48 protein-coding genes and 1 tRNA gene are annotated in these 48,128 nt (G+C 53.3%); 25 read left to right on the forward strand and 24 right to left on the reverse strand.

The features are described from left to right. Positions 1-15 precede the first annotated feature (15 nt). Positions 16-1,395 (reverse strand): class II fumarate hydratase, encoded by a 1,380-nt coding sequence (locus QKW35_RS13835; RefSeq protein ID WP_282353973.1) that lies wholly within the window; start codon positions 1,393-1,395, stop codon positions 16-18. A gap of 177 nt (positions 1,396-1,572) precedes the next feature. Here QKW35_RS13835 and QKW35_RS13840 point away from each other — a divergent pair, with 177 nt between their 5' ends. The 3 genes from QKW35_RS13840 (at position 1,573) to QKW35_RS13850 (ending at position 4,092) form a co-directional block, all read left to right on the forward strand. Beyond that, positions 1,573-2,649: a M14 family zinc carboxypeptidase gene (locus tag QKW35_RS13840; RefSeq protein ID WP_282353975.1), complete on the forward strand. Its 1,077-nt coding sequence runs from the start codon at positions 1,573-1,575 to the stop codon at positions 2,647-2,649. Beyond that, on the forward strand, positions 2,642-3,430 hold the full coding sequence (locus tag QKW35_RS13845; RefSeq protein WP_282353976.1) for an alpha/beta fold hydrolase: 789 nt from the start codon (positions 2,642-2,644) through the stop codon (positions 3,428-3,430). Before QKW35_RS13840 ends, QKW35_RS13845 begins: the two co-directional genes overlap by 8 nt. 80 nt (positions 3,431-3,510) lie before the next feature. After that, on the forward strand, positions 3,511-4,092 hold the full coding sequence (locus tag QKW35_RS13850) for a hypothetical protein (RefSeq protein WP_282353977.1): 582 nt from the start codon (positions 3,511-3,513) through the stop codon (positions 4,090-4,092). Positions 4,093-4,195: 103 nt separating this feature from the next. On the opposite strand, the gene QKW35_RS13855 is transcribed toward QKW35_RS13850, so the two are convergent. Then, on the reverse strand, positions 4,196-4,717 hold the full coding sequence (locus tag QKW35_RS13855) for a hypothetical protein (RefSeq protein WP_282353978.1): 522 nt from the start codon (positions 4,715-4,717) through the stop codon (positions 4,196-4,198). 186 nt (positions 4,718-4,903) lie between these two features. Further along, complete coding sequence (locus tag QKW35_RS13860; protein ID WP_282353982.1) at positions 4,904-6,091, reverse strand: pyridoxal phosphate-dependent aminotransferase; 1,188 nt, start codon at positions 6,089-6,091, stop codon at positions 4,904-4,906. Between the two features lie 371 nt (positions 6,092-6,462). Between QKW35_RS13860 and uvrB the strand changes: the two genes are divergently transcribed. Beyond that, a complete protein-coding gene (gene uvrB / locus QKW35_RS13865; protein ID WP_282353985.1) occupies positions 6,463-8,475 on the forward strand; it encodes an excinuclease ABC subunit UvrB in 2,013 nt (670 codons plus the stop codon). 72 nt (positions 8,476-8,547) lie between these two features. Continuing rightward, the gene (locus tag QKW35_RS13870) at positions 8,548-9,351 is read left to right on the forward strand and encodes a FecR family protein (RefSeq protein ID WP_282353986.1); all 804 of its coding nucleotides are present in this window, start codon (positions 8,548-8,550) and stop codon (positions 9,349-9,351) included. A gap of 85 nt (positions 9,352-9,436) precedes the next feature. On the opposite strand, the gene QKW35_RS13875 is transcribed toward QKW35_RS13870, so the two are convergent. The 5 genes from QKW35_RS13875 to QKW35_RS13895 all read right to left on the reverse strand — a co-directional run bounded on the left by QKW35_RS13875 (position 9,437) and on the right by QKW35_RS13895 (position 14,650). Then, positions 9,437-10,360 (reverse strand): homoserine kinase, encoded by a 924-nt coding sequence (locus QKW35_RS13875; RefSeq protein WP_282353988.1) that lies wholly within the window; start codon positions 10,358-10,360, stop codon positions 9,437-9,439. 28 nt (positions 10,361-10,388) lie between these two features. After that, positions 10,389-10,973: an aminomethyltransferase family protein gene (locus QKW35_RS13880; RefSeq protein ID WP_282353990.1), complete on the reverse strand. Its 585-nt coding sequence runs from the start codon at positions 10,971-10,973 to the stop codon at positions 10,389-10,391. A gap of 1 nt (position 10,974) precedes the next feature. Beyond that, complete coding sequence (lipA, locus tag QKW35_RS13885; protein ID WP_282353991.1) at positions 10,975-11,934, reverse strand: lipoyl synthase; 960 nt, start codon at positions 11,932-11,934, stop codon at positions 10,975-10,977. Between the two features lie 506 nt (positions 11,935-12,440). Then, on the reverse strand, positions 12,441-13,568 hold the full coding sequence (gcvT, locus tag QKW35_RS13890; RefSeq protein WP_282353992.1) for a glycine cleavage system aminomethyltransferase GcvT: 1,128 nt from the start codon (positions 13,566-13,568) through the stop codon (positions 12,441-12,443). Between the two features lie 449 nt (positions 13,569-14,017). Continuing rightward, positions 14,018-14,650 carry a helix-turn-helix domain-containing protein gene (locus QKW35_RS13895; RefSeq protein WP_282353993.1) on the reverse strand — a complete coding sequence of 211 codons (633 nt, stop codon included), beginning with the start codon at positions 14,648-14,650 and terminating at the stop codon, positions 14,018-14,020. 305 nt (positions 14,651-14,955) lie between these two features. Between QKW35_RS13895 and QKW35_RS13900 the strand changes: the two genes are divergently transcribed. From QKW35_RS13900 to gcvP, 4 genes are all read left to right on the forward strand, one after another. Then, positions 14,956-16,341 carry an L-serine ammonia-lyase gene (locus QKW35_RS13900; protein ID WP_282353995.1) on the forward strand — a complete coding sequence of 462 codons (1,386 nt, stop codon included), beginning with the start codon at positions 14,956-14,958 and terminating at the stop codon, positions 16,339-16,341. A 164-nt stretch (positions 16,342-16,505) separates the two neighbouring features. Beyond that, complete coding sequence (glyA, locus tag QKW35_RS13905) at positions 16,506-17,810, forward strand: serine hydroxymethyltransferase (protein ID WP_282353996.1); 1,305 nt, start codon at positions 16,506-16,508, stop codon at positions 17,808-17,810. Positions 17,811-17,933: 123 nt separating this feature from the next. Further along, a complete protein-coding gene (gene gcvH, locus QKW35_RS13910) occupies positions 17,934-18,326 on the forward strand; it encodes a glycine cleavage system protein GcvH (protein ID WP_282353997.1) in 393 nt (130 codons plus the stop codon). 191 nt (positions 18,327-18,517) lie between these two features. After that, entirely contained in the window at positions 18,518-21,403 is a 2,886-nt protein-coding gene (gene gcvP / locus QKW35_RS13915; RefSeq protein ID WP_282353998.1) for an aminomethyl-transferring glycine dehydrogenase, read from the forward strand. A 251-nt stretch (positions 21,404-21,654) separates the two neighbouring features. Here gcvP and QKW35_RS13920 read toward each other — a convergent pair whose 3' ends face one another. Next, a complete protein-coding gene (locus QKW35_RS13920) occupies positions 21,655-22,704 on the reverse strand; it encodes a M48 family metallopeptidase (protein ID WP_282353999.1) in 1,050 nt (349 codons plus the stop codon). Between the two features lie 475 nt (positions 22,705-23,179). Here QKW35_RS13920 and QKW35_RS13925 point away from each other — a divergent pair, with 475 nt between their 5' ends. Beyond that, the gene (locus tag QKW35_RS13925; protein WP_282354000.1) at positions 23,180-23,959 is read left to right on the forward strand and encodes a helix-turn-helix transcriptional regulator; all 780 of its coding nucleotides are present in this window, start codon (positions 23,180-23,182) and stop codon (positions 23,957-23,959) included. A gap of 202 nt (positions 23,960-24,161) precedes the next feature. Here QKW35_RS13925 and QKW35_RS13930 read toward each other — a convergent pair whose 3' ends face one another. Further along, positions 24,162-24,350 carry a hypothetical protein gene (locus tag QKW35_RS13930; protein ID WP_282354001.1) on the reverse strand — a complete coding sequence of 63 codons (189 nt, stop codon included), beginning with the start codon at positions 24,348-24,350 and terminating at the stop codon, positions 24,162-24,164. A 151-nt stretch (positions 24,351-24,501) separates the two neighbouring features. Between QKW35_RS13930 and QKW35_RS13935 the strand changes: the two genes are divergently transcribed. From QKW35_RS13935 to QKW35_RS13955, 5 genes are all read left to right on the forward strand, one after another. Continuing rightward, positions 24,502-25,281, forward strand: coding sequence for an enoyl-CoA hydratase (locus QKW35_RS13935; RefSeq protein WP_282354002.1), 780 nt, complete (start codon positions 24,502-24,504; stop codon positions 25,279-25,281). Positions 25,282-25,359: 78 nt separating this feature from the next. After that, entirely contained in the window at positions 25,360-26,667 is a 1,308-nt protein-coding gene (locus tag QKW35_RS13940; protein WP_282354003.1) for a sigma-54 interaction domain-containing protein, read from the forward strand. Positions 26,668-27,051: 384 nt separating this feature from the next. Then, positions 27,052-27,732 (forward strand): hypothetical protein, encoded by a 681-nt coding sequence (locus QKW35_RS13945; RefSeq protein ID WP_282354005.1) that lies wholly within the window; start codon positions 27,052-27,054, stop codon positions 27,730-27,732. Continuing rightward, positions 27,729-28,265 carry an elongation factor P hydroxylase gene (locus QKW35_RS13950; RefSeq protein ID WP_282354007.1) on the forward strand — a complete coding sequence of 179 codons (537 nt, stop codon included), beginning with the start codon at positions 27,729-27,731 and terminating at the stop codon, positions 28,263-28,265. Before QKW35_RS13945 ends, QKW35_RS13950 begins: the two co-directional genes overlap by 4 nt. After that, a complete protein-coding gene (locus QKW35_RS13955) occupies positions 28,265-28,753 on the forward strand; it encodes a hypothetical protein (RefSeq protein WP_282354008.1) in 489 nt (162 codons plus the stop codon). Before QKW35_RS13950 ends, QKW35_RS13955 begins: the two co-directional genes overlap by 1 nt. A 5-nt stretch (positions 28,754-28,758) precedes the next feature. On the opposite strand, the gene QKW35_RS13960 is transcribed toward QKW35_RS13955, so the two are convergent. From QKW35_RS13960 to QKW35_RS13990, 7 genes are all read right to left on the reverse strand, one after another. Then, complete coding sequence (locus QKW35_RS13960; RefSeq protein ID WP_282354009.1) at positions 28,759-29,373, reverse strand: SCO family protein; 615 nt, start codon at positions 29,371-29,373, stop codon at positions 28,759-28,761. Further along, a complete protein-coding gene (locus QKW35_RS13965; protein WP_282354010.1) occupies positions 29,373-29,843 on the reverse strand; it encodes a hypothetical protein in 471 nt (156 codons plus the stop codon). Before QKW35_RS13965 ends, QKW35_RS13960 begins: the two co-directional genes overlap by 1 nt. Positions 29,844-29,933: 90 nt before the next feature. Further along, positions 29,934-30,983, reverse strand: a complete 1,050-nt coding sequence (locus tag QKW35_RS13970; RefSeq protein WP_282354012.1) for a CobW family GTP-binding protein — start codon at positions 30,981-30,983, stop codon at positions 29,934-29,936. A gap of 768 nt (positions 30,984-31,751) precedes the next feature. Further along, positions 31,752-32,096: a metalloregulator ArsR/SmtB family transcription factor gene (locus QKW35_RS13975; protein ID WP_282354014.1), complete on the reverse strand. Its 345-nt coding sequence runs from the start codon at positions 32,094-32,096 to the stop codon at positions 31,752-31,754. A gap of 441 nt (positions 32,097-32,537) precedes the next feature. After that, entirely contained in the window at positions 32,538-33,740 is a 1,203-nt protein-coding gene (gene trpB, locus QKW35_RS13980) for a tryptophan synthase subunit beta (protein WP_282354016.1), read from the reverse strand. A gap of 103 nt (positions 33,741-33,843) precedes the next feature. Beyond that, positions 33,844-35,496: a methyl-accepting chemotaxis protein gene (locus QKW35_RS13985; RefSeq protein ID WP_282354017.1), complete on the reverse strand. Its 1,653-nt coding sequence runs from the start codon at positions 35,494-35,496 to the stop codon at positions 33,844-33,846. A 108-nt stretch (positions 35,497-35,604) separates the two neighbouring features. Next, positions 35,605-35,853 carry a hypothetical protein gene (locus QKW35_RS13990; RefSeq protein WP_282354018.1) on the reverse strand — a complete coding sequence of 83 codons (249 nt, stop codon included), beginning with the start codon at positions 35,851-35,853 and terminating at the stop codon, positions 35,605-35,607. Positions 35,854-35,984: 131 nt separating this feature from the next. Between QKW35_RS13990 and pdxB the strand changes: the two genes are divergently transcribed. The 5 genes from pdxB (at position 35,985) to QKW35_RS14015 (ending at position 39,970) form a co-directional block, all read left to right on the forward strand. Beyond that, a complete protein-coding gene (gene pdxB / locus QKW35_RS13995; protein ID WP_282354019.1) occupies positions 35,985-37,118 on the forward strand; it encodes a 4-phosphoerythronate dehydrogenase PdxB in 1,134 nt (377 codons plus the stop codon). 83 nt (positions 37,119-37,201) lie between these two features. Continuing rightward, positions 37,202-37,912 (forward strand): flagellar brake protein, encoded by a 711-nt coding sequence (locus QKW35_RS14000; protein WP_282354020.1) that lies wholly within the window; start codon positions 37,202-37,204, stop codon positions 37,910-37,912. 11 nt (positions 37,913-37,923) lie between these two features. Further along, positions 37,924-39,036, forward strand: a complete 1,113-nt coding sequence (locus QKW35_RS14005) for an ATP-NAD kinase family protein (protein WP_282354021.1) — start codon at positions 37,924-37,926, stop codon at positions 39,034-39,036. 45 nt (positions 39,037-39,081) lie between these two features. Beyond that, positions 39,082-39,333 (forward strand): hypothetical protein, encoded by a 252-nt coding sequence (locus QKW35_RS14010; protein WP_282354022.1) that lies wholly within the window; start codon positions 39,082-39,084, stop codon positions 39,331-39,333. A gap of 70 nt (positions 39,334-39,403) precedes the next feature. Then, positions 39,404-39,970 (forward strand): hypothetical protein, encoded by a 567-nt coding sequence (locus QKW35_RS14015; RefSeq protein WP_282354023.1) that lies wholly within the window; start codon positions 39,404-39,406, stop codon positions 39,968-39,970. Between the two features lie 279 nt (positions 39,971-40,249). Here QKW35_RS14015 and QKW35_RS14020 read toward each other — a convergent pair whose 3' ends face one another. After that, positions 40,250-40,594 (reverse strand): c-type cytochrome, encoded by a 345-nt coding sequence (locus QKW35_RS14020; RefSeq protein WP_282354024.1) that lies wholly within the window; start codon positions 40,592-40,594, stop codon positions 40,250-40,252. Between the two features lie 122 nt (positions 40,595-40,716). After that, entirely contained in the window at positions 40,717-41,592 is an 876-nt protein-coding gene (gene htpX / locus QKW35_RS14025; protein WP_282354025.1) for a protease HtpX, read from the reverse strand. A gap of 169 nt (positions 41,593-41,761) precedes the next feature. Here htpX and QKW35_RS14030 point away from each other — a divergent pair, with 169 nt between their 5' ends. Both QKW35_RS14030 and QKW35_RS14035 read left to right on the forward strand, forming a co-directional pair. Further along, a complete protein-coding gene (locus tag QKW35_RS14030; RefSeq protein ID WP_282354026.1) occupies positions 41,762-42,667 on the forward strand; it encodes a class I SAM-dependent methyltransferase in 906 nt (301 codons plus the stop codon). A gap of 15 nt (positions 42,668-42,682) precedes the next feature. Next, positions 42,683-43,159 carry a 3'-5' exonuclease family protein gene (locus QKW35_RS14035; protein ID WP_282354027.1) on the forward strand — a complete coding sequence of 159 codons (477 nt, stop codon included), beginning with the start codon at positions 42,683-42,685 and terminating at the stop codon, positions 43,157-43,159. A 63-nt stretch (positions 43,160-43,222) separates the two neighbouring features. On the opposite strand, the gene QKW35_RS14040 is transcribed toward QKW35_RS14035, so the two are convergent. The 3 genes from QKW35_RS14040 to QKW35_RS14050 all read right to left on the reverse strand — a co-directional run bounded on the left by QKW35_RS14040 (position 43,223) and on the right by QKW35_RS14050 (position 45,164). Further along, the gene (locus tag QKW35_RS14040; RefSeq protein WP_282354039.1) at positions 43,223-43,411 is read right to left on the reverse strand and encodes a hypothetical protein; all 189 of its coding nucleotides are present in this window, start codon (positions 43,409-43,411) and stop codon (positions 43,223-43,225) included. After that, positions 43,374-43,745: a hypothetical protein gene (locus tag QKW35_RS14045; protein WP_282354028.1), complete on the reverse strand. Its 372-nt coding sequence runs from the start codon at positions 43,743-43,745 to the stop codon at positions 43,374-43,376. Before QKW35_RS14045 ends, QKW35_RS14040 begins: the two co-directional genes overlap by 38 nt. Positions 43,746-43,946: 201 nt before the next feature. Then, complete coding sequence (locus QKW35_RS14050; protein WP_282354029.1) at positions 43,947-45,164, reverse strand: pyridoxal phosphate-dependent aminotransferase; 1,218 nt, start codon at positions 45,162-45,164, stop codon at positions 43,947-43,949. Between the two features lie 158 nt (positions 45,165-45,322). Here QKW35_RS14050 and msrB point away from each other — a divergent pair, with 158 nt between their 5' ends. Together msrB and QKW35_RS14060 are read left to right on the forward strand one after the other, a co-directional pair. Continuing rightward, complete coding sequence (msrB, locus tag QKW35_RS14055) at positions 45,323-45,748, forward strand: peptide-methionine (R)-S-oxide reductase MsrB (RefSeq protein ID WP_282354030.1); 426 nt, start codon at positions 45,323-45,325, stop codon at positions 45,746-45,748. A gap of 18 nt (positions 45,749-45,766) precedes the next feature. Next, positions 45,767-46,435 (forward strand): DNA-3-methyladenine glycosylase I, encoded by a 669-nt coding sequence (locus QKW35_RS14060; RefSeq protein WP_282354031.1) that lies wholly within the window; start codon positions 45,767-45,769, stop codon positions 46,433-46,435. A gap of 49 nt (positions 46,436-46,484) precedes the next feature. Here the strand turns inward: QKW35_RS14060 and QKW35_RS14065 are convergent, their stop codons facing one another. Together QKW35_RS14065 and syd are read right to left on the reverse strand one after the other, a co-directional pair. Continuing rightward, positions 46,485-47,051 (reverse strand): YajG family lipoprotein, encoded by a 567-nt coding sequence (locus tag QKW35_RS14065; RefSeq protein WP_282354032.1) that lies wholly within the window; start codon positions 47,049-47,051, stop codon positions 46,485-46,487. A 4-nt stretch (positions 47,052-47,055) separates the two neighbouring features. Then, the gene (gene syd / locus QKW35_RS14070; protein WP_282354034.1) at positions 47,056-47,631 is read right to left on the reverse strand and encodes a SecY-interacting protein; all 576 of its coding nucleotides are present in this window, start codon (positions 47,629-47,631) and stop codon (positions 47,056-47,058) included. A 404-nt stretch (positions 47,632-48,035) separates the two neighbouring features. Here syd and QKW35_RS14075 point away from each other — a divergent pair. Beyond that, a tRNA-Asp gene (locus QKW35_RS14075) sits at positions 48,036-48,112 on the forward strand. The last annotated feature ends 16 nt before the right edge of the window (positions 48,113-48,128 follow it).

Raw genomic sequence — 48,128 nt, forward strand, 5'->3', positions numbered from 1 at the left:
TTTTTTTTGTCCGGGTTAAAGTCCACCCTTGGTCAGTTTGGTTGGATCCAGCAGACGGGCCAGCTCGTCTCGAGACAGGTCGGTGTTTTCTTCGGCTACATCGATAATGGCGCGTTTCTCTTTGTAAGCCTGTTTTGCAATTTCCGCTGCTTTCAGATACCCGATGATCGGGTTCAGGGCGGTCACCAGAATCGGGTTCTGGTGCAGGGCTTCGGTCAGTTTCGCTTCGTTGACGGTGAAGCTGGCGATCGCTTTGTCGGCCAGCAGGGCGGTGCTGTTGGCCAGCAGTTCGATGCTGTTCAGCAGGTTGTAGGCGATCATCGGTAGCATCACGTTCAGCTCGAAGTTGCCGGACTGGCCACCGAGGGTGATTGCGGTGTCATTACCGATCACCTGGGCGGCGACCATTGCGGCCGCTTCCGGGATTACCGGGTTGACCTTGCCCGGCATGATAGAGGAGCCTGGCTGCAGCGCTTCCAGCGAGATCTCGCCGAGGCCTGCCAGCGGGCCGGAGTTCATCCAGCGCAGGTCGTTGGCGATCTTCATCACCGACACAGCAGTCGCCTTCAACTGTCCGGACAGCGCCACGGCGGTATCCTGGGAGCCGATCAGTGCGAACAGGTTCTCTCCCGGTCTGAAGGTGATGTTGGTCAGACCGCTCAGGTTTTTGTTGAAGGCACTGGCAAAATCCGGGTGGGCATTGATGCCGGTACCCACGGCGGTGCCGCCCTGAGCCAGGGTCTGGATCGCCGGTTGCATCGCTTCCAGGTTCTGGATGTTTTGGCGGATCTGCGCTGCCCAACCGTGCAGGGACTGGTCCATGCGCACCGGCATGGCATCCATCAGGTGGGTGCGACCGGTTTTACAGTAGTCCTTCACCGCCTCGGCTTTGGTTTCGATGGTGCTCAGCAGGTGGCGCAGGGCGGGCAGCAATGCGTGGTCCAGCTGTATAGCTGCACTCACATGGACCGCACTTGGGATCACATCGTTGCTGCTCTGACCAAAGTTAACGTGGTCGTTGGCACTGATGGTCTCGCCCAGCTTACGGGAGGCGAGGGTCGCTATCACCTCGTTGACGTTCATGTTGGAGCTGGTGCCCGAACCGGTCTGGAACACATCCACCGGGAAATGTTGCATCAGGTCTTCGCTTGCCAGCAGTTCTGAACAGACCGAGATAATGGCATCAGCCTGGGGTTGGGTCAGGCATTTAAGTTGGCTGTTACTGATCGCCGCCGCAGATTTGATCAGCAGCAGAGCACGGATGAAGGCCACGGGCATCGCCTGGCCGCTGATCGGGAAGTTGTTGACGGCGCGTTGGGTCTGGGCGCCATACAGAGCATCGGCAGGTACCTCTAGTTCGCCCATACTGTCCCGTTCAATGCGTGTAGTGCTCATAGTGACTCCCTCTACGTTTAGAATTGAATTAAAAAGTGTGGCTTAGAACGGAGAAGTGATAGCGCCGTTAGACGGTGTTGGCTTTTCTTCTTCGTTGATGTCTATTCTTCGCAGCCTTTTGTGAGGCTTGTCTAAACTGTAGTCAGAAACCTGCGAACTGACGCTCCCGGTGGCCGAATGAACACACAGGTCGATGCGCTGCTGCAGCCCAATGAAGGCGCACAACAGAGCTACTACAACTTCTGCCGACGTTATCTACCTGAGCTGTTGCGACTGGAACAGCTCATCTCGGCCTATGGCAACTCCCTTAAAATCAACGTACTGACGCGCTTGGTGCATAACGATCAGGTGCTGCCGGTGCACGGCGTTGTGATGGGTAACAGCGCGGTAAATGTCCCTGTGGTAGCGTTGGTGGGTGGGGTGCATGGTGTCGAGCGTATCGGTACCCAGATCCTGTTGGCGTTTCTGGAAAATCTCTGTAAACGGTTGCAGTGGGACGCCTCCTTACACGAAGAGCTAAAACATCTGCGCCTGGTGTTTGTACCGCTGTTGAATCCGATCGGTATGGCGCAGGGGTGGCGGGCCAATGGTAATGGCGTGGATCTCATGCGTAACGCTCCGCTGGATGCTCGCGAGTCAGCAGCATGGATGGTTGGGGGGCAGCGCTTTAGCCACCATCTGCCTTGGTATCGTGGTGAGCCGGGTGCGCCGATGCAGTATGAGGCACAGGCTCTCTGTACGTTGGTGGAACAGCAACTGTTTCCAGCGCCGTTCAGTATGGTTTTAGACGTACATTCTGGATTTGGCGTGCGTGATCGCCTCTGGTTTCCCTTTGCGGGCTCCACCGAACCACTGGAACATCTGGCCGAAATCTCTTCCCTCAGTGATCTGCTGGACGAAACCTTTCCCCACCATACCTACCTGATGGAGCCACAGTTTGATCACTACCTTAGTCACGGTGATCTGTGGGACTTTCTCTATCTGCGTTCGCTTGATGCGCCAGAGCGCGTGTTCCTGCCACTTACCCTGGAGATCGGTTCATGGTTGTGGGTGAAGAAGAATCCGCGCCAGATGATCCGTTTCAGTGGCTTGTTTAATCCACTGGTGCCCCATCGCCGACAACGTGCTTTGCGGCGCCATCAGATGTTGCTGGAATTCCTTATGCATGCTGCCCGCTCGGCACCTGCCTGGTTGCCGGAAGGTAAACGCCGAACTCATCAACAGCTCAAAGCGATAAAGGCCTGGTATGACTGACGTGGCAGGTCGCTGGATTCTAATGCGGGGGCTGACCCGGGAGTGTCGGCATTGGGGGGGCTTCACCGAGCTGTTGGCCCAGTCGTTGCCGCACAGCTCTATTGAGTGTATCGATCTGCCCGGTAACGGTGCGCTGTGTAACGAGTGTAGTCCGGATGAGATTGCCGACATTACCGATCGTGTGCGGGCTCAGGGCGCAAAAAACGGTGCGGTTCACCTGCTTGGGCTCTCGATGGGGGGGATGGTTGCCTGTGACTGGGCGTTACGCTATCCCGATGAGGTGCGTGGCCTGGTGCTGATAAACAGCAGTCTGGCCGATCTAAGCCCGGTCTGGCAGCGTATCCGCTGGCAGGTGTGGTGGTCGGTACTCTGTGCTTTTCTGGTGCCGAGGGAGCGGCGAGAACGCATGATCTACCGACTTACGTGCAATGTGCGGGAGGATCACGAGTCCACGCTACAGCAGTGGTTGCGCTACCAGCGGGAGTGCCCGGTGCGGCGGCGGAATTTCCTCTATCAGCTAAAGGCTGCCGCCCACTACCACCTCCCAATCAGTGGCAATCATCTTACACAAGAAGCGTTGATCCTGGCCTCAGGCGGGGATCATTTGGTCAATCCGGCGTGCTCAGAACATCTGGCATCCGCCTTTGGTAACCGGGTACATCTGCACCCCAATGCGGGCCATGACCTGACCCATGACGATCCGCTTTGGGTGGTGGAGCGGATCGCCGAATGGTTGGGCCTGACGGTCGAATCACCGCTGCCACTGTCTGCACCGCGCTAAAACCACTCAAAGCGATGTAACCGCCGCATAAATTCCGCTAAGGTAGTGGGGATTCACATTCTGACAGGGTTGGTCTGGTTATGCTGATACGTGCGATCTGTCTCAGCTTGGTGGCATTGATTGCCGCCTGTTCATCGGTGCAGCCGTCGTCTCAGGCGCTTGATGGCTCGCGTCCCAATACAGGGGTTGCGGTGATGGCACTGACCAAGTCCGGCTTTGATCCCTGGATTGTAAGCTATTCGTTTGAACAGATTGGCGGAGATTACCGCGGAACGCTTGAGATTGAGTCCGAGATGGATGGCCGCATCCACAGCGACTATCCACAATTGCAGGGTAACCTGCAGTTGATTGAGCTGCCGGCCGGGGACTACCGTATTACCGCATGGGAGTTGCGCCGCTGGATGACGGTGCGCCGCTCGAATGTCCCGCTGGATATCCGCTTTCGGGTGTATCCCGAAAAATACACTTACGCCGGTGAGCTGAACCTGGACACCGGCAATGCCCGTATCCTTGAGGAAGGCAGTAGCGGTGTGAGTTTGCGGGTAAAGGCGGGAGCTGAGCGCGATATTCAGTATATACAGCGCAATCATCCCGGCGTGGATTTCCGGCGTTTTCGCATGCGGCAGATGGAGTTTCATTTGCCAACTGCCACTGTGCAGTAGCTAGCGGGTGTTAAAAAGGGCCATCTCAACGTGGCCCTTTTTACGCGGAAGGTATTTCCGTTTGTGCGTCTTGTTTAAAGACTCAGTGTGTAGGTTGTATCACCTAGGCAGCGAGCGGGTCGTCGTGGAAGATATGAACCGATTCGATCAGTGCCTTAGGGCAATGTTTGCGAATCATGTGATGGAACTCAGGCAGGCGTTCTGCCGGTACATCAACCATCATTACGATCTGTCCGTCATCCAGTGCATGTTCATATTTTTCAATCAGAGCGTTTGGTGTATCTTCACCAATCATCTTGCCAAGCCAGCCACCAAATCCGATGCCTAACAGGCTCAGGGTCAGCAATGTACCACCGCCCAGTACCAGTCCGAAAGGCGCGGTTCCCAAAACGGCCAGTCCGGCAATAACGCCAATGGTGCCACCACTGACCATGCCCCAGTCCATATCGGACTCGATCTCAGAGGTTTCCATCTCGGTCGCTTCGTGAATGTTGGCGTCTTGCAGCATCTGATGGTCTCTAGCCACGACATGCATTTTTTCGTCTGGGATATCCATTTTCCGCAGGTCTTCAACGACATTCTGCGCCTGCTCCAGTGTTGGCGCGAGGAATACCAAGCGTTTCATCCCTCACCTCCACTTTCTGTTGCGAGTTGTTTTTATCCTTACGAAAGTAACCAAAGTATAGTCCAGCCGTTGGAATGCGGTAGAAAAGGGTGTTAGGCGACTGTTTATTGCGAGGAAGGGATTGAGCGGAAAAAGACAGGCAAAAAAATACCCGCCGTAGCGGGTATTTTTTATGAGGCTGAAAGCTTAGCCTTCAATGGCTTTCTTAATACGGCTCAGCGCGTCTTCCAGTACTTCCAGGCTGGTTGCGAAGGACAGTCGCATGTTGCCCGGCGCACCGAATGCGGAACCCGGCACCAGCGCAACGCCTGCTTCGTTCAGCAGGAACTCTGCGAGGGCGATGTCGTCTTCAAAGCGGTCATCGTTGTCGATGATCTGCTGGAAGCTTGGGAATGCGTAGAAAGTACCATCCGCTGGGATGCACTCAACGCCGTCAATTGCGTTCAGAGTGTCTACTACGAAGTTATGACGCTCTTTGAATGCTTTAACCATCTCGGCAACGCAATCCTGGGATGCTTCCAGTGCAGCCTGTGCACCTACCTGAGAGATGGAGGTAGGGTTGGAGGTGCTCTGAGACTGGATCTTCTTCATCGCGCCAATCAGCTTCTGCGGGCCAGCCGCATAACCGATACGCCAGCCTGTCATGGAGTAAGCTTTAGATACACCGTTCAGCACGATCGTACGGTCGTACAGTTCAGGGCATGCCATCAGGATGTTGCAGAATGGCTCTTCGGTGAACAGGATGTGCTCGTACATGTCGTCAGTCGCAACCAGTACGTTCGGGTACTTTTTCAGTACTTCACCCAGTGCAACCAGCTCTTCGCGGGTGTACGCAACGCCGGTTGGGTTGGATGGGCTGTTCAGCACAACCAGTTTGGTTTTGTCGGTGATCGCCGCGTCCAGTTGTTCAGCAGTCATCTTGAAACGCTGTTCCTGAGTCGTAGTCACGATCACTGGCACCGCATCAGCAATCTTTACCATGTCCGGGTAAGACACCCAGTATGGCGCAGGGACGATCACTTCGTCGCCTTCGTTCAGCAGCGCCAGGGACAGGTTGAAGAAGCTCTGCTTACCGCCGCAGGACACCAGAATCTGGTTTGGGGCGTAGGTCAGGCCGTTGTCACGTTTCAGTTTTTCAATAATTGCATTCTTCAGGGCTGGAGTGCCGTCTACGGCCGTGTACTTGGTGAAGCCGTTCTGCAGTGCTTCAATGGCAGCCGCTTTAATGTGTTCAGGGGTGTCGAAATCAGGTTCGCCAGCACCCAGGCCAATAATGTTCTTGCCTGCCGCGCGCAGTTCCGCTGCACGGTTAGTTACCGCCAGCGTAGGGGATGGTTTGATGTTGTTGACGCGGTCTGAAAGTTGAACGTCCAATCCTAAAATCCTCTTGAGAGTTCCCGTGTTATATAGGGGAGCCGCTGAAGTATAGTTAATGCAATTTCTTTCGTCTGGCCGCACTTAGTTATCGGCTAGGGGCGAGCGGTCCGGACGCTAAAAATAACTGCAAAAGTATACAGAATAAGCGTTGCGTCTTGTAAGTGTTCGGTGGAGAAAATTAGCACTTTGTCGCAAATAAAGGGGAATGTGTTCCAAAAAGAAACTTTGGTGTATTTAGTAGATCTTTGGGTGCACCGTATCTGGGCACACAGTGTTCTGTTTGTTAAGGAAATAAGACGCGTTTTCACCCCAGCAGATGTTGGCTGAAGGGGGTATAATGTCCGGCTGGTTCAGATTGAGTAGAGACGATGAAAGAGCGCTTTAAGGTTCACTCCAGTTTTCAACCTGCAGGTGATCAGCCCGCAGCGATTGCCGGGCTCGTGGATGGCATTGAGTCGGGCTTGGCTTCGCAGACGTTGCTGGGGGTAACCGGTTCAGGTAAGACTTTTACCGTAGCCAACGTGATTGCCCAGGTACAGCGTCCGACCATTATCATGGCGCACAACAAAACCCTGGCAGCCCAGCTCTACGGCGAGTTCCGGGAGTTTTTCCCGGATAACGCAGTGGAGTACTTCGTCTCCTATTACGATTATTACCAGCCAGAAGCTTATGTTGCCGCATCCGATACCTTTATCGAAAAGGATGCGTCCATCAACGACCATATCGAACAGATGCGTTTATCGGCGACCAAGGCGTTGCTGGAGCGTGATGATGCGATCATTGTGGCCACCGTGTCGGCGATCTACGGTCTGGGTGATCCGCAACAGTATCTGGGTATGATGTTGCATATCGACCGTGGTGACATGATCGATCAGCGCGCCATTCTGCGTCGCCTGGCGGAATTGCAGTACACCCGCAACGATATCGAACTGCACCGTGGTACCTACCGCGTACGTGGTGATGTGATCGATGTGTTTCCGGCGGAATCTGAGAAGGAAGCATTGCGAATCGAGCTGTTTGACGATGAGGTGGAACAGCTCAGTTACTTTGACCCGCTCACTGGAGAGGTGTTGAAGAAGGTCCCGCGTGCCACTGTCTACCCGAAATCTCACTACGTAACACCACGCGAAACGCTGGTGGCGGCTGTGGATAAAATCAAGGATGAGCTGCACGGGCGCTTGAAGCAGCTGCGTGACAACAACAAGTTGGTGGAAGCTCAACGCCTGGAGCAGCGCACGCTCTACGATATGGAGATGATCATGGAGCTGGGTTACTGCTCCGGCATCGAGAACTACTCCCGCTACCTGTCTGGCCGTAATGCCGGCGAAGCGCCCCCGACATTGTTCGACTACCTACCGGACAACGCCCTGTTGGTGATCGACGAATCCCACGTAACCGTGCCCCAGATCGGCGCCATGTACCGTGGTGACCGTAGCCGTAAGGAGACGTTGGTGGAATATGGCTTCCGCCTGCCGTCTGCGTTGGATAACCGTCCGATGAAGTTCGAGGAGTGGGAGGAAAACTCTCCACAGATGATCTTTGTATCGGCAACACCCAGTAAGTACGAAGCGGCAAACCAGCAGCAGGTGGTGGAGCAGGTGGTACGCCCGACCGGTCTGGTTGACCCGGTGGTGGAGATCCGCCCGGCAACCACACAGGTGGATGATCTACTCTCTGAGATCAATAAGGTGGTTGCCAACAAAGAGCGCGTAGTGGTGACCGTTTTGACCAAGCGGATGGCGGAGGATCTGACCGAATATCTGGATGAACACGGTGTGAAGGTGCGTTACCTACACTCGGATATCGATACGGTCGAGCGTGTGGAGATCATCCGTGATCTGCGTACCGGTGAGTTTGATGTGCTGGTGGGGATCAACTTGTTGCGGGAAGGTATCGATATGCCGGAAGTGGCGTTGGTGGCGATACTGGATGCGGACAAAGAGGGGTTCCTGCGCTCCGAAACTTCCATGATCCAGACCATCGGTCGTGCCGCGCGTAACGTGAATGGCCGGGCGATCCTGTATGCCGACAAAGTGACAGGATCCATGCAGCGTGCTATGGACGAGACTGAGCGTCGCCGCCAGAAGCAACTGGCCCACAACGAAGAGCACGGTATCGTGCCGAAAGGTATCAAGAAGTCCGTGGCTGACATTATGGAAGGTGCTTCGACTATTCCGGGCCGCAAGGCGGCTAAGGCCGCGAAGAAAGTGGCTGATAAGGCGGGTGATTACGAGATTGATCCGCAAACCATGAATCCGGCGCAGCAGGCGAAGTTGATGACGGAGCTGGAAGACAAGATGTACGAAGCGGCCAAGAATCTGGAGTTCGAGCTGGCGGCTCATTACCGCGACCAGTTGGAGAAACTGAAACACGGCGGTTGATTGAAGTTGCTCAGGTTCCTGTGCTTGGGGTAATGTGCGTTCAATATTGGATTGTTTTCATGGAGACGAATCATGTGGCGATTAATGGTTCTGATTTTGGCGCTATCCGCATCCTTCAATAGTTTTGCGATGGAGGCAGTAGGCCAGGTTATTCTGAGTTACGGCGATAACCTAGCTGTAAATGCTAAGGGCATAACGCGCGCACTGAAGCGAGGGGCTTATGTCTATGAAAAAGATCGCCTGGAAACAGGCGTGCGAGGGCGCCTTCATATTCGCTTTGCCGATGGTTCCAGGATGAATATGAAGCCAGAGTCAGCATTGCAATTGGCGCAGTTTGAGTTCAAACAACGCAAGCCGGAGCAAGGCAAGGCTGTTTTCCAGCTGTTGCGGGGCGGGTTGCGTACGATTACCGGAAAGATCGGAAAAACAAATCCGGATAACTACAAGTTTCAGACAGTGCTGGCGACGATAGGTATACGCGGCACTGTATACGAAGTGTATATGTGTGATCGCTGTTGTGCCGAAACCCATAATGTCAGCGAGGGGGTTGCGGGCGGTGTCGAACGTGGTGGTATCGATGTGGATACCGCAGTTGGTAAAGCCGAGGTTGATCCGGGGGCGTTCTTTGAACTGACACGAGAATCATCGGCATTGATGGTGAGCAATACACGTCCGGCGATGTTGGCAATTGATGACGTTGGTCCATACATTGCGCCGCAACACCGTACTCAATTACAGCCTCGCTCTTCAGAGCAAATACCAGTAGACGCTGATGCCAAGGCATGCAGTGAGCGGTCGGAACTGGGTGCATTGAACGCGGATATGGCAAAAATTTGGTCACTTTGCGGTGATCAGGGCGCAACCGGTGGTTCCTGATCCCAGTCTTTCAGAACCTCAAAAATAAAAAAAGCTGGTCAGCAGATGCGGACCAGCTTTTTTTGTGTCTGTGTTACCGAATGGGTTAGGCGCGGCTGAGCAGTTCCAGCAGGCCTTTCTTGCCGTTTGGATCTTTTACTGTGATCAGCTCGCCATCTTTCGGGAAGAGCTTGTCACGCAGGCGAGAGAGCCAGAAACGCAGGGCTGCGACTTTCTGCATCTCATGCAGCCACTTGTGCTCCTCTTCGTCCAGTGTACGTATCGCCTGGTAACTGGAGAGCAGGGTGGCTGCCTTCTCGCGGTCGTAGGTCTGGGTTGGCTCGTCGTAACACCATGCGTTCAGCGTCACGGCCAGGTCGTACAGGTAAGGTGCAGAGCAGGCGTGGTAAAAGTCGATCAGGCCGGCCAGGGCGTCGCCATTGAACAGGGCATTGTCCGGGAAAAGGTCCGCATGGATCGGGCCGGTTGGCAGGTTGGTCCACGGCAGCATACCGGCATCCATCACCGCTTCCTGTAGGAGCTGCTTATCTGTGTCATCCAGCTTCGGCAATACGCGGGCGCTCACTTCGCTACACCACTGATACAGATGGGTGTATTCGTCTGCCGCCAGTTGAGACGCGGCCTGGTGGCTGTGCGCGAGGGTGTCGCCGATAACGGCGCATTGTGTCAGGTTTGGTGTGTCCAGTGGGCCGCCGTTGAGGCGACGCATAAAGACGGCAGGGCGATCGTTCAGGCTGCCAAACAGCTCGCCTTGGTTGTTCAGGATCGGTTGTGCAACGTCGAGTTGGCACTCAGCGAGGTGGGCAACAAACCCCAGAATAAAGGGCAGTTTGTCAGCAGAGACGGACTCTACCAGGGTCAGGACGTACTCGCCCTCGCTGGTCGTAACAAAGTAGTTGGTGTTTTCCACACCGGCTTCGATCCCCTGAAAGCTGACCAGCGTACCGATGCTGTATTGCTCCAGATAGGTTTCCAGTTGAGTGGGTTCAACTACCGTATAGATCGACATAAATTTCCTTGGTTTGTTGCGGTCCGTTTCAGCCGTTGGCTGCCTGGTCTTCTGTTGATGTTTCCGGGTGGTGCTGGCTCAGCCATTGCCACAGGCGCTCGGCGCAGTGGTCGCGCACCAGGATATCGTATTCGCGCTGATCGCACGGTTGCATGATGGTGACACCCTCTTCAGCAAGGCGTTTTACGCTGTCGTCGCCGGTGCTGTCATCGCACTGTTGCAGTGTATTGATGGCTGCATCGGACAGGCGCGCATGTACCAGATCACCTTCTGCTTTCAGCGCCAGGTCAGAGCCGAACGTATCCTGCAATGCCTGGGATACTGACAGATGGCTGCCCGGTGGTGGTAGGACCAGCCAACGGGTTTGATTCAGCCACAGAATGGCCAGTGAACCGACGTGGGAGATACGGCTGACCGTCAGCGGCTGTGCCACATCCATCACTTCACCCACTGCGATCAGCAGGGAGAGGTTGTCCGGATCGATATCCAGGTTGAGTTCACCGATAAAGGGGCGTTCGCGCATCATGATGGATGCGACTTCGGCGTTGTTATCGGTCTGAATCGCCAGATTGATGTGGACCAGACGGCTGGTGATGCTTTCTACCGTTCCCATATTACTCCCCTCCGGCAAAGCCAACCGGCTCGCCGCTTGCCTGCATATCCGCGTGGTAAGAAGAGCGTACCATCGGACCGCTGGCCACGTTGCTGAAGCCCAGCTCCATACCGATGGTTTCGTACTCTTTAAACTCCTCTGGTGTTACGTAGCGTTCTACTGCCAGGTGGTGTTTAGTCGGTTGCAGGTACTGGCCGATGGTCAGCATATCCACTCCGTTGGCACGCAGGTCTTTCATTACGGTGATGATTTCGTCTTTTGTCTCACCCAGACCAACCATCAGGCCAGATTTGGTAACCACCTCCGGGTGGAGGCGTTTGTATTGATACAGCAGGTTCAGGGACCAGTGGTAATCGGCACCCGGACGCACGGATTCGTACAGACGTGGCACGGTTTCCAGGTTGTGGTTCAGTACATCAGGTACGTCATCGGAAAGTGCCTCCAGGGCAGCGTCCAGCTTGCCCCGGAAATCCGGCACCAGGATCTCCACGGTCAGGTTTTCGTTGAGGGCACGTGCTTCACGTACAACCTCGGCAAAATGACCCGCGCCGCCATCACGCAGATCGTCTCGATCCACAGAGGTGATAACCGCATAGCGCAGGTTCAGCTTTTGAATAGACTCGGCAACGTGGCGTGGCTCATCTTTATCCAGCGCCATTGGACGACCGTGGGCAACATCGCAGAATGGACAGCGACGTGTACAGATAGCCCCCATGATCATGAACGTTGCGGTGCGCTTGCTGAAGCACTCCGCCAGGTTCGGGCATGAGGCTTCTTCGCACACGGTGTGAAGCTTGAGATCACGCAGCTGCTTCTTCACTTTGTGAACATTGCCGTTGCTGCGTGGATCGATACGAATCCACTCGGGTTTGCGCAGTCGTTTCCGGTTAGGGTCCGGCTTATGGCGCAACTTCGCCATTTTTGACTCGCCTTTAAGTTCAGTTAAAGGAATCATTTCCATTACGTCACCTCCCGGGTGGCTTCTTATTGTTATAAGGAAAAGGCCAGTGACTGGCCTTTTCCTCTATTTTGCAATTGATCGTGATGGGCGGGTGAGTACCGCAGCCTGGGAGTCTTTCGTCAGGCTCCTAGTTTATACAGGGCAGGGCGGGGCGTTTCATGCTTGTTTGCGACGCTCCATGGTTCGTTTCCGAATCCTGCCCGATATTGCTGCTACGACCGACTCACGCCGCCGGTCGGTTAGGGAACCTTCGAATAAGTCCGAGACTTTCTCTGCGGTCGATAAAACAGCTTAATGCGCGAAAGGAAGCACAGTGGAATGACTATTCATTTCCAAGCTTCCTGACAAAGCAGAAAGCTGTTTTAGCGCCCGCCCTTCGGGGCATTCAGAGCAATCCGATCTCTGCGTTAGCGATTTTCGCCAGGCAACCAGCATGGCTGTAACCGCTGCCTTGATCTCGAATAGCTCTGAATGCCAGAGGTGTTTCGGACTTGTTCGCAGGTTCCTTAGCCGCGGTAGTAACGCTGCTCGATGAACGGCATGCGGGATACAGTCATAGGCAGTTTCTTACCACGTACTTCTGCGTATACCACAGTGTCCAGTGCGCTGAATGCGGTTTCTACGTACGCCATTGCGACTGGCTTGCCTACTGTAGGACCGAACGTACCGCTGGTTACGGTACCGATCTTGTTACCGTCCGCGTCGAACAGCTCAGTGCCTTCACGCACAGGTGCACGACCTTCGCCCAGCAGACCTACACGTTTGCGGGTCCAATCTTTGTTTGCGATCTGGCCCAGGATCTTCTCTTCACCCGGGAAGCCGCCCGCACGCTCACCGTCAGCGCGACGGCACTTGGAGATCGCCCAGATCAGGCTGCCTTCCAGAGGTGTGGTGGTTGTGTCGATGTCGTTGCCGTACAGGCACAGACCGGATTCCAGACGCAGGGAGTCACGTGCACCCAGACCGATCGCTTCGATTTCTGGTTGTTCCAGGAACAGGCGGCACAGGCGCTCAGCGTCGGCGGTAGGGATAGAGATTTCGAAACCGTCTTCACCGGTGTAACCGGAGCGGGAAACGAAGCAGTCGACACCGTCGATCTTCATCTGGCGGGAGTCCATGAAAACCATGTCAGCTACTTCCGGTGCCAGACGTGCGATTGCAGCTGCAGCGGTTGGGCCCTGAACAGCAACCAGCGCGCGGTCGTCCAGAACTTCCAGCTCAACGCCTTCACCCAGGTTTGCCTGCATGTGCGCGATGTCCTGGTCTTTGCATGCTGCGTTAACAACAACGTAGATCCAGTCACCGTAGTTGGTCACCATCAGGTCGTCCATGATGCCGCCATCTTCGTTGGTGAACAGCGCGTAGCGCTGTTTGCCCGCTGGCAGGTCGATGATGTCGACTGGGACCAGTTTTTCCAGCGCTGCCGCAGCGTTTTCGCCGCTCAACTTCACCTGTCCCATATGGGAAACATCAAACAGGCCCGCTTGGTCACGGGTGTGCAAGTGCTCCTTCTTTACGCCCAGTGGGTACTGAACAGGCATTTCGTAGCCAGCGAAAGGAACCATTTTACCGCCGAGCTCAACGTGAAGATCAAACAGTGGAGTTTTCTTCAGTGCGCCTTGTGTTTCAGCCATATCGAACCTCATCAGTTTTTTATTCGTGGGGGAGAAGGTGTGTCCCGGTGGCCTGGTGGCCACCGGACGGCTGGAGCAAAAGGCCGATTGTGCGCCAGCCATAGACACAAAAAACTGCTACCCGCTTGTTTCTATAAATAGGTAGATATGATCAAAAGAGATCATAAGTTTCCAATAGGAAACAACTTAGACCAAGAGGAAACTCCATGCAAGTGATTTTTTTTACATGAATTCGACTAATAGATGCAGATATATGCATCCGGTGGGTAACTTATTGCGCGATATGGGAAAACTGAGGAACAGGATTCTGTGCTCAGCAGGCAGACAAAAAAAATGCCGTCGTAGGATGAACCCACGATGGCACTTCAGGAAGAATAGTTAAAGTATATGTTAGAACCTGCCGGAGGGGAATATCTTCACTTCACTCAAGCAGTGCTCAGTATTTCGCTTTAGGCGGTCACCCAGATGACTTCCGCATCCTGCTCGCTGGTGGATACCAGAGCGTGGCCCATTTCACAGTCATAATAAGCGGAGTCGCCTTCGAACAGCTCGATTGGCTCGTAAAACTCTGTATAAAACAGAAGCGAGCCCTTCAATACATAGAGGAACTCTTCGCCGTCATGGCGCACCCACTCAGGGTATTCATCAAATGAGCGTGCGTGTACCACGGTGCGAAACGGGACCATCTTCTTACTGGTCAGCTGTGTCGCAAGCAGTTCGTGCTCATAAGTCGGCGTAGGGTGCGGTGTGCCTTCGCCGCAGCGGGTAATATCACGGCGGCCACCGGCACCTGAGCTGCGCTTAGGCTGGGTGAAAAGCTGAGGCATGTCGATGCCTAAGCCCTTCACCAGCTTGTTGACCGCGGAAAAGGTTGGAGAGATCTGTTCGTTTTCGATTTTGGACAGCGTAGAGCGTGCAAGACCGGTACGTTTACTGGCTTCTTCCAGCGTCAGATTCTGGCTCAGGCGGATTTCGCGTACACGCTTACCCAGCTGCAGCGGCTCCACTGCAGCTTCCGCATTGCCTTCGGCGCGGGCGATTTCTATTTTTTCTTCTCGTAAGAAGTGTGGTTCGTCGGACATTTGTAGCTCACTCCTTAGCACCCGGCATTTCTTAATTCGGGTTACTGTTTCCAAAAATGTTACACAAGCCCCCGTCTCTTTGAAAGGAAACAAGAGAGTGTTTAATTCACGCTATGAGAACAAAAGTTTCCAATAGGAAATTTTTGTTGCCAATTATGAAATCTGTTGATAGTCTGAGCCCTATACGAGGTTGAGGCTATTATTTAACCAGAAGGGTTTGGCCTGTATATCTTGCTCTGGGCGAGCGCGGAGCAGGGGATGTCTCCGAAAAGCGGTGAATAACAATAAAGTTGGAGGCTTGAGTCATGCTACTCAGCATCTTTGATCTATTTAAAGTGGGCATCGGTCCTTCCAGTTCTCATACTGTAGGTCCAATGGTTGCGGCAAACCGTTTTCTGGACGAGCTGCGCGAAAAGAATCTGCTGGACAGTGTTAGCCGTGTAAAGGTTGATCTGTACGGCTCACTGGCAATGACCGGCGAAGGCCACGCGACAGATGTTGCTGTGCTGCTGGGTTTGCTGGGTGAAAAGCCGGATCTGGTTGATCCGGACAAGGTCCCTGAATACATCAAACAGATCGACGACAGCGGTGAACTGAATCTTGCGGGAGAGCGCATGATTCCTTTCAAACGCGAAAGTGATCTGCCTTTCAACTTCGGTGAATCTCTGCCTAAGCATCCGAACGGTATGCGTTTCTGCGCTTTCGATGCGGCGGGCATCATCACCATCGACAGCATTTATTACTCCGTGGGCGGCGGTTTCGTACTGAGCGACGCCGAAGCGGGTGCAGATGCGGAAAAAGCAGCGACTGAGCACACCATTCCACACTGGTTCAACAATGCTGTCGAACTGCTTCAGATCTGTAAGAAAGAAAAAATTTCTATCGCTGATGTTGTGCTGACGAATGAGCGTTCCCGTATGGGCAGTGACGAAGCGGTAAACAACGCTGTTTTGAATATCTGGCACGTGATGGACAACTGTATCCGTCGAGGCTATCAGCAGACCGGTATCCTGCCGGGTGGTTTGAACGTAAAGCGTCGCGCCAACGAGTTGTACCGCGAGCTGACAGAAAAGCCGGAAAAAGCGCTGAAAGATCAGTTGACCGTAATGGACTGGGTGAACCTCTACGCGATCGCGGTGAACGAAGAAAACGCTGCCGGTGGTCGTGTGGTGACTGCACCAACCAACGGTGCGGCGGGCGTGATTCCTGCGGTACTGGCGTACTACGACCGTTTTATCCCGAATTCCAACGAAGAAGGCATTGTGAAGTTCCTGGCGACCGCTGCAGCGATCGGCATGTTGTACAAAACCAATGCCTCTATCTCTGCGGCTGAAGTGGGCTGTCAGGGTGAGATCGGTGTGGCCTGTTCCATGGCTGCCGGCGCACTGTGTGCCGTGTTGGGTGGTACCAACGAGCAGGTGGAAAACGCGGCCGAGATCGGCATGGAACACAACCTGGGCCTGACCTGTGATCCGATCGGTGGACTGGTTCAGGTGCCATGTATCGAACGTAACACCATGGGGGCGGTGAAAGCGATCAACGCAGCACGCCTGGCGCTGCGCGGTGATGGTGAACACCACGTATCCCTGGATTCTGTAATCGAGACCATGCGTCAGACCGGTCTCGATATGCAGGACAAATACAAAGAAACCTCAACGGGTGGCCTGGCAGTGAACGCCGTGGCTTGCTGACGTAAACCCAGAGTGGTCTGGAGATTTGATAACTGCGTTAAATTTCATCTCAAAATGCTCATCTACAAACACGTAGACTCCGCTTTTTCGATGACATTTGCCTTGTTCTCGAACCACCATCCGCACTCTGAATGCTTTGACAATAACAAACAGAGATCAAAACCATGAGCATGAGCGATCTGTACCGAAACGACGCTGTTAGCGAAAAGTTTTTCACTTGTGACCTGGCAGAAGCTGATCCGGCGATCAAAGCTGCCATCGAGCGTGAATTCCACCGCCAGGAAGATGGCATTGAACTGATTGCATCCGAAAACATCGTGTCCAAGGCGGTAATGGTTGCACAGGGCACGGAGCTGACCAACAAGTACGCTGAAGGTTATGTAGGCCGTCGTTACTACGGTGGTTGTGAATTCGTTGACGAAGTAGAAGCACTGGCTGTTGAGCGTGCTAAGCAACTGTTTAACTGCGAATACGTAAACGTACAGCCACACTCCGGCGCACAGGCAAACGGTGCAGTATTCATGGCGCTGCTGCAGCCAGGCGACACTATCTTGGGTATGTCCCTGGATGCGGGTGGTCACCTGACTCACGGTGCACGTCCAGCACAGTCTGGTAAATGGTTTAACGCTGAACAGTACGGTGTAGACCGTGAAACCCAGCGCATCGATTACGACGCAGTTGAAGCGCAGGCCGTTGAGTGCCAGCCAAAACTGATCATCGCAGGTGGTTCTGCAATCCCACGTGAGATCGACTTCGCACGTTTCCGCGAAATCGCAGACAAAGTGGGCGCATACCTGATGGTAGATATGGCACACATCGCGGGTCTGATCGCAACCGGTCAGCACCCAAGCCCTCTGCCGCACGCACACGTTGTAACGACGACTACGCACAAAACCCTGCGCGGTCCACGTGGCGGCATGATCCTGTCCAACGATCTGGATCTGGGTAAGAAAATCAACTCTGCGGTATTCCCTGGCCTGCAGGGTGGCCCTCTGATGCACGTGATCGCATCCAAAGCGGTTGCTTTCGGCGAAGCGCTGCAGCCTGAGTTCACCGACTACATCAAACAGGTTGTTAAGAACGCATCTGTATTGGCTGAAACACTGGTTGAGCGTGGTTGTGACATCGTAACCGGTGGTACTGATACTCACCTGATGCTGGTTGACCTGCGTCCTAAAGGCCTTAAGGGCAACGCGACTGAAGAATCCCTGGAGCGTGCCGGTATCACCTGTAACAAGAACGGCATCCCGTTCGACCCAGAGAAACCGATGGTAACGTCCGGTATCCGTTTGGGTACGCCTGCAGGCACCAGCCGTGGCTTCGGTGAAGACGAGTTCCGCCTGATCGGTAACCTGATCGGTGACGTTCTGGATGGCCTGGCGGCGAACCCGGAAGACAACAGCGAAGCGGAAGCAAAAGTACGCGAGCAGGTTAAAGCCCTGTGCGAACGTTTCCCGCTGTACCGCTAAGTAAGTACCGCTAAGTAAGTACCGTTAAGTTCTAAGTAAAAGATAACTGTTAGCAGGCAGTTGCGGATCCGAAAACAGCCCAACTGCCTGAGTACCAGATGTGACAAGTTTGAGGAATAAAAAATGAGCAACGTACCAAGCAATCTGAAATACGCAGCATCTCACGAGTGGGTTCTGGACAACGGTGACGGCACTGTAACCGTAGGTATCTCTGACCACGCACAGGAACTGCTGGGCGACGTAGTATTCGTTGAGCTGCCAGAAGTTGGTCGCGAAGTAGAACAGGGTGAAGAGTTCTCCCTGGTTGAGTCCGTAAAAGCGGCTTCCGACATCTACTCTCCAGTTTCCGGTGAAGTTGTTGCTGTAAACGAAGATCTGGAAGACGCACCAGAAACCGTAAACGACGAAGCATTCGAAGGCGGTTGGATTGCAAAAATCAAACTGGCAGAAGGCGCGGATCTGAGCCACCTGCTGGACGCTGCTGCATACGAAGCGAAGGTTGCCGAAGAGGGTTGATCGCTCTGACCGGGTGGGTCCGGTTTAGATAGTCCCCCGATCAACTCTTTAAGCAAGCGCGGGGTGGTTGTGCAGGACCACCCCGCACCCCCTATCACTTCCGGAGCCGATGCCGCACCGGATGGGGTTGGAAAAGATAAACACCGGCTGGCTGCTGAAGCAGCGGGCCGTATAACAACAGGTTGATAAAAATGGCAGTTGAAACGCGCACACTGAGCGAACTGGAACAGCGTAACGAATTTACTCGTCGTCACGTAGGTCCGGATGCAGCCGAGCAGCAGGCCATGCTGGAATCTCTGGGTGTAAGTACCCTGGAAGAACTGATTAAGCAGACCGTTCCGGATTCCATCCGTCTGGATGATGCACTGGACATGGATCTGGGTATCAGCGAAGTTGAAGCCCTGGCGGAACTGAAAGCGCTGGCTAACCAGAACAAGGTGAACAAGTCTTACATCGGTATGGGTTACCACAACACCCACGTACCGAATGTGATCCTGCGTAACGTCCTGGAAAACCCAGGCTGGTACACCGCGTACACGCCATATCAGCCTGAAATCGCACAGGGCCGTCTGGAAGCTCTGCTGAACTACCAGCAGATGGTGATGGACCTGACCGGCATGGAACTGGCAAACGCCTCCCTGCTGGACGAAGCGACTGCTGCGGCAGAAGCGATGACCCTGGCGAAACGCTCTAACCGTAAGAAGAGCAACACCTTCTTCGTTGCGGACGACGTACACCCACAGACCATCGACGTTGTTAAAACCCGTGCTGAATACTTCGGCTATGACATCGTAGTCGATGCCGCAGACAAGCTGGGCGAATACGACGCATTTGGTGTGCTGCTGCAGTACCCTGGTACCCACGGTGACATCACCGATATCGCAGCGCTGGTTGCAAAAGCGAAAGAACAGAAAGCGATGGTAGCCGTTGCTGCTGACATCCTGGCGCTGGTTCTGCTGAAATCACCTGGCGAGCTGGGTGCTGATATCGTACTGGGCTCCTCCCAGCGTTTCGGTGTACCAATGGGCTTCGGTGGTCCACACGCTGCATTCTTCGCGGCTTCTGAAAAACTGAAGCGTTCCGTTCCTGGTCGTATCATCGGTGTTTCCATCGACGTAAACGGCAACCAGGCACTGCGCATGGCGATGCAGACCCGTGAGCAGCACATCCGTCGTGAGAAAGCGACCTCCAACATCTGTACCGCACAGGCGCTGCTGGCCAACATGGCAAGCTTCTACACCGTTTATCACGGTCCAGAAGGTCTTAAACGTATCGCTGAGCGTGTCCACCGTCTGACTGCGATCCTGGCGATCGGTCTGAAAGACAAAGGCGTTGCTGCCAACGCATCTTACTTCGACACCCTGACCTTCGCTGCTGATGCATCTGTATACCAGTGTGCGCTGGATAACGGATGCAACTTCCGTCAGGTCGACGGTGGCAAGCTGGGTGTGAGCCTGGACGAAACCACGACTGCTGCTGACGTAGCTGAGCTGTTCGACATCATTCTGGGCGAAGGCCACGGTCTGGATGTTGCTGCAATCGATGCTCGCATCGCTGGCGGTGAAGCAACCGGTATCAGCGCAGAACAGCGTCGTGAAGATGCTATCCTGACGCACCCAACCTTCAACAGCTACCAGTCTGAGACTGACATGCTGCGTTACATGAAGGCGCTGGAAAACAAAGACTACTCTCTGGTGCACGGCATGATCCCACTGGGTTCCTGCACCATGAAGCTGAACGCGACTGCGCAGATGATCCCTGTGACCTGGCCTGAATTTGCAAACATTCACCCGTTTGCGCCGGCTGACCAGGTTACCGGTTACCACGCAATGCTGGGTCAGCTGGAAGATCAGCTGGTTGAGATCACCGGTTACGACAAGATCTCCCTGCAGCCTAACTCCGGTGCATCCGGTGAGTACGCAGGTCTGCTGGCGATCCGTAAGTACCAGGAGTCCATCGGTGAAGGTCACCGTAACGTCTGCCTGATCCCATCTTCTGCACACGGTACCAACCCGGCGTCCGCAGCAATGATGGATATGAAGATCGTCGTAACGGCATGTGACGAGAACGGTAACGTGGACGTTGCCGATCTGGCTGCGAAAGCAGAAGAGCACGCTGAGAACCTGTCTGCGCTGATGATCACTTACCCTTCCACTCACGGTGTATACGAAGAAGACATCGTTGAGATCTGCCAGATCATCCACAAGTTCGGTGGTCAGGTTTACATGGACGGAGCGAACATGAACGCGCAGGTAGGTATCTCCAAGCCAGGCGTGATCGGTTCTGACGTATCTCACCTGAACCTGCACAAAACCTTCGCTATCCCACACGGTGGCGGTGGTCCAGGCATGGGTCCTATCGGTGTTAAGAGCCACCTGGCTCCGTTCCTGCCAAGCCACAAGGTAAGCCCTGTTGCTGGCCTGGATGCGAACAACGGTGCGGTCGCTGCTGCACAGTTTGGTTCTGCTGCAATCCTGCCGATCACCTGGATGTACAACCGCATGCTGGGTAAGGATGGCCTGAAGGCGTCTACTCAGGTTGCGATCCTGAATGCGAACTACATGACCGAAAAGCTCTCCGAGCACTATCCGGTTCTGTACCGTGGCCGCAATAACAAGGTTGCACACGAATGCATCATCGACATCCGTCCGATCAAAGAGGAGTGTGGTGTCACTGAGGAAGATATTGCGAAGCGTCTGATGGACTACGGTTTCCACGCGCCAACCATGTCTTTCCCGGTAGCCGGCACACTGATGATTGAGCCGACTGAATCCGAATCCAAGGCTGAGATCGATCGTTTCGTTGAAGCGATGGTGAAGATCAAAGGCGAAATCGGTCGTGTACAGAGCGGTGAATGGTCCGCAGAGAACAACCCTCTGCGTCACGCACCACACACCCAGGCAGACCTGATCGGCGACAGCTGGGAGCGTCCTTACTCTCGTGAGGAAGCGGTATTCCCAACTGCTCACACCCGCGCTAGCAAGTTCTGGCCAACGGCTAACCGTATCGACAACGTATACGGCGACCGTAACTTTATCTGCTCTTGCCCAAGCATCGAGTCTTATCAGGAAGACTGAGCAGGTTAAGCGCAACAAGCACCATCTGGAAATGGGTTCCCGGGCGGCTCTTTCGGGAACCCAGCTCTCAGGTCCTTTTGGCCCCGTTTTACGGGGCATTTTTTCTGGGGAAGGGTTGCGCGCCGGGATCGACGCCATCGGTCCACTTCTCCGGTGTCTTTCCAAGTCGGCGGAGCGATTCGCTGCAGGAAAACTCCTGTATAGCAATTGACCTTTTCGGCGGTACCTTGGTACCGCCTTTTTTATGCCTGCTATTTGTCTAGCGGGGTATCTTTTTCTGACTGTGTTAGGTGCTCCACCTCTTTCTTCATAATCAGATAACGCTCTACCGTGGTGGGGTGAGATGCCTGGTTACCGTGATGGATGGAAGAGGGGTGTACGGACGCCATTTTGCGCCAAAACTCTGGCAGTGATGCAACAGCGTAGCCCTGCTGGTGCATCAAACGGATGGCCAGGATATCCGCTTCGATTTCGTATTCCTGACTGAGCAGGTTAGCACCAAGGCCAACTCCAATCCCCGGACTGATCATATTGCCTGACAGTGATATGGCAATATCAAAGAGCCCGCCAATCAGTCCGTCCCGGATCTTGTCGGCACGGTGATCGATCACATTGTGTGCCAGCTCGTGGGCGATGATCAGCGCCAGATCCTTATCCGCTTGGGCAAAGCGAATAAGCCCTTCATTGATGACAATGGTATCGCCGTCGGCAAAGGCGTTGATCGCATCACGGCGGCTCAGAATGACCGGATAGTCACAGAGCGCAACCGCATTCAGTCTGAGGGCTATTTCGGTCCCCTCACGTTCGACCTCAACCCTAACTGTCAGGTCGTCGCTCATAGCGTTACGCAGTTGCTGCGCAGTACCTCGGCTGCTTTCTGTGACCTGTTCGCCGTTGATCAGCAGCAAGCGATCACCGGGGAGCAGTTTTCCCTGTGCCGGGGCTCCCTCAATGACATCCTTAATCCTGATTCCATCGAGTGGACCAAAGGCTTTGACTGCCGCCTCTCGTTGGCTGGAGGAATAATCGTTTGCTGTATGTAACTGGAGGCCGAGCTTTGGTTTAACTTTCTCGCCACACTGCGTCGTTGCGGTTTGCAGGAGAGGGAATGCCAAGCGCTGCAAGCGACTGTTCTGACGATATGCTTCCTCTAAAGCGTTCTGCTGTTGTAACAGTCGCTCTTTCTTTACGTCTTCGGTATCAAGCGAGCGTTGTGCGGTTGAAGAGCAACCTGCTACGGAAATACCGAGCAGAAGAAGTGCAATCCGCAGATGGGCTGGCTTTAGGGAAATTGGTTTCATCTGTGCAGTATAGGTTTGTTAGCGTTGATGGTCAGTTTGGATGATAAATGGCTAATTTAGCGCCTGATTTGATCCAAATCACCCAAAAAGTCGTAGTAAAACGATTGTTTGAAATGTGGTTTGATTTAATCGAATGCTCCCGTTTATCGTCACCATATAAATGGGGTAAGTAGATACATTTTATGCAGTACGATGCAGATTAAGACATCTTTCGTATTTATAAGGTTAGATAAAAATGGAACTATAGAATTTTGTAATTCTGCGAAAGATGTAGTTGGTAATTAATATCATCTACATCACAGAAGTGGCGAAGGCTGAATCTTTTCTGTGCAGATTAAACAATAAGAAGTAAGTTAATCAGAGGAAGAACAGTGTTCTGCTTTAGTGTGTTGGGCTTTGATTTAATCCGCTGTATTGCCCATGACTCATGGATTAAAGAGGCTTTCCAGTCAACTGGAAGTGGGGTACACGTGTAATGAATGATGCAGTTTCCGTTCTTCCTTCCTGTAAGGCACCCGTTGTGTTTTCAAGCAATCTTTTAGTCAGTGAATGTAGCTGGGATAAAATATTCTCCGAACTACAGGGGTTATTAAAACAGCTGGGGTTTGTGTATTTTACATACTCTTCAGTACCACGTGATCTGGGATCAAAAGAGTCCCTTTTCTCGCTCACAAAACGACGTTACGGTACTGATACACAGGGCACTTTGCCTGAGCATATCGTCACCCGTTATTACCGCGAAATGGCAACCCTCGATCCACTTTGGAAAGCGTTGCCTTTAACATCGCAACCGGTAATGGCGGACAGCCGTGAAAGTACCTCCAGCCCAATGGTTGATGGGTTTTGGCAGCAGTATGGCATTAGCTCGCGTGTTTATGTGCCAGTTGGAAAACACGAAGATAAACCTTGGTTTAATTACTTTGGCTTGTATCACGAAAAGTCCCAGGCGGAATTCAACCAGCTGTACCGTGATCTTTCCGGTACCTTACTGCCATTGCTTGAGCGGTGCCATAAGCTTTTATTGCTGGATGGTACCCGCGATACAAACCCTTATCTGAAACACTCAGTCTTTTCTGCGACCTGCACAAATATTTTACGTATGACGGCAGAGGGAATGTCGGTCAAAATGATTGCTGATAATCTCGGATTGACCGAAGAAGGTGTGACTTACCACATCACCCGGGCCAAGAAAGTACTGAATGCACGTAATAAAACACAGTTGATAGCGCGGTTATACCAGTCCGGTATCCTTTGATTGAAAAGATACTTTTGAATGATTAACTGATCAGGCAGTTTCCGTTGCAGTATCGTGTGCGTCGTTTGCGGCGCCACGGTAATCGGCAGCGGGACTGATTTCAGTATGCGGTTGTGTGGATGTTGAGTTCCCGCCGCTGACCACTTCCCATCGACCCCTGGATTTGTGCAGGTAAGCGTAGCAACAACAGCACTTGTGCAGCTCACCACCATTCTGTGAAATCAGCTTCTTCAACGACGGATGTGGCCTGTTCAACATCACTAGGTTGAAGCAAAGGACGCATGCATTTTCCATCAATGAACTCCCGGCTGCTTGATGAAAGGCGTTCCTGTCCTTTATCGCGGCAAAAGAGTTTTGTTGTAAAACATATCGTTCCCTCATTATCAAACAAAGCTAGCACAGCTCCGTGGGATTGAACTTAGGAAAAATTCCTAAATTGATCCGGAAGAAAGTGTTGCCTGATCACAGCAGGATGGGCTTGTTGGTGTACGGGTTTTTACTTATATTGGGTGCGCAGCAACAATAACAAAGCGGAGCACATCATGAATGAGCACATTCTTCTGCGTGAAGACCGGGACGGCATCTGTTTTCTTTCGCTGAATCGTCCAGACGCTTACAACGCACTTTCGTTGGAGTTGATGGAGGCATTAATCCAAGAGTTAGATCTCATCGCTGAGAATTCGTCGGTGCGTGTTGTGGTGATCCGTGGCAGTGGAAAAGGGTTCTGCGCCGGGCACGATCTGAAGCAGATGTTGGGGGAAGGCACTGAGGCGTACTACCAGCAGACGTTTGATACCTGTGGCCGGATGATGCAGCGGGTTGTGTCGTTACCGGTACCCGTTATTGCCCAAGTGCATGGGGTTGCGACGGCGGCAGGTTGTCAGCTGGTTGCGTCCTGTGATTTGGCAGTCTCCACAGACAGTTCCCGCTTTGCTACGCCAGGGGTGAACATCGGCCTGTTTTGTTCCACGCCAATGGTGGCGCTCACCCGCACCGTAGCACCGAAGCATGCGATGGAGATGTTGTTGCTGGGTGATCTGATCGATGCTGAGCGTGCCGAGCAGATGGGATTGATCAATTGGGCGGTACCCGCTCATAAACTGGAAGAAACGGTTCTGAGTGTCGCGGGTAAGATCGCGAGCAAGTCCCGCAAGGCTCTGTCGATGGGTAAGCAGGCCTTCCATAACCAGCGTGAGCTGGCGTTGTCAGATGCTTATGCCAGCTGCGCCCAGGTGATGACCGATAACATGCTGACTCACGATGCGCAGGAAGGGATCGACGCCTTTATCCATAAGCGTAAACCGGAGTGGCAGCATCGCTGAGCCAGCGTCGGACGGTCTATATTAGTCCGAGCTTATATGTGAAAATGTCCGGCATATGATCACTGCCGGACCCACCTGATGTCTATCCACTCTTTTGATCTGTTGCCTGAAGTCTCCGCTGTACTGGACGCACTGACGGAGCCTGCGGCACTGCTTTCTCTTGACTATCAGATACTGGCGACCAACAACGCCTATCAGGAACACTTTCGTGCAAAGCAGGAGATCATAGGGAGGCATTGCTATGAGGTTTCCCACGGCTACGATCTGCCCTGTGATCAGGAAGGTGAATCCTGTCCACTGAAACGTTGCGTTGAAACCGGCGCCCGTCAGCGCATGCTGCATATCCACAATACACCGCATGGCCAGGAACATGTGGATGTAGAGATGGCGCCGGTGCACAGCAGTGAAGGGGCACTGGTGTATTTTCTGGAAGTAATGCATCTGGTGAAGGTGGCACGTCCAACGGCTGAGGGCAGCGGCATGGTAGGACGCTCGGCCGCGTTTAATCAGATGTTGTCCTTTTTGCAGCGCGCCGCACCCAGTGAAATCAGCGTGCTGCTGTTGGGGGAATCCGGTACCGGTAAAGAACTGGTTGCCCGGGCGCTGCATGACCAAAGCAAGCGGGCATCCGGCCCATTTGTGACTGTGGAGTGTTCCGGTTTAAGTGAAAGCCTGTTCGAGAGTGAACTGTTCGGGCATGAACGGGGGGCGTTCACCGGTGCGGTGAATCGCAAGCAGGGGTTGGTGGCTGCTGCCCGGGGGGGCACCTTGTTCCTGGACGAGATCGGTGATGTTCCGTTATCGCTGCAAGTGAAGCTGCTGCGGCTGATCGAAACCGGGACCTATCGTACGGTAGGGGGCGTGGAACTTCAGCATGCAGATTTTCGCTTGGTGTGTGCAACTCACCGTCATCTGGAAACTATGGTTGAAGGTGGTACGTTCCGACGTGACCTGTTTTATCGTATCAGTGCATTTCCGATCGAGCTGCCGAGTCTTGTCGAGCGGGTCGATGATATTCCGCTGTTGGTGGATGTGTTGTTAAAGCGCATTCCCGAGGCCGAAACCAAGTCGCTGAGCCCGGCTGCACTGGGGGCTTTGCGGCGCTATACCTTCCCCGGAAACATTCGGGAGCTGCGTAACATACTGGAGCGGGCAGTGTTGCTGAGTGACGATAACCAGATCGATCTGCCGCACTTACCGCCAGCCGTGGCAAACTTCGATCGTATTCCTATCGCCGAAGCGGATGATTCGATTAAGTCGTTGGAGCAGGTCGAGCAAGAGTATTTGCTTAGTCTCAAGAGGCGTTTTGCCGGAGATAACAGAGGGTTGGCCCAGGCACTGGGTATTAGCGAGCGTACCTTGTATCGCAAGCTTAAATCGATCTGAGCTGCTGGCAGCTGATCTGGCGATGACCAAGCTGATTGTCGATATTCGCGCGTTATACAAAGACAAGCTGAATATAAAACTCGCTCAGGATAGCGGCGAGGGATCGATAGGCAGAAGGAGTACCAGGTTGCCGGAAGGGCAACTGTGGGTGCACGTTTTGACGGTTCGGATATCTGGAATGTGGTGACGGATCATCAGCGCAATAAGAAAGTGGCCCGTATCGACGAGCCCAACAACCCGGCGCTGAAGCCTGTGGGCGGTAGCCGGGGAATGTGGCATACCCGACGGTTTGACCCCGCAGGGCCTGGATATAATAAAGGGGGCTCATACGGCCTCCTTTTTTGTTTACAATAAGCGCCGGTCACTCATCCCGCGGAGGCAGGCGTGAAGTTAAAGCATACATTACCGATCTTACTTTCCACTTTTTTGTTTGGGTGTAACGCGGCCAATGTACAGCCGCAGCCCGCCGAAGAGGTCACTCAGGCGCAGCAGGCGCCTCAGCCCGGTGCTGAGCAGGCTGACGAAGTAAAATCTGCAGTTGAGCAGATGACCAACCGTCTTACCGCAGTGCAGGAGCAACTGTTGAATGTGCGTTCGCAAAGTGCACGTCAGTTGGAACAGCTGCAGAGCTTGCAGGTCCAGTTGGCGACCCTGTCACAGGAGCTGCGACGTGGACCTGTGCAGCAGGCCGGAGCTAACGGAGGTGCTGCCTCTGGGCAACCGTCCAGCGAAGAGTTTGCACTTTTGCTCGACCAGATGGCACAGACCGCTAACGAAATCAGTCTGCAGATGCAGGATGGCAGCTACCGATTCGCCTCCTGCTACACCGCCTCGGGGCAGTGGATTCTGATCCGCTATGACCGTTACACCGGTGAGAGCTGGCTGGCGGATGGTGGTATCTGGATGGCGCTGGATGACGGTGGTGCGCTGAACGGCTCCATTTACGAAGTGAAGCTGGAGCGTGCCGACAAGGATGTGAAAGGGTTTGTGGCCGCCCGCCTTGATCGCCAGACCGGACAGGTTTGGTGGCTGAAACAGAATAGCTGGCAATTACTGGAACAATGAGCGAACCAAACTGCACTCAATTGATTAACCTGTTCAACTCTCTTTTTCGTGATACCCACAACACCGTGCTGGTGAAAGGGGATGACGAACCCATCTACCTGCCAGCGGACGAGAACAATCCCCACCACCGGGTTATCTTTGCCCACGGTTTCTTTGCCAGCGCTTTGCATGAGATTGCCCACTGGTGTGTTGCCGGAGCAGAGCGACGTAAGCTGGAGGACTTTGGTTACTGGTACAAACCGGATGGTCGCACTGCGAATGAACAGGCGCTGTTCGAGAAGGTAGAAGTGGCCCCCCAGGCACTGGAATGGATTATGGCACAGGCCTGTGGCCTGAAGTTTAACTTCTCTGCAGATAATCTCAGCGGAGGTATCGGAGCGAGTGATTCGTTCCGACAAAATGTGCATGACCGTGTGCATCAACTGCTGGAAAATGGTCTGCCTGACCGCCACCGTCAGCTGGTTGAGGCGATGCTGCTGGAGTTCAAACAGCCGCCGCTGCAAGCCGCTCAGTTCAGTCTCGAAGGTCGCTGATGCGTGATCACTTCGTTCCATGCGAACGCTATCCGGATGATAACGGGTGCCTTGAGCATTGGGTCGAAGCTGAATTTCACTATTACCTTTATACGCGGCGGGAGGGTAAGGATACCTCCTGCTATCTCTATGCATGGCAGTTAAAACCACATAGGGCGTATGTCCTGGGAGTGTTTGATACCCGTTCACAGGCACTTTTGTTTGTGGATCTGCATCGCGGTAACCCGCTAAAGGTTCCTGCGCTGATCACGCCTTTAGAGCAGCCACGCTTCGTAGCGGATGGTTGGCATCAGCCCTATGTAGGGGTGTACCGCATTGGGTACAAGTCCTATCGGGTTTCGCGATTGGAGGCGGGAACAGGGCTGCACAGTGTGGATTTTCTTGATCGCTACAAAGTGCAGCATCTGGGTGTCTTTTCAGAAAAAGAGAGTTGTTTAGAGGTCTACAGCCACTTCGATACCCGATTGCGTGGCTGTAGCATGTGCTGAAGAACTCAGCCGTTATTGAGAATTTTGCGTAGGCCTGCGGTTACATCAGCCGGTGTACTGCTATGCATTAGTGTGGAGACCAGCTTGCCCTGCTTGTTGATCAGGTAGAGGCGTGAGGAGTGATCCACCGCATAACCTGCTGCCGAACCGGTATCTTCACCGATACGGTAGAAACCACCGTAACGTTTCACCACACGGTCGATTTCGGCGCGCTCAGCGGTTGCGCCAACAATGTTCGGATGGAAAAAGGCCGCGTACTGCTGGAGCGTATCGAGTGAGTCACGTGCCGGATCAACACTCATAAATACCCCCCGTACCTGAGCTTGCTCGTCCGGACTTAGTCCATAAATCCCCTGCGACAATACCGCCAATCCGGTTGGGCACACATCCGGGCAATTGGTGTAACCCAGGTACAGGACCACAGCATTGCCTGCCAGGTCAGACAGCTTTAAAGGCCCTTCGGCTGTTTGCAGGTTGAACTCACCGCCCAATGACTCACCCAAGGCGATGCGTTCGTCGACCGGTTGCGGGCGGAAGTAAAAAGCCACTGCCATCCCAACCAGCAGAAAGGCGGTCATGATCAGTAGCGTGCGTAGGGTGTTGAGTCCGTTGGTATTCATCATTTGGCACTGAAATCAAAATGGGCTTCGAGTTGTTGTTGATCCTGTTGCGCGATAATCCGTGCTCGCCACATCATCTCTCCGGTGGTGCAGATCGCAATTTCAGTTACGCCACGCCAGAATCCCGGTTTGTCCTGTACCGGGGACAGTTGGGTTTGGTTTAACCCCATAAACATATCCACCCCCTCCAGGCTTAGATTTACCGCATCCGCATCGAAACCGTCCAGCTCAACCGTGAAGATCAGTGGGATGGCGCTGCGAATCGCCTGTGGATTAACCTCCACCGCGATCGATTGCCCGTCCAGCGTGGCATGGCAGGTGGATTCTTTAAGGCTGCATCCGTCTTCGGTTAAAAGTCGCTGGTTTTCCGGCGCTTGTGGTTTGAGTTGCTCAGGCAGCCAGACAACGGCAATGCCCAGACCAAGGGCCAGTAGGCAGACAAGTGCGTATTGAATCAGTCGGTTGGACACAGATGCTTCCAGGATCAGAAAACAGGAATAGCAGCGGTTTCTATTTTAGCGGACCGCTGCGTTGGAAAAACGTGACCAATTGTCGCACTCTCAGGCGTCAACGTCCAAGAGGCGGTGGGCGAGCAATCGCTGCTCTATGGCATCCCAGTCGAGGTGTTGGGAGCTGATGATCTCCAGGCGGGAATCGCGACGGTAGGCTAGCTTGCTCACGCTGTGTTCGTCCAGAACGCGGTTGAAGAATACCCAGGCGTAACCGATACGAAATGCGCCTTTAATTCGCTGAATGCCTTCGATGCTGTTCAGATATGCCGTGAGGGCATCGAAATCGAAGCTTTCGTCGCGATGGAATACCCAGCCACAGCTGACCATACCGCTGCCTTCGCCCAGCTTTCGCAGCGGTTTTCCGACCTCTGGGGCGTTGCTTGCTGTTGCTGAATGACCATGCTGATGGTCGTGGTCGTGGTCGTGGTCGTGGTCGTGGTCGTGGTCGTGGTTTGCGTGTGCTTCAGGGAACTGGGCCTGCAGTTCACCGTTGCGTACGAAGTCCAGAATCTCCAATGGAATGTTGCCCTGTTCACAGCGGATCACCTGCTGCTTAGGTGGGAAAATACCACCCAGCAGCGACTCTGCCTGTTCAACCTGTGCAGGTTCCGCCAGATCACACTTATTGATCGCGATTACGTCGGCCAAGTTTATCTGATCCTGAAAGACCTCATTTGCCACGACTTCGGGTTGTTCCAGCGAGCGGGGGTCCAGAAGGCAGACGGTAGCACGCAGATCCAGAACATCTTCAAAACTGATCCCCTGGAGTACATCAATAATACCTTCCGGGTGGCCTAAACCGGTGGGTTCGATAATCAGGCGATCCGGATTACTGCGTCGGATTAACATCGTCAACGTGATGGCCAGTGATGGGCCGAGGGCGCAGCAGATGCAGCCGCCAGCCAGCTCCCGGACATGCAGGCCATCTTCATTGGGCAAGGCCGCCTGATCGACACCTATCTGGCCGAACTCATTCACCAATACTGCCCAAGTCTCGTTTTCAGGTTTCTGTTGTAGCAATTGATTAAGTGCGGTGGTTTTACCCACACCCAGAAAGCCGGTGATGATGTTAGTGGGGATCGCGTGATATTTGCTCATTCTGTTACTTTATAACATTTGTGGTTTATCCCAATACTCCCGTGAATCACCACTTCGGTCAAGTGGCATATCAAGAGGGCTGTCCAGTGGAGTAAAGAAGGAGATTTTTTTGAAAACATTTCTCAAATGCTATTGATAATAATTATCATTAATATAATATAGATCCCGCTCACGAGAGATGGGCGGACGGGTTACCACCTCACTGACTTTGTTCGCTTTTTGCTGCCACGGATGGCGGCCCCCTGCATTCCCAACTTAGGGAAGCAGTAGCGCAGTAGGGCGGTCTCATGAACAGGTTTTAGGATGGCAGTGTTTCACGTTAGCACTGCGTTTCAGACTTCAAGCAAAAGGCTCTTGTCATTGAAGCAAACCGCGATTTTCGGGCGCCCTTCGGGGTAGCCCGTTTTTTTTGTCTGCGATTTGTGTTCATTGCACCGTCCTGCAAGGGTAACTGCAAAAGCTGAAAATATTTACTAAATGCTATTGATAATAATTATCATTAATGTAGTATGGGTCCTGCTCACGAGAGATGGGCGAACAGGTTACCACCTCACTGACTTTGTTCGCCGCACTGCTGCCAGGGATGGCGGCGGTCCCTCATTTCCGAGGATTGGAAGGTGTTTCAGAGGGACATCGATTTTGCTGTAAGGGGAGACCCCGCTCAGCAATCAGACTTCAAGCTAGACGGCTCTTGTCATTGAAGCAAACCGCGATTTTCGGGCTACCCGTAAGGGCAGCCCGTTTTTTTATGTCTTTGGGATGTGGTCGTTAGCAGCAGGTGCTGGCGCGGGTTGGGCGATCACCCATCTCGTTGAGGGCCTCCAGATTGGCTGCGAGAAATGCGGGGTTGCCCTTTGCGGTATCACGCAGTGCCTGAACGCACCACTCGGGCAGATCGGGGTTGATGCGATAGAACACCCATTTCCCCTCACGGCGATCTATCAGCAGACCACACTGGCGCAGCTGGGCCAGGTGTCTGGATATTTTGGGTTGGCTTTCGGCTAATGAAGCGGTGAGTTCACATACACACAGTTCCCCCTCGTGCTGGATCAGCATGATGGAACGGAGACGGGTTTCGTCGGCGAGGCATTTGTAAAAAAGAACCGGGTTCATGGTGTCGCTTCATTAAGAAAACAGAGACCATTATTTTGAGCGTTCCTGAATGGCTGTGCAATCAGAACGAATGTGCCTGACCCTGTGAGGTTGGATCATGATCGCCTCTCGCTTTGAACCCCGCCGACTATTTGTCGCAGGTGAACTGCTTATAATGGCATTGCTCACGATACTGCCCAGGGGGAGATCCCTTGTGTTTACCTTGTTCATCTTCGTGCCTCACCTTGTGTTGATTTGATGAGGTCATTTTAAATTCGCAGATGACGCCAGACACTGTCGAAAGGTGACAGGGTGCTATCGGTTTGTGCCACGTATGAGCAAGTGGAAGGTGAGGATGAAAACGTAAGAGGGTGAAGTAAAGAAGAGAGGGTGATAAGCAGGATCGAATCCTCCTGACCTGCAGCGTCAGTAAGATTCGACCCGTTGGCTTAAGGTCTGAGCTTACAGACCCAGCTTGTCCGCGACGTAGTCGGCGTCTTTGTCACCGCGGCCGGACAGGTTTACCAGGATGGTCTGGTCAGCAGACAGTTCCGGTGCTTTGCGCATCGCCCATGCGACCGCGTGGGAGCTTTCCAGTGCCGGAATGATGCCCTCAACCTGGGACAGGGTCATGAATGCATTCAGACACTCTTCGTCGGTCACTGATTGATATTCAACACGGCCCAGGTCTTTCAGGTAGCTGTGCTGTGGACCTACGCCAGGGTAATCCAGACCGGAAGCGATGGAGTGCACCGGCATCGGCTCGCCGTCTTCGGTTTCCAGTACGTAGCACTTCATGCCGTGAATCTCACCCGGTTTACCCAGGGTCAGCGTAGCGGAGTGCTGATCAGTCTCCAGACCTTTACCGGAAGGCTCTACACCAACGATGTTGACTGATTCATCGTTCAAAAACTCGGTGAACAGGCCCATGGCGTTGGAACCGCCGCCGACACACGCAGTGATGTAATCCGGCAGTTTGTTGTATTTATCCTGGAACTGTTGGCGCGCTTCACGGCCGATGATGCTCTGGAAGTCGCGTACCATCTTCGGGAACGGGTGAGGACCAACGACAGAACCGATCGCATAGATGTAGTTCACAGGGTCTTTCAGGTACTCTTCGAACGCGCTGTCGACCGCATCCTTCAGGGTTGCAGTACCACGGGTGACCGGTACCAGTTTACAACCCAGGATCTTCATTTTGGTGACGTTCGGGTGTTCCTTTTCGATGTCCACCTGACCCATGTGGATCTCACATGGGATACCGACCAGGGCGCAGGCGGTTGCCAGAGCAACACCGTGCTGACCGGCACCGGTCTCAGCGATAACCTTGGTTTTACCCATGTATTTCGCCAGCAGGGCTTCACCCAGGCAGTGGTTAATCTTGTGCGCACCGGTGTGGTTCAGGTCTTCACGCTTCAGGAAAATCTGCGCACCGCCCAGCTTGTCGCTCAGGCGTTTAGCGTGATACACCGGGCTTGGGCGACCTACGTAGTCGGCAAACAGCGAAGCCAGTTCGTCCTGGAACTCTTTAGTGTGACGAATCTCTTCATAAGCGCGGTCGATCTCATCCATGACCTCTTTCAGTTCTGGTGGGATGATCTGTCCGCCGTACTCACCAAAGAAACCGTTGGCATCCGGCATCGCCGCAAAATCAAACTTACTCATGTTACCTCACTGTATAACCTAATCGCTCTTTTTGTATCGCAAAAAGGAATATAAATCGGTTGGCAGGGCCTGCCAACCATTGTAATTAATTATTTGGCTGGGTTCAGACCTTGGCCGGCCAGTAACCAACGCGGAATCCGCCCCAGTGACGACCGTTGACGAAGATAGGCACGGATAGATCGTGCATGATCTCGCCGGTGTCACGTTTATAGGTCTGTAGCAGCATCCGTTCGGTATGGTTGCCACAGCGCGCACCGGTGCGGTCGTTAAAAAGACGTTTACTGCGACTCTTCACCAGGTCGGTTTTGTAGTCCCCGGTCAATGGGTGTGCGAACTGGTTGTTGTGCGTAGGCACATAACCGTTCGGGTCACAGACGATTGCGTAAACAAGATTGCTGTCATTGCCAAGTGCTGCTTCCTGGATCGGGGGCAGGACCCGGTCGGTAAACTGGTCGTAACAGGTGCCGAATTTCTGTGGGTTGGTGTTTTCGACCGGTTTGTAGTCACGGTCGAACAGGTCTGTTTCACTCAAGGAACCGTTACGAATTTCCTGCTCAAACACTTCGCCGATGCGGTCTGCGCAATCACGTGCGGTCTGGTAGAAGCTTTTGTGGTAGTTGGCTTCGGTATGCTCGGCCAATACAGCGCTGGAAATCTCCGCCACTTCCATTAAGGAGGCGGCTTGATTGGCCAGGATACGTACTTCATCGTCGCTGGCGATCACTTCGTTACGGATGCGTTTGATTGATTCGGAGATGATTTCCAGATTGTCCTGATTGGTGTTGGCGCCAGCGGCGATGATGGAGATCTGCTCTTCAACTGCATTGGACTGGGAGGAAATCCCGCCGAGCTGTTCGCTCACGTCGGACATGATTTTACTGCTGTCCTCTACGTTATCCGACAGTGCGGTGATACGGGAGACGACCTGGCGGGTTTCCTGCTGAATCTCATCAACGATGGTTTCCACCTCGCCGGTGGCGCCTGCCGTGCGGGCGGCCAGTTGGCGAACCTCATCGGCAACCACGGCGAATCCTCGACCATGGTCGCCTGCACGTGCCGCTTCGATGGCTGCGTTCAACGCCAGCAGGTTGGTCTGTTCGGCAATCTCTTCGATCACTTTGGTGACACTCTGGATCTGGTTAGATTTTTCGTTCAGTTGCTCGATCAGTTGCAGTGTTTCGGCGCTCTGTTCATTCAACTGCGTAATTTTGGTCAAGGCTATGTCGAGAGAGCTTTGGCCCTGCGCGCACGTGGTTTTGGCGTGCTTGGCCAGCTCTGCTGCGCGGAAGGCTTGCTCGGCGGTTTGGCGCACGGTATCCGTCATGCTCTCGGAGTTATCGGCAATATGGGCGATCTCGCGCACTTGTACATCTAACTTGGAGCGCAGATTGTCGGCAGAGAAAGAGACTTCAGCGGCGGCAATGGCGTTGGAGTTGGTTTTGGCTGAAAGCAGGTCTCCGATGGTACGACCTCGCTGGAAACCAATCGCGAGAGTCTGGAGTGCGGGTAACACGAAAACTGAATGGTTGCCGCTTTCGCCGTTGGCAGCAGAATCGGTTTGTGACATGACAGGAGCAACGATGCGTTGATGCGTAATGAATAGCGTCAGCACGCATGTAGCGATGATGGTGCCGAACATCAGTAACAGAAACGTGAGAGGGAAACCTGCAAAGAAGCCTGCGCCGGTGAGTATTGCCGCGAGCGCAGCAACGAAACTAAAGCCTTTTAAATACTGGCTTGATACGAATGTGTCCATTAAATACTACGCCCATGTTTATTGTTGCTTTGGGGTGTCCTACCCCGAAGAATAACACTACAAAAAATAATGCCATTCGGACTTTAGTAGTAATGGGTTGGGAAGGCGTTAACCGAAGTCAAAACCCAGCTGAATTTCGTCGCGTTTGGCGGAACGAAAGCCGAGTTTTTTCTGTTCGCGGTTGATCTCTTTCAGCAGATCGCGGGCCGCCTGGTAGGAATGGGTAACCGTATGTGTCACAGTGCTGTCGTTGCAGGTACTATCTCCCCAGCACTGAGTGACGACCCAGTCGCCAATCAGATCCTGATAGAGACGCACGATGCAGTATTCGTGCTGTTTTCGCCAGCGTACGATCAACTCTGTGTTACCGTTTAATGAACCAGGGGAGAAGTGGAAAAATTAAGTCGGCGAATTGAGCCTGAAACTTGTGTATTTGTAAAGTCTCAAAGCCCATATTCTCGGCGCTTTTGGGCGATTTGGTAGGGTAAATGAAATTCAACATCGTAGCAGACGAAAATATGCCGCTGGTGGAGGAAATCTTCGCCGACTTTGGCAGTGTAAAACGGGTTGCAGGGCGCACTATGAGTGCCGAACAGGTCGCCGAAGCCGATCTGTTACTGGTGCGCTCGGTCACGCAGGTGAACGAGGCACTGCTGGCACAGGCATCACCGAAGTTTGTGGGTACGGCGACGATCGGCACAGACCATATCGATACGGATTATCTTCAGCGTCGTGATATCGCGTTTAGCAGTGCTCCAGGCTGCAATGCTGACGCGGTGGTTGAATACGTACTCAGTTCTGTATTCCACATGGCACAGACGCAGGGCTTCGATCCGGCAGACCGCACCTGGGGCATTATAGGTGTCGGTAATGTCGGTGGCCGTCTGCAACATCGCCTGGAAGGATTGGGTTATAAGGTATTGCTCAATGATCCGCCTCGTGAAGCTAAAGGCGATACCGGTTTTGTGCCGCTGGAGCAGCTGTTGGCGGAGGCTGACATCATCTGTATGCACACACCGCTGACCCGCACCGGTGAACACCCGAGTCATCATCTGCTTTCAACTGCGGAACTGAGTGGACTGAATCACGGGGCAATCCTGCTCAACGCAGGACGTGGTCCGGTCATCGATAACGCCGCATTGTTTAAGGTTAAACAGCAGCGCGACGATATCACCCTGATTCTGGACGTATGGGAACACGAGCCGGTGGTTGATCCCGAGTTGGCCGCGTTGACCGAGATCGCCACTCCGCACATCGCCGGTTACAGCCACGACGGTAAGATTCGAGGGACCTTTATGCTGTACGAAGCGTGCTGCCGGGCGTTGGGGCTTGAGCCGGCCCAAACACTGGAAGACTTCCTGCCAGCACCGGCGATAGGTGAAGTGACGGTAAACGATCAGGTAACAGCGCTTGAACTGATCCGTTTGCGGTACGACCCCTACCGGGATGATCGTGATCTACGCCGCACGCTTCAGGGCACTAAAGAAGCGCGGGCGGTCGATTTTGACCGCTTGCGTAAGCAGTACCCGCAGCGCCGGGAATTCAGCTCACTGACTGTATCCGGTGTGACCAGCGCAGCCCTGGGCGAGCAGTTGAAGGCGCTGGGATTCAAAGTAAGTTGAAGTCATCAAAAAGTCGCAGCGAAACTTAAAATCCCTTAAGCTAGCTGCCCTTTGTTGTACCTTCCGTAGAAAGACTGATACCGATGACAGAAGCGCTTAAAAAGCTTCCCGAGAATCCAGGCCTGGCCGAACTGAAACCGCAGGTGGGTGAAAAGATCCAGCTGGAGCTGCGTTCGCCCGTAGGTCGTATCAGTTCAAAATTGCTGGGCTACAAGGAAGGTGTCAGTCTGATGGTCAGCGCATCTGCAAGCGGTCGAGTGCCTCTGGTAAAGGAGGGGCAACGCCTGACCGCGCGTATGATCACCGGAAACTATATCGCGGCGTTTAGCTCGCGAATTCTGAAGATACAGAACACCCCTTTTACGTACTGGCATCTGGAGTATCCACAGCAGCTTGAGGTGCGTCGTATCCGCAAACACACGCGGGTGCCGGTGAACCTCAAGGTGTCCCTGGACGAGTACGAAGAAGGTAGCTCCGTTGTTGGCGTCTGGCCGTGCAGCGGGTTCTGTACTGATATCTCACTGGTGGGGGCCTGTGTTGAGGTATCGTCTCCGTTAGGCAATGTCGGAGACCGGATCTTTGTCACCATGCGCGTCAGTGTGGCCGGCATCGATCAGGTCGTACTGGCACCGATCGTGATTCGCAATGTGCATCAGATCGAAAGCGAACCGGTAAACGTATACCGACATGGGGTGGAGTTCCTTGAATTGGATGAGGATACCCGCCTGATACTGGCAAGTTTTGTTTATCAACAGTTCCTGATTGAAACCGGGAGCATTGATGACCTGGGATAGAGGTACGTTAAGTGTTTAGACTGGGCTTAATTGTAAATCCACTGGCAGGGGTGGGTGGCAGCGTTGCGTTAAAAGGCAGTGACGGCGAAGAGACCGCGCGCAAGGCGCTGGAACTGGGGGCAGAACCCAAGGCAAATATGCGCACACTGCAGGCGCTGGAAGTATTAAAAGGCCTGGATCTTAAGCTGGTCACCTATCCGGCAGAGATGGGTGAGCACGCAGCGCGTGAGGCTGGTTTCGAGCCTGAGGTTGTGGGTGAAATTACTTCCGGCCAGACCTCCGCTGACGACACCGAGAAAGCGGCGAAAACGCTGGTAGAGCACGGTGTAGACCTGATTCTGTTTGCCGGTGGTGACGGGACCGCCCGCAACATCTGCAACTCCCTGGATGACAGCTTCCCGGTACTGGGAATCCCGGCGGGTGTGAAGATACACTCGGGGGTTTACGCCGTAACGCCTAAGGCGGCGGGCGAGATCGTTGCCATGCTGGTGAAAGGCGAGCTGGTGACCTTGGGTGACCAGGAAGTCCGCGATATAGACGAAGAAGCGTTCCGTACCGGTGTGGTGCGTGCCAAGTACTACGGCGAGCTGCAGGTGCCACAGGAGCATCGTTACCTGCAAAGCGTAAAGAACGGTGCTAAAGAGAGCGAAGAGCTGGTGCTGGACGACATTGCCGCCGATTTTGTTGAAGGCATGGAAGACGATGTACGTTACATCATGGGCTCCGGTACTACTGTTCAGGCGATCATGGACGAGCTGGGCCTGGGTAATACACTGCTGGGCGTAGATGTGATCGAGAATGGCGAAGTGATTGCTGCAGACTGCACCGCTGAACAACTGCTGGAGCTGACTGACGGTGTGGAAGCCAAACTGGTGATCACCGTGATCGGTGGTCAGGGTCATATCATCGGCCGCGGTAACCAGCAACTGAGCCCCGCGCTGTTAACCCGTTTGGGTAAAGACAATATGATTGTCGTGGCGACTAAAACCAAGCTGCATGAGCTGGAAGGCCGTCCGCTGATCGTTGACAGTGGTGATGCGCAGGTCAATAAAATGTTGGCGGGTGTCATTCCGGTGCGTACCGGTTACCACGATTCCGTCCTCTACCGTGTGGCAGATTTATAATCTGCCCACTAAGCTGACTATTGAGCTATCAAGTGGAGCGGCGATATGTTTTCCCACTGGTTGAAATTCCTGTTGATGCTTCTTGCACCCGGCTGGATGCAGGACCGGACGCCGGATGAAAGCCATTTCTATCGCCGCCAGTTCACCAGCGACCACCGAAAAAAGCGGAAGAAGGTTCGCTACATCTGGTTGTCAGCAGCGTCCGTCTGTCTGCTCCAGCCGTCCCTGCCTATGTTTATCTTTGTTGGCTTACTATCAACCTTTCTTTCGTTCAGTTTACTGGATGAATCTTCCTGAAACCGTTCTGTCATAAACCCCCTGTACAGTCTTGCGCAAAGTTTATCGTACTGACTTCAAGAGGCTTGTGATGAAAAAACTGATTGCTGGTGCTGTTGTTGCTGGCGCCCTGATGAGCGTTGTAGGTTGCCAGTCCACCGCGACTAAGGAAGAAGCTAAACCAGTTGCAGAAGCGCCTAAGCTGAACAACGATGACCTGTACGAAGTGGCACAGGATGGTCGCTACTACGTATTCGACGATTTCAAAACATACCAGTCCTTCCTGGAAGTAGGCGAAACTTCTTACCGTAAAGTATTCATCGGTGGTGGCCCACACGGTGAAACTCTGGTTCACGGCCTGATGGGTAAGGATAAGAAGAAACTGTCCGGCATCGCTGGTGTTGAAATGTTCGCAGGCAAGATGGAAGCTGCTGAAGACTTCTACGGCGAAATGCGTGGTGAAGACGGTCGTCTGTACGTATTCAACAGCCTGGAAGATATGGAAGACCTGCGTGAAGTAGGCGAAGCTCCATACCGCTTCACTCAGATCGGCGCAGGCCCACAGGGTCAGACTGTTGTATTTGTCCTGAACAAGTCCAACAAGAAGAAAGAGCCGGTTGCCCTGGTTAAGCGCTTCAAGGAAATGAACGGCCTGTAAGTCGTCACATCCTCTGATGTTACTAAAAGGGCCTTAGCAGGCCCTTTTTAATGTCTGTGTCCCGTCCTGAATAGTGTTGACACTTTTCGAGCATCAAATCGGAAGGCGATATGAAATCAGGAACTGAGCGCACTCAGCGCGATTATTCCCTCGCTATTAAATTGTCAGTTGTCGATCAGGTCGACGCGGGCGGGCTGGTATCTGAAGCTCCATCTAATGCTCCCTGGACCGGTGGTTTAAGAAAGATCGATACAAGAGACCCTAGGTTACAGGCGAACGCTACTTTTTCAGTGTGCTCAGGGGCTGTTCCCCTCTAGTGGGAAGACCGGTGAAGTAGTCTGCAATCCACTCTATTTGCTCATCGGTCAGTTCCGCAGTGACCGCCGCCATGGTGCTGGTGTAATCCGGCAGCGAACGGTGACCCTTTAATTTCTCGATCAGAACGTCACGCTCCAGTGAGGGCAGGGGAGGCCAGCCGGGAACACCCGGTTCACCTTCAGTGCCGTGACAGTGACTGCAGAGAGAAAGCACAGCCCCAACGTCGCGGCTGTCTTCTTGGGCCAGAGTTGCCTGTGGCAGGCAGCTAAGTGCGATAGCGAGTAGAAGTGTTCGGTAGGTTAGCATCGTGTTCCTCCGTTAGGTGGAGTATAGCTGTCAACGCGCTATTTGCCTGAACCTGAAGCACGGCCCAATAAAAAAGGGCCTGTATTTAAGGCCCTGTTTAGTGAGTTGTTCCACAGCGGTGTTTAGCCGCGTGCCTGCAGTGCTGCGATACGCTGATCTAGCGGTGGGTGGCTTGCCAGCAGGCTCATGAAACCTTGTTTCAGATGGCTGCTGATCCCAAACGCCAGCATCTGATCCGGCATCTGATCCGGCATTTCGTATTCTGCTTTCAGGCGCTGCAGTGCACCGATCATGGCGTGATTGCTGGATAGGTTTGCCCCAGCCTCATCCGCGCGGTATTCACGGTAGCGGGAGAACCAGGACACCACGATGGAGGCCAGGATGCCGAACAACAGCTCAAATACGATGACGGTCACGAAGTAGCCGATACCGCCACCCGAGCTTTCGCCTTCTTCATCGCCACTCAGGAAGTTATCAACAACGGATGCGGCGATTCGGGCAAAGAACATCACAAAGGTGTTCACCACGCCCTGTACGAGGGATAGGGTGACCATGTCGCCGTTCGCTACGTGACCGATCTCATGAGCCAGGACTGCACGTACTTCTTCTGGGCGGAAGCGCTGCAGTAGACCAAGGCTCACAGCAACCAGGGCGTCGTTTTTGTTCCAGCCGGTGGCGAAGGCGTTTGCCTGCTGCGCCGGGAAAATACCCACTTCCGGCATCTTGATGCCCGCTTTCTGGGACAGTTCCGCGACGGTATCCAGCAGCCACTGCTCATCGGCATTGCTTGCTCGCTCGATGATCTGGGTTCCGGTGGATTTCTTCGCCATCCATTTGGAAATGAACAGAGAGACGAAGGATCCGCCAAAGCCAAAAAGGGCACACATAACCAGCAGGCCTGACAGGGTACTGCGGTCTACACCCAGTACACTCATGGTGATACTGGCGACGATCAAAATCGCGATGTTGGTTACGAGGAAAAGCGCTATACGCATCATGGTGTTGGGGCTTCCAGTTGTTGGGTTGCTCACAATGAGATTGTTATCGTCCTGTTAGATATAGGCTCGGTCAACAAGTTTCAAGCATTGTTAATCATCTTTAGACCATCAGACTGGAGGTTGCCTATTTCGCGCACTATAATCGGCGCTTTTTGTGACAGCGATTAGCATGCAGCGCATATTAGACTCCATACACCAGAACCTGGCTAATGCCGGTAACGAAACCCGCAGGCTCTTCCATGGCCGTGGCCACTGCTATGAGGGGTTGGAAGATCTGGTGATCGACTGGTTACCGCCTTATGCCGTGATCCGTTTGTACAAGGCTGTGGAAGCCGACTGGCTGGACCAGCTCTGTGAAGCGATGCGCCAGTTTGAAGTTATTACCGGGCTGGTGGTGCAGCAACGGGCGCGCGGCCAGGATGCGATAAATCATGTTGCATGGGGTGAGGTGCCAGAGCAGTCTGAAGTGACTGAACTGGGTGTGCGTTACCACATCAAGCCTTCTCGCAACCAGAACAGTGGTTTGTTTCTGGATATGCGTGAAGGACGCCGCTGGGTTCAGCAAAACACCGAGGGGCAGCGTATACTTAATTTGTTTGCCTACACCTGTGGTTTCTCGGTAGCAGCACTGTCCGGTGGTGCAGAACATGTTGTCAACGTCGATATGTCGCGCAGTGCTATAGAAACCGGTCGCCAGAATCACCGTCTGAACGGATTTGAAAAAGAGCGCGCGACCTTTTTGGCGTACGACCTGTTTCGCTCCTGGAAGCGTATCCGTCAGCTTGGGCCTTACGACCTGATTGTGATCGATCCACCAAGCTTCCAGAAGGGGAGCTTCATTGCAGAAAAAGACTATCGTAAGGTGATCCGTCGGTTGCCGGAGCTGGTGGCGGAACATGGCCGGGTGATGGCGTGTCATAATGACCCGAAGCTGGGGACAGACTTTCTTAAGAGTCTGATGCTGGAGGAGTGTCCGGATTTCAGTTTTGTTGAGCGGTTGAAAAATCCGGATGATTTCCCGGAAGCGGAGCCTGAAAAGGGATTGAAGGTGCTGTTGTATACGAGGGAAGGTTAAGTGGATGTGATTTTCATGGATCTGGAGGCAAGTGGTCTGAGTGCAGAGTCCTACCCGATTGAGGTGGCGTGGCGATGCCCGGCGACTGGCCGCAGTGACAATTTCTTTATCAACCCGGATAGTGTCTCCCACTGGCGCTACTGGGATGAATTTGCTGAAGAGTTGCATGGCCTTGATCGTGAGCGGTTGGTCGCTGAAGGTATCAGCGCTGAGGAGGCCTGTGACCGCCTTAACGATACGTTGGACGGTGAAACCCTGATCAGTGATGCGCTGGAGTTTGATTCCTTCTGGATTCAGAGGTTGTTTAAAGCGATCGGCAAGCAACCCTCCTTCAGGATTGCGGGTCTGGATGAGTTGTTAACCGCAGAGCAGCTGATTCAATATCGCTTTATTGCCCGTGGTCAGTTCCGCCGTCATCGTGCGATGCAGGATGTGGAAGACCTGATCATCGCGGTTGAGGCTGTGACCTCCGAGCAGGCCGAAAACGATTAAGCATTTGCCAGACACATAAAAGGCGACCATCAGGTCGCCTTTTTGCTATTGGTGCGGTGCGCCTTAGTCGGCCAGGCCTTCGAGACCTGATTCCAGTTCAAGAGCTTCAGCAAGCTCAGCGGTTACGCTGCTGGAGAGGCCCGCAAGCTCCAATACTTCCAGCGGGAAGTTGTCGCGCAGTTCAGAAATATCCGTTTTGTTGCGCTTGGCTGAGTTAATCCTGATTGAGCACCAGGTTTTCGATCTGTTCACGCAGCGCAGAGTACTGACCCAGCTCTTCAGGCATGAAGTACAACTTATAGTAGCAACGTTCGACCAGTCGGCCTTTGGTTTCACGCACGGTTTCTTTGTAAGAGCCGTACAGATAGCTCATCTGCAAGTGAATCACGCGGGTGTTGACCGGTACGGTCAGCTCATGGTGTTCCAGATCGAAACGGGTTTTGCTTTCCTTGATGGTGTAGAAGGAAACTTCCGCTACATGGCTCAGATTGATCAGGAAGTTAGAGGTGACAGGAACCAGGTGGCGCTTTTCCAAGCCGTTGTGTTCCATGTAGATACCGCAGTTTTTTCTGATCTTGATAAACATCGATTATTCCTGAGAGCAAGATGGTGGTTTACGTCTGCACGCATTCTATTGCGGGCATATGACAGTGCTCTTACAGTGTAGAAGGATGTTTGGTCTTAAGTCGCGTGTATTTTGCTATGTGGGAATTAAGAGGCTTACAAGAGAAACGGGCAGTGGATGTGTTTTACTGCCCGTTTGAATTTTTCGAAGATCTGAAGGGGATTACTGCTCGTAGTTGCGCAGGAACGCGCCGATACGGTCTATCGCATCTGTCAGATCATCTTCCCGTGGCAGGAATACCAGACGGAAATGCTGAGTGTCCGGCATGTTAAAGCCGCTGCCCTGTACGATCAGTACCTTCTGTTGCTGCAGCAGGTCCAACGCCATTTTTTCATCGTTCTTGATGTTGTACTTCTTGGCGTCCAGTTTCGGGAACAGGTACAACGCACCTGCCGGTTTCGTGCAGCTCACGCCAGGAATATCGTTCAGCATCTCCCACGCCAGGTTGCGCTGTTCGTACAGACGGCCTCCCGGGCAGGTCAGTTCGTTGATGCTCTGATAGCCGCCCAGAGAAGTTTGGATGGCGTGCTGCGTTGGGACGTTGGAGCACAGGCGCATGCTGGCCAGCATGTCCAGACCTTCGATGTAGTCACGTGCCTGGTGTCTCGGGCCGCTGACAATCATCCAGCCGGAACGGAATCCTGCTGCGCGATAGGTCTTGGACAGACCGTTGAAGGTGATACAAAGTACGTCATCATCGGTTAGTGATGCGATAGACACGTGCTGTGTTTCATCGTACAGAATCTTGTCGTAGATCTCGTCGGCGAAGATGATCAGATTCTTCTCACGTGCCAGTTCGACGATCTGCTTCAGAACCTCTTCCGGATATACAGCGCCGGTAGGGTTGTTCGGGTTGATGATAACAATGCCACGGGTACGATCGGTGATCTTGCTGCGGATATCTTCAATATCCGGAGCCCAGTCAGACTGCTCGTCACAACGGTAGTGGATCGGGTTGCCGCCACTCAAGCTTACGGCCGCAGTCCACAGTGGGTAATCCGGTGCCGGGATCAGCATCTCGTCGGTATCGTTCAGCAGGCCCTGCATCGCCATGACGATCAGCTCGGACACGCCATTGCCGATGTAAATGTCTTCGATACCTACATTACGGATGCCGTTTCGCTGGCACTCCTGCATCACCGCTTTGCGGGCGGAGAACAAACCTTTGGAATCACAGTAACCCTGGGAGGCGGGCAGGTTGTAGATCACATCCTGAATTACCTCTTCTGGTGCATCAAAGCCCCACGGCGCCGGGTTGCCAATGTTGAGTTTCAGGATACGGTGGCCTTCCTCTTCAAGGCGCTTGGCTTCCTGCAACACTGGTCCACGGATATCGTAACAGACGTTGATCAGCTTGTTGGATTTGCGGATTACTGGCATCTTGTTGTCCTGAATAGCGTGCGCAGCGTCAAAAAGTGAACGCAAGCTACTGTTATCGCTCAAATAAAAAGATGCGTAATAATACGCGCTTTAATAGGGTAAAAACAGCCCAAAGAGCGCATGAACCGGCCATTTAGATGCCTCAACCGGAGTGGGATATGAGTGACGATTCTAAAAAAGTAACGAAATCCGAACAGGAGTGGCGTGAACAGCTGTCACCGGAGCAGTACCGTATTTGTCGGGAAAAAGGTACTGAACGGGCGTTTACCGGGAAGTACAACAAGCATTACGAAGCAGGTACCTATACTTGTGCCTGTTGTGGGGCGCCACTGTTTGAGTCCGACAACAAATACGATTCGGGTTGTGGCTGGCCAAGTTTCTGGCAACCGGGTGACCCAGACATGATCGATGAACATCGCGATCTATCGCACGGTATGGTGCGTACCGAGGTGACTTGTTCCCGTTGTGATGCCCACCTGGGGCACGTATTCCCGGATGGCCCTAAACCAACGGGCATTCGTTATTGTATCAACTCCGCTTCGTTGGGTTTCAAACCTGAATCAGACGATACCGAAGAAAACTAAAGGGGAAATTTAGTCTCTATGAAATCGTTCAAATGGATTTACGAGCATGCTCAAAACCATAAAGCGGGTGAGGATATTGAGGCAATGCTGCCGCAACCATTAACGCGCGAGCAGCTGGCAGCGGTGTCGGACGATCGAATTCTCTCGGATATGATGCGGCGGGTTTTTCGGGCAGGTCTGAAGCATACGTTGGTTGATGGCAAATGGCCGGAGTTTGAAAAAGCCTTCTTTGGTTTTGATCCGGAAAAGATCAGCCTGTTGAGCGACGAGCAGCTCGAAAACATGATGCAGAACGATAAGATTATTCGTCACTGGGGTAAGATCAAGGCGGTACGGACTAACGCGTTTATGGTGAGCAGCATTGCCGAGAAGGAGGGCAGCTTTGCCCGTTTCCTGGCACAGTGGCCTGAGGATGATGTGATCTCACTGTGGGCGTTCCTAAAGAAAGAGGGTTCGCAGTTGGGCGGTAACTCCGGTCCGTACTTTCTGCGCATGATCGGAAAGGATACGTTTATTCTGACCGATGATGTTGTTGCGGCTCTTAAGGCGCAGGGTGTAATCGATAAGAAGCCAACGGCAAAGCGTGATCTGCAGAAAGTGCAGGATGCCTTTAATCAGTGGCAGCAGGAATCAGGGCGACCGATGTCGCAAATCAGCCGGTTACTTTCATACACTGTCGGTTGGTAACCTAAAAGGCCGCTCTGAAAGCGGCCTTTTTTGATCGTGGATGCGTTGCTTATTTGAACAACAGGAAATCCATCAGCTTGCGGTCTTTAAAGGCCCGACTCAGTGTCTCGCCAACCAGCTCGTTGAAGAGTTCTTCGTTGTCCTGCGGTGTGGGTGTATTCACAAACGGTTTGGTGGTTTGCGTTTGGTACTTGCCCATATAAAACTCACCACCTTTCTCTATCTTCAGACGTAGCGTTGTGCGGGCCTGAACTTCCTGCAGGAGGTTTTTCATGGTGGCGTCGTAGGACAGCTCGTCCAGATACACCGTCAGCGTGAACTCACCTTGCTGGAACTGAGTCACGCCCATATCTTCCAGAGCGTGTTCAACCGCATGTTCCAATTGTTCCTGAGCGTCAATCAAGGAGAGTGGCGCAGTGTTTTTCAGGCGATCGATACGTTTACCGACCAATGCTGACTTACGGGTATCCACGCCTTTTACAAGCACCACGGTGTCAGCAGGCAATTTTTGCGCCGAGGTGACTTTTGGGTGCAGATCCAGATTCTGGGCGGGAAGGCCAGAGCAGCCGGACAGGATGGCAGCCGCCAGTACAGTTGCAGTAAGCGCTTTGATCATCGTGTTACTCCATGTCGGGAATCTTAAGTGGTTCCAGCGTATCAAGGTAATCTGCCAGCGAGTCGGCCAGTTTACGTAATGGCTTCTTACCCGGCTGTTCCAGTAGTACCACACCGGTCTCATTATCGATACTGAGAAAATAATCGCCATCGGGTTCCGTGCAGGCGAAAAAAAATGTCAGTGGACGTTTCTGTTTGCGAAGCATCAGGGCGTGTCCGATCAGGTTGCTGCGCAAACGTTCCATGTCATCGTCGTTCCAGACCTGGAGTAGGCTAAGTTCACCGTCAGATGAACGGGCGGGCAACGGATCTGACCAGTACCGGCTGTAGAAGGCAATCAGATCCGGGTGCACAGAAACCTCCAGCGCTTCACTAAGACGCTGAAACATGCTGTGGTTTTCTTCTTGTCTGACCGGGCGCCAAGGGACCTGTGCGTTAGGTTGTGGATGTTCTGTTGGTTCTACCTGATAGCAAGCGCTTTGCCACTCGGGATCATAGATAGCTTTTGGTGGTTTGGGCTGACATTGCTGCTGGCGGTTTATAAAACGATCAAGTGCCGCTGAAACTGAATTATCTGACATGTCTGAATCTTATTCGTAGGTATCCTGCTTGTTACTCTATCCGTTCCGGTTTTTGGCGTCCAAGTAACAGTGAAGAGTTCTCAGCGAAAATCTCTCTTCACGGGAACGAAATTTTTCTATTGGGTCTGAGTTGCCTAGTGCTTAAAAATAGCGGTTCGGTTTTCGGGAGTGAATTCTGGAAGCCTGTTTTTCTGGGAGCTGTACAGTAAGCAGGCATTTTTGCGCTGTTTCTGATGAAGGATTGATCAGAATTGAACAGCTTTTAAGCATTTAGAAATAAAAGAAATTTTTTTCAATTAAGTGTTTGACAAGCAAATCAAATTCCGTAAAATTCGCACTCCGTTACAGGGCAGTAGCCCAGTACGGCGCAGGTTGATGCCAGTATGGCAACAATTTGTGAAAAAGGAGCGGTAGTTCAGTTGGTTAGAATACCTGCCTGTCACGCAGGGGGTCGCGGGTTCGAGTCCCGTCCGTTCCGCCACTTACTCACAACGTGC

Source organism: Pontibacterium granulatum, assembly GCF_029961155.1.
GTDB lineage: Bacteria > Pseudomonadota > Gammaproteobacteria > Pseudomonadales > Balneatricaceae > Pontibacterium > Pontibacterium granulatum.

Bases quoted from the DNA above. Each gene is read 5' to 3' on its own strand.
- QKW35_RS13840 (WP_282353975.1), top strand. From the start codon at position 1,573: ATGAACACACAGGTCGATGCGCTGCTGCAGCCCAATGAAGGCGCACAA.
- QKW35_RS13960 (WP_282354009.1), bottom strand. From the start codon at position 29,373: ATGAATACCAACGGACTCAACACCCTACGCACGCTACTGATCATGACC.
- QKW35_RS13925 (WP_282354000.1), top strand. From the start codon at position 23,180: ATGAATGATGCAGTTTCCGTTCTTCCTTCCTGTAAGGCACCCGTTGTG.
- QKW35_RS13845 (WP_282353976.1), top strand. From the start codon at position 2,642: ATGACTGACGTGGCAGGTCGCTGGATTCTAATGCGGGGGCTGACCCGG.
- QKW35_RS14065 (WP_282354032.1), bottom strand. From the start codon at position 47,051: ATGATCAAAGCGCTTACTGCAACTGTACTGGCGGCTGCCATCCTGTCC.
- QKW35_RS14015 (WP_282354023.1), top strand. From the start codon at position 39,404: ATGAAAAAACTGATTGCTGGTGCTGTTGTTGCTGGCGCCCTGATGAGC.
- QKW35_RS14060 (WP_282354031.1), top strand. From the start codon at position 45,767: ATGAAATCGTTCAAATGGATTTACGAGCATGCTCAAAACCATAAAGCG.
- QKW35_RS13895 (WP_282353993.1), bottom strand. From the start codon at position 14,650: ATGTCCGACGAACCACACTTCTTACGAGAAGAAAAAATAGAAATCGCC.
- QKW35_RS14030 (WP_282354026.1), top strand. From the start codon at position 41,762: ATGCAGCGCATATTAGACTCCATACACCAGAACCTGGCTAATGCCGGT.
- QKW35_RS13850 (WP_282353977.1), top strand. From the start codon at position 3,511: ATGCTGATACGTGCGATCTGTCTCAGCTTGGTGGCATTGATTGCCGCC.
- QKW35_RS13900 (WP_282353995.1), top strand. From the start codon at position 14,956: ATGCTACTCAGCATCTTTGATCTATTTAAAGTGGGCATCGGTCCTTCC.
- QKW35_RS14010 (WP_282354022.1), top strand. From the start codon at position 39,082: ATGTTTTCCCACTGGTTGAAATTCCTGTTGATGCTTCTTGCACCCGGC.
- trpB (WP_282354016.1), bottom strand. From the start codon at position 33,740: ATGAGTAAGTTTGATTTTGCGGCGATGCCGGATGCCAACGGTTTCTTT.
- QKW35_RS13950 (WP_282354007.1), top strand. From the start codon at position 27,729: ATGAGCGAACCAAACTGCACTCAATTGATTAACCTGTTCAACTCTCTT.
- QKW35_RS13870 (WP_282353986.1), top strand. From the start codon at position 8,548: ATGTGGCGATTAATGGTTCTGATTTTGGCGCTATCCGCATCCTTCAAT.
- uvrB (WP_282353985.1), top strand. From the start codon at position 6,463: ATGAAAGAGCGCTTTAAGGTTCACTCCAGTTTTCAACCTGCAGGTGAT.
- pdxB (WP_282354019.1), top strand. From the start codon at position 35,985: ATGAAATTCAACATCGTAGCAGACGAAAATATGCCGCTGGTGGAGGAA.
- htpX (WP_282354025.1), bottom strand. From the start codon at position 41,592: ATGATGCGTATAGCGCTTTTCCTCGTAACCAACATCGCGATTTTGATC.
- glyA (WP_282353996.1), top strand. From the start codon at position 16,506: ATGAGCATGAGCGATCTGTACCGAAACGACGCTGTTAGCGAAAAGTTT.
- QKW35_RS13940 (WP_282354003.1), top strand. From the start codon at position 25,360: ATGTCTATCCACTCTTTTGATCTGTTGCCTGAAGTCTCCGCTGTACTG.
- gcvT (WP_282353992.1), bottom strand. From the start codon at position 13,568: ATGGCTGAAACACAAGGCGCACTGAAGAAAACTCCACTGTTTGATCTT.
- syd (WP_282354034.1), bottom strand. From the start codon at position 47,631: ATGTCAGATAATTCAGTTTCAGCGGCACTTGATCGTTTTATAAACCGC.
- QKW35_RS13975 (WP_282354014.1), bottom strand. From the start codon at position 32,096: ATGAACCCGGTTCTTTTTTACAAATGCCTCGCCGACGAAACCCGTCTC.
- QKW35_RS13935 (WP_282354002.1), top strand. From the start codon at position 24,502: ATGAATGAGCACATTCTTCTGCGTGAAGACCGGGACGGCATCTGTTTT.
- gcvH (WP_282353997.1), top strand. From the start codon at position 17,934: ATGAGCAACGTACCAAGCAATCTGAAATACGCAGCATCTCACGAGTGG.
- QKW35_RS13970 (WP_282354012.1), bottom strand. From the start codon at position 30,983: ATGAGCAAATATCACGCGATCCCCACTAACATCATCACCGGCTTTCTG.
- QKW35_RS14000 (WP_282354020.1), top strand. From the start codon at position 37,202: ATGACAGAAGCGCTTAAAAAGCTTCCCGAGAATCCAGGCCTGGCCGAA.
- QKW35_RS13880 (WP_282353990.1), bottom strand. From the start codon at position 10,973: ATGGGAACGGTAGAAAGCATCACCAGCCGTCTGGTCCACATCAATCTG.
- QKW35_RS13835 (WP_282353973.1), bottom strand. From the start codon at position 1,395: ATGAGCACTACACGCATTGAACGGGACAGTATGGGCGAACTAGAGGTA.
- QKW35_RS13920 (WP_282353999.1), bottom strand. From the start codon at position 22,704: ATGAAACCAATTTCCCTAAAGCCAGCCCATCTGCGGATTGCACTTCTT.
- QKW35_RS14045 (WP_282354028.1), bottom strand. From the start codon at position 43,745: ATGTTTATCAAGATCAGAAAAAACTGCGGTATCTACATGGAACACAAC.
- QKW35_RS14035 (WP_282354027.1), top strand. From the start codon at position 42,683: ATGGATCTGGAGGCAAGTGGTCTGAGTGCAGAGTCCTACCCGATTGAG.
- msrB (WP_282354030.1), top strand. From the start codon at position 45,323: ATGAGTGACGATTCTAAAAAAGTAACGAAATCCGAACAGGAGTGGCGT.
- QKW35_RS13855 (WP_282353978.1), bottom strand. From the start codon at position 4,717: ATGAAACGCTTGGTATTCCTCGCGCCAACACTGGAGCAGGCGCAGAAT.
- QKW35_RS14050 (WP_282354029.1), bottom strand. From the start codon at position 45,164: ATGCCAGTAATCCGCAAATCCAACAAGCTGATCAACGTCTGTTACGAT.
- QKW35_RS13985 (WP_282354017.1), bottom strand. From the start codon at position 35,496: ATGGACACATTCGTATCAAGCCAGTATTTAAAAGGCTTTAGTTTCGTT.
- QKW35_RS13955 (WP_282354008.1), top strand. From the start codon at position 28,265: ATGCGTGATCACTTCGTTCCATGCGAACGCTATCCGGATGATAACGGG.
- QKW35_RS13875 (WP_282353988.1), bottom strand. From the start codon at position 10,360: ATGTCGATCTATACGGTAGTTGAACCCACTCAACTGGAAACCTATCTG.
- gcvP (WP_282353998.1), top strand. From the start codon at position 18,518: ATGGCAGTTGAAACGCGCACACTGAGCGAACTGGAACAGCGTAACGAA.
- QKW35_RS14020 (WP_282354024.1), bottom strand. From the start codon at position 40,594: ATGCTAACCTACCGAACACTTCTACTCGCTATCGCACTTAGCTGCCTG.
- lipA (WP_282353991.1), bottom strand. From the start codon at position 11,934: ATGGAAATGATTCCTTTAACTGAACTTAAAGGCGAGTCAAAAATGGCG.